Here is a 57671-nt window from a genome sequence, read left to right on the forward strand (position 1 = left end):
ATGCGGCAGCAGGACGAAAAGCGGTAGCCGTTGACGGCATAATTGACCTTCCGCGCACCAGCAGCGAGCAAATCGGGGTTGCCTTTGTGCGTCGCAGCGGTGACAACCCCGCATGCTTTCCATCACAGACATTTCGATCCGGATCGCCGGACGCCTGCTCATTGACGAGAGCACGGTACAGATTGCGCCGGGAGCCCGCGTGGGTTTCGTGGGCCGCAACGGCGTCGGTAAATCGACACTTTTTCACGCCATTCGCGGCGATCTGGCCACCGAAACCGGAAGTATTTCGATTCCGCCCCGCTGGCGTATCGGCAGCCTCGCCCAGGAGGCGCCGGACGGCCCCGAAAGCCTGATCTCCGTCGTCTTGAAAGCCGATCTCGAGCGCGACGCATTGCTGAAGGAAGCTGAGACCGCCTCCGATCCGGAGCGCATTTCCGACATCCAGACCCGCCTTGTCGATATCGATGCGCATTCCGCGCCCGCTCGCGCCGCAGCGATTCTGAGCGGCCTTGGCTTTTCGGCTGACGCCCAGTTGCGCTCCTGTTCCGAATTCTCTGGCGGCTGGCGCATGCGCGTCGCGCTTGCGGCCACGTTGTTCTCAGCGCCGGACCTGTTGCTGCTGGACGAACCGACCAACTATCTGGATCTCGAAGGCACGCTGTGGCTCGAGGATCATCTCGCCAACTATCCGCGCACGGTCATCGTCATCAGCCATGACCGCGACCTGCTCGATACGTCGGTGAACGAGATCCTGCATCTCGACCGTGGCAAGCTCGTGCATTATCGCGGGACTTACTCAAATTACGAAGAGTTCCACGCTAACAAGGAGGCACTCGACGCCAAGAACGTCAAGCGTCAGGAAGCCGAGCGCAAGCGGCTGCAGGACTTCGTCGATCGCTTCAAGGCCAAGGCCTCCAAGGCACGTCAGGCACAATCGCGCGTAAAGATGCTTGAGCGCATGAAGCCAATCTCGGCGCTAGTAACGCAAGACGTGCGCGAGATCGTCTTCCCTGCGCCCGAAAAGATCCTGTCGCCGCCGATTCTCGCAGTGGACAATGTGTCGGTCGGCTATGAGCCCGGCAAGCCGGTCCTCAATCAGGTGACACTCCGCATCGATACCGAGGATCGCATTGCCCTGCTCGGCTCCAACGGCAACGGCAAGTCGACGCTGGTCAAGCTGCTGGCAAACAAGCTGAAGCCATTTTCGGGATCGATTACGCGCGCCGACAAACTGTCGATTGCTTACTTTGCCCAGCATCAGCTCGACGAATTGGTGATGGACAACTCCGTCTATGATCACGTCCGCAAGCTGATGCCCGACATGCCGGAATCGAAAATCCGCGCGCGCGCCGGCAATATCGGCTTTTCCGGCAAGGCCGCGGATACGATCGTAAAAAGCCTGTCCGGCGGCGAAAAGGCGCGGCTACTGCTGGGGCTCGCGACGTTCTACGGTCCGAACATGATCATTCTGGACGAACCGACCAACCATCTCGATATCGACAGCCGCGCAGCGCTGGCCGAAGCGATCAACGAATTCCCCGGCGCGGTGATCATGGTCTCGCATGATCGCTATCTGATCGAGGCCTGCGCAGACCAGCTCTGGGTCGTGGCCGACCGCACCGTCACCAATTTCGACGGCGATCTCGACGACTATCGCAAAGTCGTCATGCAAGCCCGCGGCATGCGCGCGCCGACACGCGACCGCGCAAACACGGACCGCGAAAAGCTGGCGAAGCCTAAAGAAAAGAAGGTCCCGCTCAAGCAGCAGGTCGCCGAAGCAGAATCCGAGATGGAGCGGATCACCGCCATCATCGCCAAGATCGATACTGCGCTCGCATTGCCTGACCTGTTCAAGAAAGATCCGAAGCAGGCCACGCAACTCACCAAAGCGCGCGCCGCTGCGGCGGACGCATTGCAACGCGCCGAAGAGCAATGGCTGAGCGCGAGTTCTCTGCATGAAGAAGCGAACGGCTGAAAACGCAGCCGTCGCTTACTTCGACATCATCACGAAAAGATCAGGTCGCGGCGCGCTTCTTCGCCTTCGGACGCGCGGTCTTCGGCTGCTCAACTTCCGGACCGCGTTCGACCACGGTCAGACGACCGGCGGTAAACGTATAGATGCCAGCGCGCGGACCGCGCAGATAGGTCAGCACGGCAACGCGATCGCCGCGCGGGCTGGTCGAGAGACTGACATTGTCTGGTGCGCCTGCACCGCGCGCCACGTCGCATTCGGTATGGCCGAGCGCCACGACGCCAGTTTGAACCGGCGCACCTGCGGTACCATCGGCAAGCGCGTTGGCATCACGCGGCGCCATGCCCGGGCACGCACCGTCAGCGCTGATGAGATCCTGCGGACTGACGGCCTGCTCAGGCGACAGCGGCGGCGTCTCAATCGAAACATTCTTGATGAACACGCGACCTGGCTTGGAGAACCAGTCGGCATCCTTGGACAGCAGGTCCGTGGAGAATGCGTCACCGCCCACGCCGGCGCAGCCAGCAAGCAATGGCGCAGCAAGCAGCAGCACGAGCAGACCGTTTCGATGAAGCTTTTCTTGTCGCACGATTACGCAACCCCAAGACAGGCGATAAGCGCCTGTAACATCATTCATTTGCGGCACCACCATGACACAGCGGCAGATACCGGTGAGGAAATCTACAATTATCATTAATTGCAGCAGATCGCCAATCGCCAGCTAATTCTTACGCTGCCACCGGCCACGTTCATCGGTCTGCCAGTAAGTGGCGGTAAAGCCCCTCGCCTTACAATCAGTCCAGGCTGCTCGCGCTGCAGCGAGCGCATCGGCATCGTCGCCGTTGAATACCAGCACCATGCGCTCATAGCCGTCGGCATCCGCCGGCACTGCTGCGCTGTCCACAAGGAACCGGACCTGGGCACGATTGGGATTCCCCTCTTCGATCGCGAGAATGATCGGCTGATCCGCAGCGTCCGCCACACGCCAGGTGGCGTGCGGCAGAAATGAATCATCACGATAGGTCCACAAATGCGCATCGAGCGCATCGGCGCGTTCTTCTGACGTGGATTGCACCACGACACGCCAGCCGCGCTCGAGTGACTTCTCGAGCAGCGGCGGCAGCACGCTCTCCAGCGTCATGTTCTGCAGGTGATAGAACAGGACCTCGGTCATCGTGTCGGACTACTTCTTCGCCTCGTAATAGTCGGCCACAAGCCGATCCAGCAGCCGCACGCCGTAACCCGAGCCCCAGCTCTGATTGATCTCTGTCTTCGGCGCGCCCATGGCGGTGCCGGCGATATCGAGATGCGCCCACGGCGTATCGTCGACGAAACGCTGCAGGAACTGCGCCGCAGTGATCGAGCCGCCATTGCGCGTGCCGGTGTTCTTCATGTCGGCGAATTGCGAGTCGATCTGCTTGTCGTATTCCGGACCGAGCGGCATCCGCCAGACACGTTCGCCGGTGGTCTGTCCCACGGTGGACAGACGCTCTGCGAGTTCATCATTGTTGGAGAACATGCCAGCATATTCGGTACCGAGCGCGACCATGATCGCACCGGTCAGCGTCGCCAGATCGACCATGAATTTCGGCTTGAACTTCTTCGCCACATACCAGAGCACATCGGCCAGTACGAGACGGCCTTCAGCGTCGGTGTTGATGATTTCGATGGTCTGACCGGACATCGACGTCACGATGTCGCCCGGACGCTGCGCGTTGCCATCCGGCATGTTTTCGACGATGCCGATGGCGCCAACCACATTGACCTTGGCCTTGCGGCCCGCGAGTGCATGCATCAGGCCAACGACGCAGGCTGCGCCGCCCATATCGCCCTTCATGTCTTCCATGCTGCCGGCCGGCTTGATGGAGATGCCACCGGTATCAAAGGTGACGCCCTTGCCGACGAAGGCGACGGGCTGCTCGCCCTTCTTGCCACCGTTCCAGCGCATCACCACCATGCGGCCGGGACGCACAGATCCCTGGGACACACCGAGCAGCGCGCCCATGCCAAGCTTGGTCATCGCCTTGACGTCGAGCACTTCGACCGTGACGCCGAGCTTCTTTAACTCACCTGCGCGGCGCGCGAATTCGGCGGGAAACAGCACATTCGGCGGCTCATTCACGAGTTCGCGGGCCAGCACGACGCCGTTGACGATATGATTGCCCGGCACAAAGGCCCTCTTGGCTGCAGCGACGTCACCGACGGCCAACGAAACCGCGACGCTGCCGGGCGTCTCGTCGGCATCCTTCTTCTTGGTTTTGTAACGATCGAATTTGTAGGCGCGCAGCAATACGCCGGAGGCAACCGATGCCGCCTGCTCCGGCGTCATTGCACCCGAAGCCAGCTCCGCGATGACGGTCACCGCCTCATTGCTGCCGCCGACCTTGCCGGCGAGCACGCCGCCAAATTTCAGCAGATCGGTCTCCTTCAGATCGGCCGGCTTGCCGGTGCCGATCACGATGAGACGGGACGCCTTGATGCCGTCTGGGGCCAGGATGTCGAGCGTCGACGCGCTCTTGCCCTTGAACTTGCTGGTTGTAGCCGCGCGCTTCACAGTTGCTGCGGCGTCCCCGAGAGCCTTGGTCGCGGCAGGACCGAATTTCAGCGCTTCGTCGCAGAACACCACAAGAGCACCGCGCGCAGCAGTGGCAAACGGGACGAAGCCGACCTTGACGGCGTCGGACATGGCAAATTCCTCCAGAAGATCAGGGCTGTCGCAGGGGTCGGCGCGGAATCCGGTCAGTGCGGCGGGGTTCAAGTGTTTTGTTGTCGTCGCAGCGTGAACCGTCAAGACAGGTTCTGACCGAAACCGCCAAGGATCGATAGTTTCTTGTGTTTCCCCCGAGGGAAACCAAACCGCCCGTAACCCACGATTCGGGCATTGCCTGTGTCCGAATGTGTCGACTCTGGCCTTAGGCGACGGTCTTGCCAACGAATAGGCCCCACCGACGGATACGCCTCCTCGTCGCCACGCGGGTTGCGAAGCATTTCAGTGGCCCAAGGGACACATCAGGCACATAATTAACCATATCTTGAGCGAGCCATCCCCCGGCCATTTTGTTGACCAATCAAAGGGATGCTAAGTGAGATGATGGGCTAGTGAGGATCGCGGCATGTCCTCGGGGGTCCCCCTTGCGGGATTGGGCATGCGGGCGGCTTTAACGGCCGGAATGGGGATTGATCGGACCGATGGGGTCTATCGACAAGTATATTTTCCGCACGACGCTGGCGTCGTTTGCGGTGGTTCTGGTCAGCCTGACGGGCGTGATCTGGATCACGCAAGCGTTGCGCGGAATCGACCTGATGACGAGCCAGGGTCAGACCATTCTGACCTTCCTCGGCGTCACCAGCCTGGCGATTCCCGTTCTCGTTCTGATCATTGCTCCGATCGCCCTGATGATCGCGGTGTCCCACACCCTGACCAAGCTCGCGACCGACTCCGAAATCATCGTGATGAATGCCGCCGGCCTGTCGCCGCGACGGCTATTTCGTCCCTTCCTGTTCGCGACAATGGTCGTATCGCTGCTCGTGGCTTTCATTGGCTCATATCTGGCACCGGATGGTATGCGCCGGCTGAAGCGCTGGGACGCCGAGATCACGGCCGATGTTCTGGCGAATATCCTGCAGCCAGGCCGCTTCGCACAGCTCGACCAGAACCTGACTATCCGCGTCCGGGAGCGTCAGCCCGGCGGATTACTGGTTGGCATCTTCGTGGATGATCGCCGCGACCCGAAGGAGCGCGTCACCATTATCGCGGACCATGGCACGGTGCTGAAGAACAAGGATGGCTCGTTCCTGATCCTGGAAGACGGCAATCTGCAGCGTTTCGAGACAGGCAAGACCGACCCCGCCATGGTAGCGTTCGGCCGCTACGCTTTCGATATGTCGAAGTTCTCCAATCGCAGCCAGGACGTCACCTACGGAATTCGTGAACGATATCTCTGGGAATTGATGGTGCCGCCAGTGGATGACCCGCTTTACAAGCAGGTGCCGCGGCAGTTCAGCGCCGAGATGCACGACCGCTTGATGGCGCCGATCTATCCGCTTGCCTTTGCCGCCTTGACCTTTGCATTCCTGGGCTCGCCACGGACGACGCGGCAGAGCCGCAACTTCTCGATGGGTAGCGCAATTGCCGCGGTGTTCGGCCTACGCATGGCGGGCTTTGCCTGCTCCGTCGTGGCAGCGAAATCGGACTTCGCCGCACCGCTTCAATATGCCTTGCTGGCGACAGCGATCGGCGTCAGCTTCTGGATCATCTCTGCCGGTATTGTGGTGGAACCGCCGGCCAAGCTGGTGGAAGCAATCAACAGATCCAACGAGCGGTTGTTGCGCCTCTTCCGACGGCCAGCCACCGCATGAGCATGATCACCAACACCATCGGCAGATACTTCGCCGGTCGCTTCCTGGTGGCAGCCCTTGGCGTGTTCACCAGTATCTTCATGCTGCTGGTGCTGGTCGACTACATCGAGATGGTCAGGCGCACCTCCGGGCTGGCCTCGGCCTCCGCTCTGATGGTGGCGCAGACGTCGCTGTACCGGGTACCCCAGTTGCTCGAGAAGATGATGCCGTTTTGCATCCTGATCGGTGCTATGACCTGTTATCTCGCGCTGTCGCGGCGGCTCGAATTGGTGGTCGCCCGCGCCGCCGGCGTCTCGGCCTGGCAGTTTATTTCCCCTGCACTGGCCAGCGCTCTCATCCTGGGCGTGCTGGCGACTGTGGGCTACAATCCCCTGTCGGCCAACCTGCGCGAGGAATCGAAGCGGATGGAGGCCCAGATGTTCGGCGATGCGCCGGGCGGCGGCGTCCAAGACGCCTCCGGCTTCTGGATCAACCAGGTCAACCGCGAGGGCCAATCCATCATCAATGCCGCCCGCAGCGAGCAGCAGGGCGTCCGCCTGACCGGCCTGACCGTGTTCCGGTTCGACACCGAATCCCAGTTCAAGGAACGGATCGAAGCTCGCGAGGCATCGCTGGAGCCCGGCCGCTGGTTGTTCAAAGGGGTGCGACGCTACACCCTCGATTCGCCCGTGGTTGAGCAGGACAGCATGTACCTGGCCACGACCCTGACCCCGCTGCAGGTCAGAAACAGTTTTTCGACCCCCGAAACAGTGTCATTTTGGCAACTTCCTTCGTATATCAAATCCTCAGAGAGTTCGGGTTTCGCGACGGCGGGGTATCGCTTGCAGTATCATAAGCTTATCGCACAGCCGTTTTTGCTGGTTGCGATGGTGATGCTGGCTGCTTCCGTGAGCCTGAGGTTCTTTCGGATGGGCGGTGTCCAGAAGATGGTTTTGAGTGGCGTGGGCGCAGGCTTTCTGCTCTACGTCCTGTCGAAAGTTACGGAAGATTTGAGCAAGGCTGAGTTGATGCATCCGATTGCTGCGGCGTGGCTGCCTGTGTGTGTGGGCGGCCTCACCGGCTTTTTGGCCTTGTTGTACCAGGAGGACGGATAGTGGCTGTGTTTGCCGCCCTCCGTGAGCAGGCATTTGATTGGAAGCTGCGCATGACCGTGCGCGCTGACCGTTTCTGCACGTCTGGCGTACTGGCCCCGATGCTCGCAACCGTTTTGGGTCTGGCGGCTGCATTTGGCGTCGCGGCGACGACCCCGGCGGCTGCCCAGAGTTTCACTTACAATCGCCCCGCCACCCGGCCGAAGCCGCCGCCTGCCGCCCAGACCGGGCAGATGCTGGTCCAGGCGACCGAGGTCAATTACGACTATAACAACTCGCGCGTCGCCGCAGTCGGCAGCGTGCAGATGTATTACAACGGTACGTCCGTCGAAGCCGACAAGGTCATCTACGACCAGAAGACCAAGCGCCTGCACGCCGAAGGCAATGTCCGCATGACGGACGCCGACGGCAAGATCACCTATGCCAACCTGCTCGATCTCAGCGACGACTACCGCGACGGTTTCGTGGATTCGCTGCGCGTCGATACGGCCGATGCGACGCGCATGGCCGCGACACGCGCCGAGCGCACCGCCGGCAACTACACCGTGTTCCAGAACGGTGTCTACACGGCCTGCGCCGCCTGTAAGGAAGATCCGAAAAAGCCGCCGCTGTGGCAGGTCAAGGGTGCCCGCGTCATCCACGACCAGACCGAAAAGATGATGTATTTCGAGGACGCCCGGATCGAGTTCTTCGGCGTGCCCCTCGCCTATATCCCGTATTTTTCGACGCCCGATCCGACGGTGAAGCGCAAGACCGGCTTCCTGATGCCGGGCTTCACGCAGAACACCAATACAGGCTTCGGCGTTGAAACCCCGTTCTATTGGGCAATCGCGCCTGATTACGATGCAACCATCTCGCCACGCTACACCAGCAAGCAAGGCCTGTTGATGCAAGGAGAGTTCCGGCAGCGCCTGATGGATGGCGCCTACCAGATCCGTGCCTATGGCATCAATCAGCAGGATCGCAGCGCCTTCGCCAACACGGTCGGCGACAAAGACTGGCGCGGCGGAGTCGAGTCCAAAGGCCAGTTCGCGCTGAACGACAAATGGGTCTGGGGCTGGGACGCGGTCGCACTCAGCGATTACAACTTCCTGCAGGACTATCGCTTGTCCATGTACAAGGATCCGTACGCCTCGTTCCTGAACCTGCAGACGGAAGCCGTTTCGCAACTCTATCTGACGGGCGTCGGCAAGCGTAGCTTCTTCGATGCACGCACGATCTACTATCTGAGCTTCTCCGGTAATCAGAGCCAGGTCCCGGTCATTCACCCGGTGATCGATTACAATAATGTGCTCAACCAGAACATTCTGGGCGGCGAGTTCAGTTACAAGTTCAACATGACCAGTCTGAGCCGTGATCAGGCCTCATTCACGCCGATCACATCCCTCGCCAATACCAACGGATTGTGCAATCTGACTTCCGCAGATCCGCTCGCGAGAACGCCAACCAATTGCCTGATGAACGGCATTCCTGGCACCTATACCCGCGTGACCGGTGAAGCTCAGTGGCGCCGTTCCTATACGGACTCGTTCGGCCAGATATTCACGCCGTTCGCGATCCTGCGCGTCGATGCGATCGATGCCTCGATCTCGAACCAGCCCGGCGTCTCCAACTTCCTGCCGACCGGCGACACGACCGCGCTGCGGGTAATGCCGACCGTGGGCCTCGAGTATCGCTATCCGTTCATCAACGTTCAGCCGTGGGGCACCACGACACTCGAACCCATCGCTCAAGTGATCATTCGTCCGAACGAAACCTACGCCGGTAAGTTGCCGAACGAAGACGCGCAGAGCATGAGCTTCGATGCGAGCAATCTGTTCAGCGTCAACAAGTTCTCCGGTTATGACCGTGTCGAAGGCGGCGGTCGCGCCAATGTTGGCGTGCAGGCCACCACGCAGTTCGACCGTGGCGGCTCCGTCAAAGTCCTGTTCGGTCAGTCCTACCAACTGTTCGGCCTGAACTCGTTCGCAGTTGCAGATAGCACCAACACCGGTGTCGACTCCGGACTGGCTACCTCACGGTCAGACTATGTCGCCAGCCTCGCTTATTCGCCGAACCGGACCTACACGGTCAGCACGCGTGCGCGGATCGACGAGGCGACCGGTAACGTGTCGCGCTTTGAGGCGGAGGGTCGCGCAAGCTTCGACCGCTGGTCGGTCAGCCTGATGTATGGCAACTACGCACCGCAGGCGGAGTTGGGCTACCTCACCCGCCGCGAAGGCCTCCTTGGCACCGGCTCGATCAAACTGGCATCGAACTGGGTAGTCACCGGTGGCGCGCGCTGGGATCTCGAGGCCAACAAGATCAACCAGTACACGGTCGGCGCAGGCTATGTGGACGATTGTTTCGTGCTCGGCGTCAATTATGTCACGTCCTACAACTACGTGACTAACCTGAGCACGCCGCCCGTTCTGAGCCATTCATTCATGTTCCAGATTGGCCTGCGGACAATTGGCAATACCACGTCTGCGAGCGGAACCGGCGGCACTTACTAGTATCGGTCGTTTGTGCCGTGAAATCTCCGTTTTCCGTCGCGATGTATGCGAATTCTGCTTTCAAGAGAGCTTTGACACCGCGGTTTAGACAATGATGGGTACGATGATTTCCGGACGCGTTCTGCAAGCCGCTTTGGCGACGGCAGTTACCCTTTTCATTTGCGCGGGATCGCCGGCTCGGGCCCAATCCGTCGCCGTTATGGTCAATGGCGAGCCCATCACCAATTTCGATATCGAGCAGCGCACCAAGTTGAATGCACTGTCAGGTGCGAAGACAAACAGCCGCCAGGACGTGATCGACGAATTGATCAACGAGAAGGTGAAGATCAAGGAAGGCAAGAAATACAGCGTCGATCCTGGTGCCTCGGAAGTCGATGGTGCATTTCAGAACATGAGCTCGCGCATGCGCCTCACGCCGGATCAGCTCGTGCAATCGCTGGCATCCAAAGGCATTCGCCCGGACACGTTGAAGAGCCGCTTGAAAGCCGACATGGTTTGGAATGCCATCGTCCGTGGCCGCTTCAAGCAGAGCCTGCAGGTCGGTGAAAAGGAAGTTGACGCAGCGGTTCAGGGAGCCGGCGGCGACGCGATGACCGAAGCATTCGAATATCAGATGCGACCTGTCGTGCTGGTCGTCCCCCGCGGAGCGGCGTCCGGCATGATGGAAGCGCGGCATAAGGAAGCCGAAGGGCTGCGCGAGCGTATCCAGAGCTGCGAAGACGCCAACCGTACCTTCAAGTCGATGCAGAATGCGACCATCCGCGATACGGTCGTGAAAACCTCTGCCGATCTGCCGCCGTCGCTGCGAGAACTGCTCGACAAGACCCCGATCGGACGTCTCACGCCTCCGGAAGTGACCCGCCAGGGCGTGGAAATGGTCGCTCTATGCGCGCGCAAGCCGACCAAGGTCGATACACCGAAGAAGCGGGAAGTCCGCGACAAGATGTTTGCCGACAAATTCGAAGCGAAATCGAAATCCTACCTGCAGGAAGTGCGCAAAGCGGCGATGATCGAATATCGGTAATTTCCGATCCGGCTTAGGCCGCGACTGGCTTAGGGCGGCACCATGACCAAACCTCTTGCGCTGACATTGGGCGAACCGGCCGGCATCGGCCCGGACATTGCCATCGCTGCCTGGCTGCGTCGGCACGAACTCGACCTGCCCTCGTTCTATCTGCTTGGTGACCGTGACTTCATGGCGGAACGTGCCAAAACGCTCGGCCTCGACGTCAGGCTGGCCGACGCAACGCCCGCCGGTGCTGCTGAGACGTTTGCTGACGCGTTACCAGTGGTGTCGATCGGGCAGACGGTCACCGCGCCTCCCCGTCGTCCTGACGCTTCCAGCGCGCCCGCAGCCGTCGCCTCGATCCGTCAGGCTGTCGCGGATGTGGAAGCCGGCCGTGCCAGCGCCGTCGTAACCAATCCGATCGCCAAGAGCGTGCTCTATCGCGCAGGTTTCACTCACCCCGGTCACACCGAATTTCTCGCCGAGCTGGCCGCCCGCGACGGAAAGGTCCCGCTGCCGGTGATGCTGTTGTGGTCGCCGGAACTGGCCGTGGTGCCGGTCACGATCCATGTCTCGCTGCGCGATGCCATTGCCCAACTGAGCGGCCCGCTGATCACTGCCACCGCGCGCATCGTGGTCAACGACATGAAGACCCGTTTCGGCATCAAGCGGCCACGACTGGCAATTGCTGGCCTCAATCCGCATGCCGGCGAAGACGGTTCGATGGGAGATGAGGAGCAGGCGTTCATCATGCACGCGGTCACCGTATTGCAGAATGAAGGCATCGACGCACGCGGGCCTTTGCCCTCCGACACCATGTTCCATCCGGCAGCCCGCGCGACCTATGACTGCGCGATCTGCATGTATCACGACCAAGCCCTGATCCCGATCAAGACCATCGCTTTCGATGAGGGCGTCAACGTCACGCTCGGCCTTCCCTTCATCCGGACCTCGCCGGATCACGGCACGGCCTTCGATATCGCCGGCACCGGGCGCGCCAATCCGTCGAGCCTGATTGCAGCGCTGAAACTCGCGGCCCGCATGGCTGCGACGCAATCCGCATGAGCGGGATCGACGATCTGCCGCCGCTGCGTGACGTCATCAAACGTTTCGATCTGCAGGCGCGCAAATCGCTCGGCCAGAATTTTCTGCTCGACCTCAATCTCACCGCACGCATCGCCCGCGCCGCCGGCCCGCTGGAAGATTGCACGGTCATCGAGGTTGGTCCCGGCCCCGGCGGCCTCACCCGTGCATTGCTGGCCGCCGGCGCCAGGCGCGTTATCGCCGTTGAGCGTGACGAGCGCGCGCTCGGCCCACTCAAGGAAATCGCCGCGCACTATCCTGGTCGGCTCGAGATCGTCATCGGCGACGCCCAGACCTTCGATCCGCGCCCGATGCTATCAGGCGAGCGTGCCAAGATCGTCGCCAACCTGCCCTATAATATCGGCACCCAGCTCCTGATCGACTGGCTGTGCACCGAGCCTTGGCCACCCTGGTACGACATGATGGTGCTGATGTTCCAGCGCGAGGTCGCCGAACGCATCGTCGCCGTCGAAGATGACGAAGCCTATGGCCGGCTCGGTGTGCTCTCCAATTGGCGCGCCGAAACCAAGATCCTGTTCGACATCTCGCCGGCCGCCTTCACGCCGCCACCGAAGGTGACGTCATCGGTCGTGCGCCTCGTTCCCCGTACGGAGCCCGAGGCCTGCGAACGACGCCTGCTGGAGCAGGTGGCGGCCGCCGCCTTCAACCAACGCCGCAAGATGCTGCGACAGAGCCTGAAGTCCCTCGGCGCCGATCCGGAGCGGCTCGCCGCAGCTGCCGATGTCGACGTTACCCGGCGCGCCGAGACGGTTCCGGTGTCGGGCTTTGTCGCGATGGCGCGCGAATTGTCAGAGATCAGAAAGACAAAGAGCATCACGCCAACGCCCTGACGTCCCGTGCAGGACTGCAGATCGCCGCGCACATGAAACATGTGCAGGCGAGTGCCACGAACAGCGGCAGCCCATGCGTCAGTCCCTGCATCGCAACGCCGGCGAAGACCGGGCCGATCAGCGCACCCGCGCCCCACATCAGTCCCATCGCCGCATAGATACCAACCAGCTGGCTGCCGCTGAAGCGACTGCCGACAATGGTCAGCATGATCGTATAGATGCCGACAAACACACCTCCCCATACAAACAGCAACGGATAGGTGGTCCATGGTGACAGCAGCGCCCATGGCCACACGAGCGCACCGATCACGGCCAGTCCCGCCAGGACGATGATCATGCGACGGCGGTCGAGCTTGTCGCCGAGCCAGCCGATCGGCAGTTGCAGTATGATGGCGCCGACCATCATGCACGACATCAACTGCGTCGCTTCTGTCTCGAGCCAGCCGAGCTTCACGGCATAAAGCGCGAGGAACGACAGCCCGGCGCTTTCCACCGTTGCATGCAGCACCGTTGCCGCCATCGCGAGCGGCGCCAGCATGATGAAGCGCAGCGGATTGGCATCCGCGGGTCCATCGAACACCGGCTGCGCAATCCCGGGCATCGCCAGACACATCAAGGCAAGGATGGAGAAGCCCGCACCGATCCAATAAGCGGTCCCGCCCTGCGTCCCCACAAGGGACGGCGTAAACGGACCGAGCGCGAAGCCGACCGAGAGTGCTGCAGTATAGGCAGCCATGGCGCGGGCCCGCGTCGCATCGGTGCTCAGGCTGTTCAGCCAGGTTTCCGACATCACGAACAGGGTTTCGGACGCAGCGCCAAGCACGATGCGGATCGGAAACCAGAGCCAGATCGACGGCACGGCCGGAAACAGCACGAGCAGGACAACAGCGACGGCCAGCGCACCGATCACCATACGCCGCATGCCGATACGGGCGGCAAACCTTGGCAGCACAAATGCCATCGCCAGCACACCGACCGCATGCATCGCAGCATTCGCCCCGATGAACGCGTCGGACGAGCCGCGTTCTGCGAGATCCAGCGCAATCAGTGCGGCACTGAGGCTGTAAGTCAGGCCGAAGATCATCGCTGCCATGATCACTGCGGCGCGCGACCAGAGCGTGGAACCGGGTATGGAACCGGCTGAAGACTGCATGCGTGACCCCACGATGAACGCAGAGCTCCTCGCATAAAAACATTAATCATCCGCTGGCTATATCTGGCCCTGGAAAACCGGGATCATGGGTAACCGATGATACGACTGCTGCTCCTCCTGCTGGGCGCGGAAGTGGTGCAACGGCGCTGGCGGTTGCTGCTCGCGATCGGCGTGCTGTGGGCTGCCTTGGGCCTCGCTATCGTGATCGACGCGTTCGATGGCAGCACAATCGTGCGCCCTCCCTATTTCGGCTATCTGCTCCTGCTGGAAGGCATTGCCAGCCTGCTGGCTGCCCTGCTTGCCGTCACGCGCCGGCCCTATCAGTTCGCCAAGGCCGTTATCCTGATCGTACCGGCCGTTATCATCATCGCGCAGCCGCGTCATTCCAACCTGTTGATCGCGATGCTGCTGGGCGGCGTGCTGCTGCTCGACGGCAGCGCGCGCATCGTCAGCGCCTGGCTGGTGCGCTTCGAGAACTGGCGGATGGCAATCGGTGCCGGCACTGTCGAGGTGATGCTCGCCGCCACGACACTGGAGCCGTGGCCGACCTGGTACGAGGGCACGATCGGCTTTAACATCGGCGCGCTCCTGATCGTATCGGGGTTGAGCACGACATTGCTGGCTAATCGCTTGCGGCGATTGCCACCGGATGCCCCCATCTCGATGCTGGTGGGCGGCGCGTTTCCGACCGCATTGTGGGTGCCCGCCACGCCGGATGATGCCGGCAAGGACGATCTCGTCGTGCATGTCTGGACACCCGCAGGTCCGGGCCGCAACGCGCGGCGCCGTCCGCTGGTGGATCGCTACATTGCCGCCGTTGATGCCAATGGGATTGTTTCTACCGGGCATGCAGCACTCGAGCTGGCGCCCAATGTCTATGTCAGCCACTACCCCGCCGTCGAAATAGATCGCGCGCCGGATGAGTTCGGCCGCGTGCTGCGCGCGGGCGTCGAGAACGACCTGCCCGGCCGTTTCCAGCCGAGCTATGCCGAGGAAGCACAAGGATGGTGCGAGGCCACTGAACATGTCCGTTTCACGCGCATCGATCGCGTTCGCGTCCGCCACTTCTGGCGCACCTACCGCGTTGATACGACCTACAACCTCACCAGCCGCAACTGCTCGACCGCCGTGGCACACGCGCTCGATGCAGCACTCGAAGGCGTACTCGGACGCACCGAGCGACCGTGGCGCGCATTTTTCCGGGCCGCGGTCACGCCCGAATTATGGGTCGCGGGCGTCTTGCGGCAGCGCGCCGAAGCGATGGCCTGGACACCCGGATTGGTCCTCGACTATGCGCGGCTGCTCCAGGTGTTGGTCGAACCCACGCCGGAACAGACCTCCCCGGACTGGTCGCGCCTCAGACGGCACAGTATCCGCCGAGCAGCACGGGCCCGCACGCGCACAGCATGACCTTCCGCACGTGTGGCGCAGGTGCGAACCCGGTGCTCTTGGGCACCCTTGAACTCGCCCCCATCCTGTGATTGCTAGGATGCAACGAAGTCTAGGGAAAACAAAAATGGCTCTTATGAAACGCCAGTCTCTGGTGAAATTCGACGCTCCGCTCTGCGAAACCATCGTCGACACGCCGAAGCCGCAGGGCAAGGAAGTGCTGGTCCGCATCGAGTGCTGCGGACTCTGTCATTCCGATTTACACATCCAGGACGGCTACGCGGATCTCGGCGGCGGCAAGAAGCTCGACACCACGCGCGGTATGACGCTTCCCTTCACCCTCGGCCACGAGATCGCCGGCATCGTCGATGAGGTCGGTCCCGATGGCGATCAATCGCTGATCGGCAAAAAGAAGGCTGTCTTCCCGTGGATCGGCTGCGGCAAATGCCGCGACTGCCTGGCAGGCGATGAGAACCTCTGCGCCAAGAACCGCTTCCTCGGCGTGTCGCTCGACGGCGGTTTCGCAACGCATGTCCTCGTGCCGGACGAGAAGTATCTGCTCGATTACGATCCGCTACCGATCAACATGGCGGCGACTCTGATGTGCTCGGGCATCACCGCTTACGGCGCGCTCAAGCGTCTCGTTGATCGCCCGCGGCAACGCAACCTGCTGCTGGTGGGTCTCGGCGGCGTCGGCATGGCCGGTCTCGCGCTGGCACAGGCGATGTTCAAGCAGCCGATTTCGGTCGCCGACCTCAACCCCGCCGCACGCGAAGCCGCGCTCAAGAACGGCGCCGCCTTCGCCTATGACCCTTCCGAGCCCGATGTCGCCAGGCGCATGGTGAAGGAAAATGACGGCGGCTTCGATGGCGTGGTCGACTTTGCCGGCAACGACAAATCCATGAACTTCGCGGTGGCCACTGTTGCGCGCGGTGGCAAGATTGTGGTGTCCGGCCTGATGGGCGGCGAGTTCAGCCTGCCCATGGTGCAATGGATCTACAAGCGCATGACCATCGAGGGCTTCATGGTCGGCACGCTTGAGGAAGCCAAGGAGCTGATGGCTCTGGCCCGCGCCGGCAAACTCAAGCCGACGCCGATGAAGGCGGAACCGATGGGCGATGCCCAGAAGTGGATCGATGAACTGCGCGCCGGCAAGGTCGTCGGCCGGATCATGCTGACCAACTGAGCTGAGGCCTTGGCCCGGATTGCGCTTCATGCGATCCGGGCTAGGATATGTCCCATTGCAGGATGGGATTCATGGACCATTTCGTCCAACCGGTCAGGTCGCTTGCGCGAATTGCCGCGCTGATAGCCCTGACTTTGCTGCTCTCGGTCAGCGCTGCATTGGCCGAGAAGCGCATTGCGCTTGTGGTCGGCAACTCCGGCTACCAGAACATCACCCGCCTCGATAACCCGAAGAACGACGCGAAGCTGATGGCGGAGACGCTGAGCGGTCTCGGCTTCACGTTGATCGGCGGCACTGCGCAATTGGACCTGGACAAAAGCGCACTTGATCTCGCCGTGCAGAATTTCGGGCGGCAGGTTCAGGGCGCTGACGTCGCCCTGTTCTATTACGCGGGCCACGGCGTGCAGGTCAGCGGCTCCAATTACCTCGTGCCGGTGAACGCCAATCCGACCCGCGAGGCGGATGTCGATTTCCAGATGGTCGATATCAATCTGGTGCTGCGCCAGATGCAGGGCTCCGGCACGCGGCTCAACATGGTTATCCTGGACGCATGCCGGAACAATCCGTTCGGGTCGCGTGGCCTGCGCGCCTCGGAAGGCGGCCTTGCCCAGATGCGCGCACCGGAAGGCACCCTGATCTCCTATGCGACCCAGCCCGGCAGCGTGGCGCAGGACGGCAGCGATGGTAACAGCCCCTATACCAAGGCATTGGCGAGTACCGTGCGTCAGGCTGGGCTTGATATTTTCCAGACCTTCAATCAGGTCGGCCTTGCCGTGAAGCGCGCCACCGGCGGCTCGCAACAGCCTTGGGTGTCGTCATCGCCGATCGATGGCACATTCTACTTCGTGGCACCAACCGCCACCGTGCCGCTCGTCGTGCCGCAGAAGGCCGTGCAGGAAGCACGCCTGCCCGATGCGCCACGGATCGACTTCGACAAATTGCCGATCACCGATCCAATCAAGCTTACGGAAATCAGCGATCGGCTTTATGAGCTGAATTTCGATCCCGAACCGCTGAACAGCAAGAATGGAATCGCGGTTGCGATCCGCGATTTCCAGGTCAAGGGCGGCATGCCACCAACGGGAGAAGCGACCGAGGGCCTGCTGCAGCGTTTGCGCAGCGCGAGCGACCAGAAACAATGGGGCTCGATCGTCTATGACATCAAGAACAAGAAATGGGGCATGTCGTGGGATCAACCGTCCCGCAAGTCAGCCGTGACCAAGGCACGCGCCCAATGCGGCACGGCTCCCTGCCCGCTCGAACTGTCGTTTTACGGAGCGAATTGCGGCGCCTTCGCAGCTCTCGGCGGCAACTGGTCGCTTGTCGCGCGGCCCACGCTTGCACAGGCGCGCGATGCGGCCATCGATCAATGCACCAAAACAGGAAAATCATGTCCGATTGTCGGCGCCATCTGCGCCAACGCCACGATGGGGCCTGACGCGAAATTGTAAGTTCGATCTTTTTTTGAAAGTTATTGAACATGATTTTTCGATCTGGACTTCTGATTGGTTTGGCCATTCTGATATTTTCGGGAGACACAGCTCTGGCACAGGGCGCAACCGGTGGCAGCCTTGGCAATGACAGCAAGACGCTGTCGGGCTCCTCCCCCGAATCCCGATCAGCGGCGCCTGCCCAACGCGAAAGCTCCGAACGCCGCGCGCCGCGCCGTCAGACCGCGCCGCGCAACCGTGGCGAGGGCGCGGGAGGCGGCGGAAATTTCGACGGCGCCTGGTCGATATCGAGCGTAGGCACCTCCGGCTGTTCCGACACATTCACGGAAAGCTTCGTCGTGGCCAACGGAAGGATGATCGGCAAAGACGGCAGCGCCCCGGTCAGCGCCAACGGGACAGTGCGCGGAAGCGGAAACTACAGCGGCATCCGCGTCACCAGCCAGGGTCGCCTCTCCGGCCGTACCGGTTCGGGAGTTTTCCAGCGATCCGATGGATGCTCGGGCCGCTGGGTCGCAAGCAAGCAGTAACCGCCCATGACAATCCCGCAGATCATCATGAAATCCGTCATCCTCCCCTGTCTGCTCATCATCGCACTCGGCGGCAGCGACGCATGGAGTCAGGGCGCAACCGGCGGCAGCCTCGGCAATGACAACAAGACGCTGTCCGGCTCGTCTTCCGAGCCGCCTGCCGCCAAGCCAGCCCGCCGCGAGCGATCCGAGCAGCGTGCAGCTCCAGCCCGCCGCGGCGCTGGTGAGGGCGGCAGCGCCGCCAGATTCGACGGCATGTGGCAGATCACTTTCACCGGTCAGTCGGCGGTGTGCGCGGGCAAAACCGCCAGCAGCACATTGACGATCTCCGGTGGGAGCGTCGGCGGAGGCGGCAGCATCAGTCCGAGCGGCGTATTGCAAGGGGTCGGCAGCAGCGGCAGTGTGAGCGCGGTCATGACCGGCCGCCTGTCCGGCCGCGGTGGCGGCGGCTCGATGCAAATGTCGAATGGCTGCACCGGCCGCTGGACCGCCAGCAAGCAATGATCGGCGGTAGCGCCTACGACTTGCGCTGCGGACGCATCGCTTCGCCGATGGACACCACGACGGCGCAGATCGCGACCAGAACGATCGATGCTGCGGATGCGGCCGGCAGATCGGTCCCCGTCTCCGAGATCTTGCTGTAGAGCACCAGCGGCAGGATATTCACCTGCGTGCCGGCGAGCGCCAGCGCCGTACCATAGGCGCCGACGGCAACTGCGGCCGTCAGGCAATAGGCTGCAATCAGGCTCGGTAGTATTTGCGGCAGCATCACCTCGACGAGCGTGCGGAAGCTCCCTGCACCGAGCGAGCGCGAGGCGAGCATCTGATTACGATCGAAATTGCTGATCGCCGGCAGCACGATCAACACGACGCGCGGCACGAGATAATAGGAATAGGCCAGCCCGAGCCCCACCGGTGAAAAGATGAAGCCACCGATGACGGCGGGATCGAAGCCCAGTTTGGCGAGCAGCAGTGTCACGAAGCCGGCGCGGCCGAGCAGAAGAATGAAACCGTAAGCGACGATCAGCCCGGAAAATGTCAGCGGTAGCGAGATCGCGATCAAGGCTGCCGTACGGAGGCCTGGCGCGAAACGCGCCAGCGCAAGTGCAACGCAGAAGCCGACAACGAGCGAGAACAGCGGTGCGACGGTGCCCAGCACCATCGTGCCGCGCAGGCCGTTCCAGAACACGGGATCGCCCGCGAGACGACCGAACGCACTGCCGCCATCCGCAAAGGCGCCGACGAGCACCGCACAGACGGGGATCAGGAAGAACAGTCCCAGCACCACGCTGCCGGGAACGGCAAAGGCAGCGAGCATGGATGTCGGAACGCGCGCGCTCATCGTGATCTTTATTCCGTAATGACGAAAACGCGATCCCCGCGCTATCGCGGAGATCGCTTTGGTGAGTTCGGCTTACTGGCCGAGAACGGCCTTGGCCCAGCCGGCGTCGATCTCCGCCTTCTTTGCGGTGGCCTTGGCGATATCCATGGCCTGCACCTGCGGCGCGGCCGGCATCTTGTCGGCAACGCTCGGCGGCAGGGCGACACCGGGCACGGCCGGACGCACATAACCTTCGGCGAAGATCTTCTGACCTTCATCGCTCATGATGAAGTTGAGCCAGAGCTTGCCGGCGTTCGGGTTCGGGCCGTTCTTCACCAGCGAGATCGCGTATGGCGCGGCGGCTGAAGCTTCCTTCGGAATGACGACAGACACGCCATCGCCGAGACCGTCGGTGAACTTGGCCTTCAAACCATCGTTCTCGTAGCCGATCCAGATCGGGATCTCGCCCTTCAGGAACTGCGCGTAAGGCGTGGTGCCGACCGTGCGCAGTACGTTGCCGGCCTTGGTCAGCTTGCCCAGATAGTCGATACCCGGCGCGACATTGTCCATGCTGCCGCCATTGCCGAAAGCCGCGGCGAAAGCCACCACCTGGCCCTGCCCCGTCGAGCGCGGGTCCTGATACACAATGGCGTTCTTGTATTCCGGCTTCAGAAGATCAGCCCAGCTCTCCGGCACGGTCTTGACCAGCTTGGTGTTGACTAGGAAGGCTACGCTCAGCGTGTGAATGGTGAACCAGCGGCCATCGGTCTCGCGCAGCGGCTCGGCAAGCTTGTCGAAATTTACCGGCTTGAAGCCATCGACGACGCCGGCCTTGGCAGCGTCGAGCGCCGAGGCCGCGAAGTAATAAGCCGTGTCGGCCTGCGGGCGATTGCGCGCCTTGTCGAGGGCAACGACGGTCGCCGCCGAGCCAAGGTCATTGTAGACCATCTCGACGCCGGGATAGCGTTTCTGGAAAGCCTTGAACTGGTTGGCCCAGTTGGCCCAGGTCGGTCCGGTATCGAACGACACGACGAGGCCCTCCTTGCGCGCGGCTTCGTACAGCGTCTTCTCGCCGGCGTAGAGTTCGGCACCTTCGAAGGCCCATGCGGTTGGGCTGATGGCAATGGCGAGGGAAGCTGCGGCAACGCCGCTCAGAAACTTGCGTCGGTTCATGTCGATCTCCTTTATGAGGTCGGGGGAAGAAGGCGGATGGCATCGTGCGGGATCGTCACGCCGGTGATCGGCCCGCGCAGATGAGTTTCGAGACGGATGGCCCCGCCGGCGACGGCCATATCGATCCGCCTGACGGGACCAAGATAGCGGTCGGCCGACATGCTGCCCGCGAAGCAGCAGGGATTGCTCGCGTCGACCGGACCCGTGATGGGCTCGACCCGCTCGGGGCGTACGAAGACGGTGACCTTTGTGCCGAGGCTCTTGCCATGCGTATCGCAGGCCAGCGCGCCAATCGGCGTCGTCACCATGCCATCGCCGGAGACGCTGCCGGACCACAGATTGGATTGACCGACAAAGGCCGCGACACTTGCATCGGCCGGCGTCTCGTACAGTTCGCGCGGCGTGCCGATCTGCACGATGCGACCATCGCGCATCATCACGACCTTGTCGGCAATTGACAGCGCCTCTTCCTGATCATGCGTCACCAGTAGCGTCGCAATGCCGGCCTGACGCTGCACGCGCAGAATTTCGTCGCGCATTTCCAGTCGCAACCCCGCATCGAGCGCCGACAGCGGCTCGTCGAGCAGCAGTCCCTGCGGCTCGAACACCAGCGCACGGGCCAGCGCAACGCGCTGCTGCTGGCCGCCCGACAATTCCGCTGGATAGTCCTCTGCCCGCTTACCCATGCCGACACGTCCCAGCATCTCGATGGCACGCGCGCGCCGAGCCTGTTTAGCGATACCGCGCACCTTCAGCGGATAGGCGATGTTTTCCCAAAGCCGCATATGCGGGAACAACGCATAGTTCTGAAACACGACACCCAGACGACGCGCCTCGGGCAGTGACGCGCCGACGTCCTTGCCATCGATCAGGATGCGCCCGGTGTCAGGCTTGAGGAAGCCCGCCAGCAATTTCAAAATCGTCGACTTGCCCGACCCCGACGCGCCGATGATTGCCAGCAATTCGCCGCGGCCGATCTCTAGGGCAATGTCGAACACACCAGTGCTCGTGCCGGGATAGCTGTAGCTCACTTGATCGTATCGCAGCGTCACGCGTCTGCCCCCACTTTACGCCGGCCGGTGACCCGCGCCGTCAGCCCGCTGGTCAGCGATGCGATCATCGCAAGCCCAAGCAATACGACGGTGGCCGCGCAGGCAAAGCCCGTCGCGCCATAGAACGCCTGCAACAGCACCACAGGATAGGTGCGCGACAGAAAGCCAGAGACCAGGTTGGATAATTGAAATTCACCGATCGACAGCGCTGCCACTGTCAGCATGCAGGACAGCAGACTCGTATGCAGCTGCGGCAGCGTCACGTCCCACATACGGGCCGGAAAAGATGCGCCGAGCGTTGCAGCCGCATGCTCATATTCGGCGAGCCCGAGCTGATCCATATCGGCGACAAGAGCCGTCACCGTATAGGGCAGCGTCAATACGAGGTGCCCCGCCGCCAGCAGCCAAAAACTGCCGAGCCACGGCAATGCGTCCGACGAGAAGACGAGGATGAAGCCGAAAGCCAGAACGAGTTCGGGCACGGCAATCGGCATCAGCGTGACGATCCGCGCTGCAAGCCGCACACCACCCCGCGCGCCGGCATGAATGGCGTAAGCGAGCGGAAGTCCAATCAGGATATTGAGGATGCAGGTGGTCGCGACGATCTTCAGGCTGGTGGTGAAAGCGCGGCGAAAGCTGGGATCGCCGGCGACTTCCTGATACCAGCGCCAGGTGAAACCCGACGGCAGCAGCGTGCCGCTCCAGACTTCTCCAAAAGAGCCGACGAACAATAACAGGACTGGCGCCGCGAGAAAAATCAGATAGGCGATCGCGACGAACGGCACGAGCCATGTCCCCTGTCAAATGTGATGCTGAAGTCTGCGCCTCAGTATAACGGCGGCATATCAGTTTTATGACAGAGCGGCAAAGTTATGCATTTGCGAGAAGGCGTGCTGCGATGCGAGCAATGACGCCGTCGACATCAGCGACGCGCTCTACCGTATTCACCTCCGGCGCATCGGCCATCGCCAGCACCAGACGATTGAACTGTAGTCCCAGCGCCATCTCCGAGAGTGTCCCGACACCTCCGCCAATCGCGACCAGCACGAGACATGCGCGCGCGATAATGGCATTCCGTGCGGGGCCGATGCCCGTTGCGATGGGGATCGCGACATAGGGATTGGCTGCGTGCCACTCCTCATCGGGCAACAGGCCGACGGGCATGCCGCCCTCCTGTGCATGGCCCTTGCACGCCGCTTCCATCACGCCGTTCTTGCCGCCGCACAACAGTTGCAGGCCATGGCGCGCCAATGCCGCGCCCATCTGTTCGGCGAGATCGTATTGCGCTTGTGTCGCGTCTCGCGGCCCAATGATCCCGATGGGCACACGGCGCAGCTTGCGCGTTGCTGCGAGCCGCAGCAGTGCTTCGGAAGCCGTCACAGCTTCTCCACCCTGCTCCACGGCATCATCACGCCACGTGAGCGCCAGCGGATCGAATAGCCGTGCGCCATCGCTGAGCTGCTGCGTGCGCTCATTCCAGAACAATGCCTGCATGATGTTAGCCTTCGAGTTCTTGCTGCAACCCGCGGACGAAAGATGTCAGCCCGGTACGACGTTCGCGCTTCAGACGTTCAGCCTTGAGGATCGACTGCACCTCGCTATAGGCCTCCTCCACATTGTGGTTGATGACAATATAGTCGTATTCAGCCCAGTGGCTCATCTCGTGGCTGGCACGGCTCATGCGCCCGCGGATCACTTCGTCGGAATCCTGCGCGCGGGTATGCAGACGCTTTTCGAGATCGGCCGCCGAGGGCGGCAGAATGAAGACGCTGACGACGTCGGCCCGGGCTTTCTCACGCAGTTGCTGCGTACCCTGCCAGTCGATATCAAACAGCACGTCATTGCCGGCTGATAGCGCGGCTTCCACCGGCGCACGCGGCGTGCCGTAGCGGTTATCGAACACCGTGGCCCATTCGAGCAGTTCATTGCCCTTGGCCATCTTCTCGAAGCGCGGCTTGTCGACGAAGATGTAGTCCTTGCCGTCAACCTCGCCGGGCCGCATCGGGCGCGTCGTGGCCGAGACCGACAGTTGCAGCCCCGGCATCCGGTCGATCAGCAGCCGCGTCAGCGTCGTCTTACCGGCACCGGATGGCGATGACAGCACGAACATCAGCCCGCGCCGCTCGACTCCGTCAAAGCCAGCTTCTTGAGAATTTCGGCTGCCCCCGGACATGGTCACTCCAGATTTTGTACCTGTTCACGGAATTGCTCGACCACGTTCTTCATCTCAAGGCCGGTGCTGGTCAATTCCAGATCGTTGGATTTCGAGCAGCAGGTGTTGACCTCGCGGTTGAACTCCTGCGACAGGAAATCCAGCCGCCGTCCCACCGGACCGCCCTTCTTGATCATTTCGCGCGACTGCGAAATGTGCGACGCGATGCGGTCGAGTTCTTCGCGGATGTCAGCCTTGGTCGCCATCATCAACGCTTCCTGATTCAGCCGATCACTATCGAAACGATCCGACGCCTCGAGCAACGTCGCGATCTGTTCGGCAAGCCGTGCACGAATGGCTTCCGGCTTGCGGCCGGGCGCAGCCTCGGCCTTCTTCGACAGTGCCTCGATTTCATTCAGACGCTGGGACAGGATGTCACCAAGCGTCATGCCCTCACGCTTGCGCATGGCGACCAGCGCGGTGAGGGCCTCTTCGAATGCTGCGGTCACGGCAGCCTTCGCCGCCTTGTCCTCGGCCTCGTCAGCCTCGGGCTCGACCACTTCGATGACGCCCTTGATGTTCATCAGGCCATCGACGCTCGGCGCGACGGCGTCGATCTTGCTGGCCAATTCGGCGGCAATACGCAGCACCGAATTCAGCACCTCTTCGTTGATCCGCACGGTCGAAGCCGCATTGCTGCGCTTAACGGTGAGGTTCGCGTAAACCGTGCCGCGTGACAGCACTTCAGTGGCGCGCTTGCGGGCGACCGCCTCGACTTCGTCGAAACCCGGGGGCATCCGGAAGCGCAGGTCGAAGCCCTTGGCGTTGACGGATTTCAGCTCCCACTCGAAGCTGTAAGGCCCGCTGGTGCCGTGGCTTCGCGCAAAGCCGGTCATGCTCGACAACGCCATCGCGGAACGTCTCCAAAGATACGAGTAAGATTCGCAAGGCGCGAACCGGCTCAGGTTAGGGCCTTTTCAGGCCAAGGGGAATTCGAAGCAGAAGCCAGCGCAGGCTTGGTGGTACGGCCTATTGCTGGACAACCGGCGGTGTACCCGTCGACTGCGCAGCGCCCTGACGGGCCGGCGCGGCTGGCGCAGGAGCCGTACGGGCACGCTGTTTGGCCGGTGCGGCGGGCCTGACCGGACTTGTACCCGTCGCGGCGGCAGGATCCGTCGCCGCTCCGGTAGGCGCAGCAGTAGCCTCTTCCGGCGGCTCGACAGCGTCGTTCTGGACGGCCTTCTCGAGCGCGCGCAGCTTGCTGACGTTCTTCTGGTGTGCGTCGTAGGTTTCGGTAAAGGCGTGACCGCCGGTGCCGTCGGCAACGAAGAACAGGTCGCGGGTGCGTGCCGGATTGGCAGTCGCCTCAAGCGACGCACGGCCCGGATTGGCGATCGGGCCCGGCGGTAGGCCTTCGACCACATAGGTATTGTAGGGCGACGGCTGCTGGATCTCGCTGCGCTTGATCGGACGGCCCAATGTGCCCTTGCCGCCGACGATGCCATAGATGATCGTCGGATCCGACTGCAGCTTCATCTTCTGGCGCAAGCGGTTGGCGAACACGGCGGCCACCCGGCTGCGCTCATCGGCGCGGCCGGTTTCCTTCTCGACGATCGAGGCGAGCGTCACCAGTTGTTCAGGCGTCTTCGCCGGAATGTCGGCGTTACGGCGTTCCCAGACTTCGGCCAGCACGCGCTTCTGCAATTGCTGCATGCGCTGGATCACCTGGTCGCGCGGCGTGCCACGGGGGAATTTGTATGTCTCGGGCAACAACGTGCCTTCGCGTGGCATTTCACGGATCGAGCCGGTGAAGATGTCGTTATCGGTCAAACGCGCGACGATCTGCTCGGAGGTCAGGCCCTCGGGAATCGTGATGGAGTGTTGCACGACCTTGCCTTCGACAATGGTGCCGATGACATCGCGCAGATTGGCGTTCTTCTGGAACAGATATTCGCCGGGCTTCAGTTCCGAGCTGGCCTTCAACGCAAACACGGCGCCGATGAAAACCCAGCGATTGGCTGAGATCACGCCTTCGCGCAGCAACGCTTCGGCGATGTCGCCTTTGCCCGCACGCGCGGGGATATTGACGACCTTTTCTTCCTGCAGCGGCCCCGGCGCTTCCAGCGCCTGGCGACCATAGACATAGGCGCCACCTGCACCGAGCATGGCGACGATAATGATGGTGATGATGGCATTACCGGCAACCACGAGCGGATTACGCGCATGATCGGAACGCTTCGGCGGCGGCGGAACCTGCTCCGGCTCCAGCGCGGCACGCGGACTCCTCGGCGAAATGGGCGGCCTCTCACTCATCGATAGTACCTGATCCTGTCGGTTCAATCGTGACGGGGACAAACACGATCCCCATCAATAACATACGCCCAGTGTAGGAATTAGCGCGGAATACGGCGAAACGGTGGAGGTTCTCTAACCAGCCACGCGCTGTAGGATCACGGACGCATTAGTACCGCCGAAACCGAATGAATTCGACAAGGCAATGTTGATCTCGCGCTTGCGCGGGGTCAATGCGACGAGATCGATCGCAGTTTCCACCGACGGATTGTCGAGATTGATCGTCGGCGGCGCGATGTTATCCCGAATCGCGAGCACACAGAAGATGGCCTCGACCGCACCAGCCGCACCGAGCAGGTGGCCGATCGACGACTTCGTCGATGACATCGACACTTTTGACGCGGCATTGCCGAGCAGGCGCTGAACCGCGCCGAGTTCGATCTCGTCGCCGAGTGGCGTCGAGGTGCCGTGCGCATTGATGTAGTCGATGTCGGCCGCGGCAATGCCGGCGCGCTTCATCGCAGCGTTCATGCTGCGGAACGCACCATCGCCATCGGGCGTCGGTGAGGTGATGTGATAGGCATCGCCCGACATACCGTAGCCGATGATCTCGGCATAGATGCGTGCGCCGCGCGCTTTGGCGTGCTCGTACTCTTCGAGCACGACGACGCCGGCACCCTCGCCCATGACGAAACCATCGCGATCCCTATCGTAGGGCCGCGACGCTTTCTCCGGCGCTTCGTTGAAATTGGTCGACAGCGCGCGTGCTGCCGCGAAGCCGGCCATCGCCAAACGGCTGATTGGCGACTCGGTACCGCCGGCGACCATGACATCGGCATCGCCGAGCGCGATCAGACGGCCGGCATCGCCGATCGCATGTGCGCCGGTCGAACATGCGGTGACGACGGAGTGATTGGGGCCTTTAAGGCCGTGCTCGATCGAGACATATCCCGAAGCGAGATTGATCAGGCGACCGGGGATGAAGAACGGCGACACTTTGCGCGGGCCGCGCTCTTTCAGAAGCAATGCGGTATCGGCAATGCCGGACAGACCGCCGATGCCGGAGCCGATCATCACGCCGGTGGCGCAGCGATCGTCTTCATTGTCGGGGTGCCAGTTGGCATCGTCGAGCGCCTGCTTGGCGGCGCACATCGCATAGATGATGAAGTCGTCGACCTTGCGCTGGTCTTTCGGCTCCATCCAGTGGTCGGGATTGAAGGTACCGCCCGTGCCGTCGCCGCGTGGAATCACACAGGCGATCTGGCTGGTGAGATCGGATACATCGAATGTATCGATCCGCTTTGCGCCGCTCTCACCGTTGAGGATGCGCTTCCAGGTCGGCTCGACGCCGCAGCCAAGTGGCGACACCATGCCAAGGCCTGTGACGACCACCCGCCTCATTGTCGTACCTCCATGGCCCATCCTTGAGCCAATGCCTTTGAGCAATGCCTACGCGTCACAGCAAGAAGCCGGTGGATCGCACAAACGCGATCCGGCCGGCTTCAAAATGTGTCGCGCGAAGGTGTCAGCTCTTTGCGTTCTTCTCGAGAAACTTGGTTGCGTCGCCGACGGTCAGAATCGTCTCGGCGGCATCGTCCGGAATTTCGCAGCCGAACTCTTCTTCGAACGCCATCACGAGCTCGACCGTGTCGAGGCTGTCAGCGCCGAGATCATCGATGAAGCTCGCGGCATCGACCACCTTCTCGGGTTCAACACCAAGGTGTTCAACCACGATCTTCTTCACTCGCTCGCCAATCTCGCTCATATCAACCTCGTGCTTGTTACATTGGGCCCGTCCGCAGACGATACGAGCCATCGTGGAGCGTTTAACTCGTTAAACCTTGCGCAGTTGCGCGTCTCTGGATTGACCCCGTCGTCCCGGACGGAGCCTCGCGAAAACGGCAGGCTCGTCCCCGCCAATATACAGGGTTTCAAATTCCTGCAATGGCCTTCTTTGCCCCACCGTTGGAGGTTCGGTTACCATACTTCATTTGGCTTGGCCACATAGCCCGGCGACTGTCCAAACCTCAATTAAATCACGACGTTGGGGTTCCCCGACGCTTAGATCATCGCCATGCCGCCATTGACATGAATCGTCTGTCCGGTGACGTAAGCCGCCTCATTTGAGCTCAGATAGACCGCTGCTGCCGCAATATCTTCCGGCGAGCCGAGACGCCCTGCCGGCACCTTGGTCAGAATCGTTTCGCGCTGCTTGTCATTGAGCACATCGGTCATCGGCGTTGCGATGAAACCGGGTGCAATGCAATTGGCCGTCACGTTGCGCTTGGCGTATTCCGCACCCAGTGTCTTCATCATGCCGATCAGACCGGCTTTCGCCGCGGTGTAATTCCCCTGCCCGGGATTTCCGGTGACGCCGACCACCGAGGTGATGGCAATGATGCGGCCGAAGCGCTTGCGCATCATCAACTTGGTCGCGGCGCGTGCGAGGCGGAAGGTCGCGGTCAGATTGACGTTGATCACGTCATCCCAGTCTTCGTCCTTCAACTGCACGAACAGATTATCGCGGGTGATGCCGGCATTGCTGACGAGGATATCGAGCTGGCCCATGGCTTTCTCGGCTGACGGCACCAACTCTTCGACCTCAGCGGCGTCGGAAAGATTGCACGGCAGCACATGCGTGCGATCGCCGAGCTTCGCAGCCAGCGTTTCGAGAACCGCCTTGCGCGTTCCGGACAGTGCCACCGTCGCGCCCTGCGCATGCAAAGCCGTGGCGATGGCTTCGCCGATGCCACCAGTCGCGCCGGTCACGAGCGCCGTCTTGCCTGTCAAATCGAACATCTTGTCTTCTCCTCTGGCCGCTTACGCCGAACGCGCTGCTGCGAGCGCATCCTTGGCGGCGGCAATGTCATTGGGTCCACCGATGGCGACGCCGACGGCGCCTTCGGCAATGCGTTTGACGAGCCCGCTCAGCACCTTGCCGGAACCGACCTCAAGGAAACGCGTCACGCCCTGGCCTGCCATATAGGATACGCATTCGCGCCAGCGCACGGTGCCGGTGACCTGCTCGACCAGGCGGTGGCGGATTTCATCGGGATCCAAGATCGGCGCGGCCAGCACGTTGGACACCAGCGGCACCACCGGCTTGTTGATCGTGACCTTGGCCAGCGCCTCCGCCATCACGTCGGCGGCGGGCTGCATCAGGCCGCAATGGAACGGCGCCGACACCGGCAGCAACATCGCACGCTTGGCGCCCTTCGTCTTGGCGATCTCCAGCGCGCGTTCGACCGCAGCCTTGTTGCCGGACACCACCACCTGACCGCCGCCATTGTCGTTGGCGGCGTGGCACACTTCGCCCTGTGCAGCTTCTTCAGCCACGGCCACGGCGGTCTCGTAATCGAGGCCGAGCAACGCCGCCATGGCGCCGACACCCACCGGCACGGCCTTCTGCATGGCCAGACCACGGGTCCGCAGCAGGCGGGCCGCATCCGTGACTGAGAGGCTTCCGGCCGCTGCCAGCGCCGAATATTCGCCGAGCGAGTGGCCGGCCACGAAAGCGGCGTCCCGGGCCAGCGAGATGCCGGCCTCGGCCTCGAGCACTCGCATGGTCGCCAGCGACACCGCCATCAGCGCCGGCTGGGCGTTTTCGGTCAATTGCAGGGTTTCGGCCGGGCCGTCCCAGATAATGCCGGTCAGCTTCTCGCTGAGAGCCGAATCGACCTCGTCGAACACGGCCCTGGCGGCGGGAAATGCATCCGCAAGCGCCTTGCCCATGCCGACCGCCTGGGACCCCTGCCCCGGAAAGGTAAATGCTGCGGTCATTGACGCCCCGTCATGTTTTTTGGCTTAAACTCGTTCAAACGTGCGCCGTAAGACACTGGCACGACGGGGAATGTCAAGCCGCAGCGCCCAGGATGCACCACGATCCGGGTTCCCGCCCGCTCCCGGAATCCGCTCATTTGGCCCCCGTTTCGCTTGCCATTACTGGGAAAATCCGTATAAGGCCCCGATCCGCAGATCCCGGCCGGGAGCTGAACGGACGGTCACAGCAAAATCACACACAGGTTTGTTGCGATAGGGCCAGTTGGTCCGTCGTCCCGTGCTCCCGCCTTCTGAGCAATATCGAGTCCTTTCCATAAGGGTTCGAAGGGCTTGCCGCCGGGAAACGCGCTAACCTTGGAAAGGACAGCCATGCCTCTTTATGAGCATGTATTTCTCGCACGTCAGGATGCGAGCGCGCAGCAGGTCGAAGACCTCACCACCCAGATGACCGGCATCGTCGAAGGTCTCGGCGGCAAGGTCGTGAAGATGGAAAACTGGGGCGTGCGCTCCCTGACCTATCGCATGAACAAGAATCGCAAGGCGCACTTCGTGCTGATGAACCTCGATGCCCCATCCGCGGCGGTCACCGAGATTGAGCGCCAGGAGCGTATCAGCGAAGACGTCATCCGTTATCTGACCGTCCGCGTCGAAGAGCACGAGGAAGGCCCGAGCGCCATGATGCGCAAGGCTGATCGTGATCGTGAACGCGACGACCGTGGTGGTGGCTTCCGTGGCGACCGCGAAGGCGGCGGTTTCCGTGGCGACCGTGACGGCGGTGGCTTCCGTGGTGATCGTGGTCCGCGTCGTCCGCGTGACGACGAAGCAGCATCGGTTGAGGAGTAAGAATAATGGCTGAAGCTGGTGCACGTCGTCCGTTTTTCCGCCGTCGCAAGACCTGCCCGTTCACAGGTCCGAACGCGCCGAAGATCGACTACAAGGATTCCAAGCTGCTGATGCGTTACGTCTCTGAGCGCGGCAAGATCGTGCCGAGCCGCATCACGGCCGTCTCCGCCAAGAAGCAGCGGGAACTCGCTCGCGCCATCAAGCGCTCGCGTTTCCTCGGTCTGCTGCCCTACGTTATCCGCTAAGGCGGTTTTCGACCGGCGGCCTCGTGCCGCCGGTCGCTTTTATTTCTCATAAGGCTTCCGGGTCGTCCGGTCGCCGATGGTTGGGGCAAGTGCCTCTAACCGCTCAAAGGGGGCGGGACAGCTGATGATCGCAAGTCTTCTCATCGCGTTTGCCGCCGGCGCTGCCTCAGCGCTGATGTTCGCCTCGATCATTTCGGGCGCGTTGATTTCCCTTTTGCTGTTCTATCTCGCGCCGCTGCCCTTGATGGTGGCCGCTCTCGGGTGGGGTCCGGTGACTGCTGCCATCGGCGGCATCGCAGCCGGCACCTCGCTCGGCCTGTTGTTCGGCATGCCCTATCTCGCCGCCTTCGTCTTCACTGTGGCCCTGCCCGCCTGGTGGCTTGGCCATCTCGCATTGCTCGGCCGCCCTGTTGCTGCAGAAGTGCCGGGCGTGAATGGCGCAGCCGCGACCCCCCCCGTGGTCGAATGGTATCCGGTCGGCCGCATGTTACTGTGGACCGCGGGTTTCGCCGCATTCACGACCATGGGCGCGCTGCTGACCCTCGGCACCGATGGCGACACTATCGTCTCGGCGCTGCGCCGCGCTCTGACCCGCATCCTGGGATCGCGCGGCGGCGCTGGCGACTCCGAACAGGTCATCAATGCGCTGGTGACGATCGCGCCGGCTGCCGCCGCCATCGTCGCGATCATGACACTGACGCTCAATCTCTGGCTCGCCGGCCGCATCATCGTGACATCGGGCCGACTGAATCGGCCGTGGCCTGAGCTGAAATCCGCAGCACTGCCGCCGATGACGATGGTCGCGCTGTGTCTGGCCATCGCGCTGTCCTTCATGGGCGGCATCGTCGGCATCTTTTCGCAGATCGTCACCTCGGCGCTGATGATGGCCTATGCCCTCACCGGCTTCGCCGCGCTGCATACGCTGACCATGGGCATGAAAAGCCGCGTGATGGTGCTGGGCCTGACCTACGCCATGGTGCTCGTCCTCGGCTGGCCCATCCTCACCATGGTTGGCCTCGGCCTCGCCGATGCCTTCTTCGGATTTCGCCAACGTTTTCTCGCACGCAAGCCGCCTTCTTCGACGGTGGCCTGACCAACTCACCTCAACTCAACACCTGCTCACCACTTAAAGGAGAACGATCATGGAAGTCATTTTGCTCGAACGCGTTGCTAAGCTCGGCCAGATGGGCGAAGTCGTCCGCGTCAAGGACGGCTACGGCCGCAACTTTCTACTGAAGCGTGGCAAGGCGCTGCGCGCCACCGCCGACAACCGCGCCAAGTACGACGGCATGAAGGCTGACCTCGAAGCCAACAACATCAAGGCCAAGGCGGAAGCCACCACGGTTGCCGAGAAGATCGACGGCCGCAACGTCGTCATCATCCGTCAGGCGTCGGAAACCGGTCAGCTGTTCGGTTCGGTGTCGGTGCGCGACATCATCGCCACCTTCGAGGCTGACGGCGTCACCTTCGCCCGCAGCCAGGTGCTGCTCGACGCGCCGATCAAGACCATCGGCCAGCACAAGATCTCGATCGCCGTGCATCCGGAAGTCGAAGTCAGCGTCAGCGTCACCGTTGCCCGTTCGGCCGACGAAGCCGAGCGCATCAACCGCGGCGAAGACATCTCGAGCCGTCAGGAAGATCAGGACGCAGCCGCCGAAGCACTCGCCGCCGCCGGCGAGTTCTTCGATCCGGACGCACAGGGCAACGCCGAAGAAGACAACGGCTAAGTCACGGACCTCGGAGCTTCTGCTCAAACGAGAAAAGCCCGGCCAGATTGGCCGGGCTTTTTTGTATCGTCACTCAAACGGCTGATCTACTACTGCGAGATCGGCGGCACCGGCGAGCCTGACGAGGCCGGAGGCGCCGGTGGTGCAGCCGACGCCGGAGGCGGTGGTGGCGGCGCGGCCGGTGCCGGCGAAGGCGCAGCTGGAGCCGGGGCCACAGGAGTCGGCGCGGGCACTGGCGGAGTTGCGGGAGGCGCGACCGCTGGCGGCGGAGCTGCGGCTGGCGGAGGCGTTGGAGCCACAGGTGCCGGGGCCGGCGTTGCTGCGGGCGGAGACGCAGGGGCTGCCGGCGCCGGACGGCTTTCCCCTTCAGGCGCCTTCGGAGCCGGCGTGACCGACGGAACGGGATCTGGACGAAGTGCCGGCGTCTCAGGCTTGGCTTCGGGCTTCGCCTCAGGCTTGCTCTCTTCAGCGGGCTTCGCAGGCTCGGTCTTGGCCGGCTCAGGCCGTGGCTCAGACTTGGGTTCAGCCTTCGGCTCAGTCTTGGGTTCGACCTTGGGCTCGTCCTTCACAGGTTCGGCCTTCGGCGGCTCTTCCTGATGACGGCGCCCCTTCTTACCGAGCTTTTGCTTCTGCGCGGGACGCTCTGCTTCGGCGGCAGCCGGCGACTGTGCGTCTACGGGCTTGGCCGCATCGGGCTTCGCTTCGGGATTGTCTGTCGCCGGGCGCGCCTGTCGCCGGGCATTGCGGCCCTGGCGCGTGCCGGGCTCGGCCTGAGCTGGTGCAACATCGGCATCGGGCTTGGCGGCCTCCTGCGGACGTAGCCGGCGTCCCGGCGGCGGAGCCTCGGACGGCGGCGCAGCACCGGGCTTGGCATCGGCCGGGGCCGGCTTCTGCTCGGTCGTGAGTTCACGGCCCTGACGCGTCAGGTTATCCCCGGCAGGACGGCGGTCGGCCGCCCCGTTGGACACGACATAAGCGGCCATGGACGCCGCCATATCTGTACTTGTGGTGTAGTGCTGGCGCAGGAAGGCCGGCAACTGACCGGGTGCCACCGTCTTCAGCAGCCCGCGCGGACTTTTATGGCAGACGGCACAGCCGCCCGCGAAAATCTGGGAGGGTGACTTTCCGGCTTCGAGGTTTTGGGCCTGTGCCGGGACTGCCGCGAAGCTAATCAGGAGCATCACCGTCGCTAAACTGAGCGCTCGGCTCAACATTTCAATCTCCTGATGTGGCTAGCTTAATCACGCGGATCACCTTGTATCCGATTGTGACGTGAATGGAAGCATCGACATATCGCAACGATGTGATCGGAACAATCGGGATAGCGGCATTGCAGCGTGCGCATTGGCACAGGCGGTGCACCGCTACTATCTTCTACACAAGAGCTAGGGAGACAGTTGATCTCGTGCACGGCGGGAAGTTACGCTGTTGCTTCAGTTTGCGCGTGATCGGATCATTGGGGTGATTTCGATGGACCGTCTGTTGCGATTCTTCCTGAGTCAGTACATTCGCCGAGGGGCAATAACCTTCACCACGGCCTCCGGCCAACAGTTTACCTTCGGTGATGGCTCCGGGCCTCCCGTCTCTGCCCGCTTCGTCACCAAAGCCGCCCAACGCCGACTACTTCTCGATCCCGAACTGGCACTCGGCGAGATATTCATGGACGGGCTCCTCGTTATGGAGCGTGGCACCATTGCCGACCTGCTCGCCATCGCCCTGAACCAGCCCGACATGGCGCCCCGCTGGGCCAAGCTGCAATGGTGGCTCCGCTACGTCCTGCGCCACGCCCAGCAGTTCAATCCCCGCACGCGCTCCCGCAACAACGTTGCCCATCACTACGATCTGGACGCCCGACTCTACTCATTGTTTCTGGATGCCGACAAGCAATATAGCTGTGCCTATTTCGAAGGACCGGACGCGACCCTGGACGACGCCCAACTCGCCAAGAAGCGCCACCTCGCGGCCAAGATGCTCATCGAAAAAGGCCAACGCGTACTCGACATCGGCTCCGGCTGGGGCGGGCTTGGGCTCTATCTGGCAGAGATGACCGGTGCCAATGTCACCGGCGTTACGCTGTCCACCGAACAGCTGCAGGTCGCCAATGCCCGGGCCGGCGAGAAAAACCTCAAAGACCGCGCAAAATTCCTGCTCGAGGACTATCGCGACATCCCCGGTCCATTCCACCGCATCGTCTCCGTCGGCATGTTCGAACATGTCGGCGTCGACCATTACGACACCTACTTCAAGCGGTGCGCAGAACTCCTGACCGAGTACGGCGTCATGGTGCTGCACTCCATCGGCCGCCCTGAGGGACCCGGTATCACCAATCCATGGGTCGCCAAGTACATTTTCCCCGGCGGCTACATCCCCGCTTTGTCGGAAGTTCTCCCGGCGATCGAACGGGCCGGGTTACTGGTCTCGGACATCGAAATCCTGCGGCTGCATTATGCCGAGACGCTCAAGGCATGGCGCGAGCGCTTCATGGCACGACGCGAGGAAGCCGTGCGGCTCTATGACGAGCGCTTTGCGCGGATGTGGGAGTTCTATCTGGCGGCGTCGGAAATGTCGTTCCGTATGCAGAACGTGATGAACTTCCAGATCCAGCTCACCAAACGTCAGGACGTTGTGCCGTTCACGCGCGATTATATCGGGCAGGAGGAAGCTCGGCTTCGAGCCAGGGAACGTAGCCAGCAACCGCGTCTGCAGATTGCCGGCGAATAGGCTGGTTTAGTGCTGGAATAGGAGCGTCGCATGCCGGCGGCGCAAGACAGGCCGTGGCCGCAGAATGGCGGGGCGCTGGAGGCGCGCTTTGGCGGCGGAGAGCGCTTTCGTATCGCATGGGACATTTTCAAGCTGCGCGGTGCGCTCGAACGTGTCGATCAGCGTGGACAACCACGCAGAACCGTCGGTTCCGGCAGCCTGAGTTCCGGCATCGGGATGCTGGTGACGCTGGCTCATGGATCTATCCTTCGCCTCTTATTCGTTTTGAAGCCAACGCCCGGCTCCCCGCGGGGTTCCGGCATTGCCGTGCCTGCCAGCCGCTGGCTCTCTTATAAGTGCGAGAGATCGCCATCCGGTTCAGGCGCGGGGCGCAATTTTTCCGGGTTCCTTAAGCAATGATTCAGATCCCTCCCCTTGCTGCGGTGGAAGCGTCAAGCGCAATGCGCGCCACCGGCCGGAATTCCCCCGCCTTGATGTGTGAATCGTGCATAAGGCCGCTTCGTCCTTCCACTCGGAGACCGTCAGGCGCTTAGTCGCCGACGCCCGCGTGACCACGCCGTTCATCCGCCCAATTCGGAAGACCCAATAGAGACCATGGCCGCATTCGATTCGAACGTTCTCAAGCTCACCCCCGAGGCGGGCACCCCGGCCTATCGGTCGGCGCCGCACAATATCGAGGCGGAACAGGGCGTGCTGGGCGCGATCCTGGTCAATAACGACGCCTTCTACCGGGTCTCGGACTTCCTCAAGGCCGAGCATTTCTTCGAGCCGATCCACCAGACGATCTTCGAAACGGCCGCTGCCATCGTGCGCGCCGGCAAGATCGCCACACCCGTGACGCTGAAGACCTTCCTGCCGACCGACACGGATCTCGGCGGCATGACCGTGGGCCAATATCTCGCCCGCCTCGCCGCCGAAGCCACCACCATCATCAATGCGCAGGATTACGGCCGCACGATCTATGAACTGGCGATCCGCCGCCAGCTGATCAATGTCGGCGAGGACATGGTCAACGTCGCCTATGACGCGCCGGTGGACTTCGCTCCCCGCGCCCAGATCGAGGATGCCGAGCGCCGGCTGTATGAGCTGGCCGAAGCCGGCCGCTATGACGGCGGCTTCCAGCGCTTCTCCCAGGCGATGACCACCGCGCTCGACATGGCGGCCAACGCCTATCAGCGCGACGGCAAGCTTTCGGGCATCTCCAGCGGATTGCGCGACCTCGACGCCCGCATGGGCGGATTGCAACGCTCCGACTTGATCGTGCTCGCCGGACGTCCCGGCATGGGCAAGACCTCGCTCGCCACCAACATCGCCTACAACATCGCCGCCGCCTATCAGTCCGAAGTGCAGCCCGACGGCAGCATGAAGACCATCAATGGCGGCGTCGTCGGCTTCTTCTCGTGCGAAATGTCGGCCGAACAGCTCGCCACGCGTATTCTAGCAGAGCAGACCGAGATTTCCTCCAGCGCGATCCGCCGCGGCGGCATCACCCAAGCCGAATTCGACAAGATCCGCGACTACACCATCAAGCTGCAGAACCTGCCGCTTTACGTCGACGAAACCGGCGGCCTGTCGATCTCGCAGCTCACCGCCCGCGCCCGCCGCCTGAAGCGGCAAAAGGGCCTCGACGTCATCATGGTGGACTACATCCAGCTGCTGCAGGGCTCGGGCAAGCGCTCCGACAACCGCGTGCAGGAAGTCACCGAGATCACCACCAGCCTCAAGGCGCTGGCGAAGGAATTGAACTGCCCGGTAGTCGCGCTGTCGCAGCTCTCGCGTCAGGTCGAAAATCGTGAAGACAAGCATCCGCAGCTGTCCGACTTGCGTGAATCCGGATCGATCGAGCAGGACGCCGACGTGGTGGTCTTCGTGTATCGCGAGGAATACTATCTGCAGGCCAAGGAGCCGCGACTCGGCACTCCCGAACACGAGAAATGGCAGCTCGAGATGGATCTTGCGCACGGCAAGGCCGAAGTCATCATCGCCAAGCAGCGTCACGGCCCCACAGGCACCGTCGACCTGCAGTTCGAAGGCCAGTTCACCCGCTTCAGCGATCTCGCCGGTGGCGCCCAGTTCCGCGCCCCGCAGGAGTGACGTGCGTGCGGTTGAACCGTCTCTGACGCGCGCATATTGTGCGGCGCAAAATTCGATCGTGTGACCCCATCACACGATCCCTGTGCCAGGACATTTCGATGAACAGCGTCTCCGACCCAAAACCAACAACTCCCGCCGACATGGAGTTGCCCGCAGACGCCAGCGGCAGCCTGACCATCGATCTCGACGCCATCGTCGCCAATTGGCGCAAGCTCGAAAAGCATGGCGTGCCCGCCGAATGCGGCGCGGCGGTGAAAGCAGACGCCTATGGCTGCGGCATCACCCCCGTGGTGCGCGCGCTGGCGAAGGCGGGCTGCAAGACCTTCTTTGTCGCGACCTTCGACGAAGCCCGTGCCGCGCGCGCCGCTGCACGGGATGCGGCGATCTATCTGCTGAACGGTTTCCCGCCGAATTCCGGCGATGCGCTGGCCGCCATCAATGTGCAGCCGGTGATCGGCGATCTCAACGAACTCGCCGAATGGGACATGTTCTGCCGCCGCACAGGCTGGAAGGGCGGCGCGGCGGTGCATATCGACACCGGCATGAACCGGCTCGGCCTCGGCCTGGTTGACGTCCAGGGCCTGATCCCGCGCCTCGGCTCGGGCGATCACGGCTTCACGCTGGTGATGAGCCATCTCGCCTGCGCCGAACAACTGCATAATCCGATGAACGCCCGGCAATATTCCAGTTTCCGCGAGGCGTCCTCGCTGTTCTCCGGCGTGCCTGCATCCCTCGCGAATTCGTCAGGCATCTATCTCGGCGCGGCCTATCAGTTCGATCTGATGCGTCCGGGCGCAGCGCTCTACGGCGTCAATCCGACGCCGGAAGCCGACAATCCGATGGCACCTGTGGTCGATCTCAAGGTGCGCATCCTGCAGACCCGCAGCGTCGAACGCGGCGACAGCGTCGGCTATGGCGCCACCTGGGTGGCGCGGCGTCCGACCAGACTTGCAATCATCGCGGCCGGCTATGCCGATGGTTACTTCCGCGCGGCCGGCAGCAGCGACGGCACCCGCGGCGCCGAGGTGATTATCGCCGGCCAGCGCTGCCCAATCGCCGGCCGCATCTCCATGGACCTGCTTGCGGTGGATATCACCGACCTGCCCCACAACGCCGCCCGCCGCGGCCATCTGGCGACGCTGATCGGCGACGGCATCACCGTCGACGAACTCGCGCATCACTACGGCACCATCGCCTATGAGGTGCTGACCAGCCTCGGCCGACGCTACCTGCGGGTCTACAAGGGCGACGACGGCACCGCCGCCGCAGAGCCCGCCGCCGCGTCCTAGACGTCGACCTTGAAGCTGAGTTCGATCTCGGAGGCCGGCAGGCCGCCGCGCACGCCCCAGTTCTCCAAAGGCTGTTCGTTCAGGACGATCTTGATCTCGAGTTCCGGAACGCCGAGCGCCCCAAGGTTCTGCACGATCGTCTTATAGAGGCTTCGCTTGGCCTCGATGGAGCGGCCGGCAAACATCGTGATCTCGACCCGCGTAAAACGCTGCGAGCGCCCGGTCGGCACGATGCGCTGCGTTTCGCTATAGGTGTCCACCGTCACGTCGCGGTCCCAGTCGGGAATTTGGAGCGCCGCCAGCATCGCCGACTGCACGGCCTCGATGACCTCGATCTCACGGCCCCGCGCCCATTCTCCGGCGACTATTCTTGTGACTGGCATCGCCGTCTCCCATCGGATCGGTTGCACCTACACGACTGGAGCGCTCTTGTAACGTCCCGCGCTTGGAGAGTCGCGCCTTGAACTTCATCTTCGTCTGCACGGTCGGCCTTATCGCCGGCACCATTTCCGGGATCGTCGGCACCGGCTCGTCGATCATGCTGATGCCGGTGCTGGTCTGGCAATTCGGGCCGAAGGAAGCCGTGCCGATCATGGCGGTCGCCGCCGTGATGGCCAACCTGTCGCGCATCCTCGCCTGGTGGCGCGAGGTCGACTGGCGCGCCACCGCCGCCTATTCGCTCACCGGCATTCCAGCTGCAGCCCTGGGCGCACGCACGCTGCTGGTGCTGCCGTCGCATGTGGTCGATCTCACCATCGGACTGTTCTTCATTGCCATGGTGCCGCTGCGCCACTGGCTGGCGCGGCGCTCCTTCACCATCACCCTGTGGCAACTCGCGCTTGGCGGCGCGATCATTGGCTATCTGACCGGCATCGTCGTCTCCAGCGGCCCACTCAGCGTGCCGCTGTTTCTGTTTTACGGCCTCGCCAAGGGCGCCTTCCTCGCCACCGAAGCCGCGAGTTCGCTCGGCCTGTATCTCAGCAAGTCTGTCACCTTCCAGCGGTTTGGCGCGCTCGATCTCGACGTGCTTGTGAAAGGCCTGATCGCCGGCGCCTCGCTGATGGTCGGCGCATTCATCGCCAAGCGCTACGTACTGAAGCTGAGCGTCGAGACGTTCCGCCTGGTCATGGACGGGATCATGCTTCTGGCTGGCGCAAGCATGGTGCTGTCAGGCATGGCGCTGATCTAGGGAGTGGACTCACAAATCGCGGTAAGTATGTCCGCTACCCCGCTAATTGCAGACTCAACCGGACAGCAGGCCGTTGGAAGCTGGCGCTGTTTAAAGTTGTATCTATTACTTAGAAGTACATGCGACTGATTTTCATAGATGCGATCAACCAGCAACAGGTATTAGTATCTCGCAAATCCGCATTCCGACGTGCGCAGTGCACCATAATCCTTTGCCTCGCCGCGTACAGTAAAGCCAATATTTCCAACCTATTATTAAGGTTCGTCATCCACGCTGAAATCCGGAATTTCATTTGTTTCATTTGTAACGACTACTGGACGCTTCATGCGCGCGTTCTATGGAAGACTGGCCCGGCTGCCAGGATTTTCATTGGTGGTGCTCGGCGTCTTCTTTGCGACGTCGATCATCGTTGTGTTTTTGGTGGATCTGCAGGCGCGCCATCATGCGGCGCTTTCTGAGGCAAGAAAGGCAGCACTGAACATCGCCGAGATTCTCGCCGAACACACGGCGCTGACCTTTGAGGGGATCGATCGAACACTGCTCGAAGCCGAGAGAATTCGCGAAGATAGTCTTTCGGGAAAGTATGCAACGCCCGAAGCCGCAAATACCGCCTTGCGTCTTCTCAAGAAGGCCTCATCGATCGTCGTTGCCGTCGGCTGGACAGATGCAGCCGGTAACCTTCTGGCGCATTCCTACGATCGCACGCCGCCGCGAAGCAATATCTCCGACATGTTGCACTTCACCGCTCAACGCGATCAGGCCGATGGCCGGCTGTTTATTGCGCCCCCCTATCCCTCGGCTGTCACCGACAAATGGTTGACGGCGGCGTCGCGCCGGTTAAGCAACGCCGACGGCAGCTTCGCAGGGGTCGTAACTGCGCCGCTCGACCCGACACATTTCACGCAGGTCTATCGCGCGATCGATGTCGGCAAGGGCGGATCCGTGCTGTTGCTGCATCGCGCGGGCACGGGGCGGGTTCTTGCGCGAGAGCCCGCGAGAAAAGGAGCCATCGGAAAATCTTTCGCGGATAGCCCGCTCGTCTCCGAATATCTGCCAAAATCGGAAGCGGGCACCTACGAGACGATAGGCGTTATCGACGGCATCGCGCGCCTCGCGGGGTACAAGGCTGTGCCCGGACTGCCGCTGGTCTTGGTCATCACATACGCCCGCAGTGAGGTGCTGGGACCATGGCGCCAGCACCTTTACATGGTGGGCCCGCTCGTCGCCATGATCGTTGCCGTCATCTTGTTCGGCACGTTTAGGATTTTGCGCCAGACGAATAGTCTTGCCGTGAAAACTAGGATTCTGGAACGAACGAACATGCAGTTCGATGCTGCCTTGAGCAACATGTCGCTAGGGCTCTGCCTGTTTGACGCGAACAAGAATCTGGTGGTTTCGAATGGCCGCTTCCGCGAGATGTACGGTTTCCCGGAAGAACTCGTCAGGCCCGGAACACCTTTGTCTCTCATGCTGCAGGCCCTCAAAGATCGCGGAAAGCACGATTTGTCCATCGAGGGGGATGTTCAGGAGATTCCGACGAAGCAAAGACAGATTTTTATGACTGCCGACGGTCGCGTGATTTTAATTCAACGCAGGTCGATTGCGGATGGCGGATGGGTCGCAACCCATGAAGACATCACCGAGCAGAAACGCGCACAGCGCTTGTTGACTGATAAAGCTGCTGAACTCGAACGGATCAACATGCGCTTCGACGCCGCGATGAACAACATGTCGCAGGGTCTTTCACTGTTTGATGGTGAGCAGAGGATCATTCTTTCAAATGCGCGCTATGCGGAAATCTATCACCTCAGCGAGGAACAGGTGAAGCCAGGGACTACGCTGCGGCAAATCATTGAATATCGCCGGGCGAAGAGAACAAATTGCGAAATGGCTGCGGATGTCCTTGTCGACGCCAAACTGAAACTGGAGAAAGAGGTCCAGGAGCTTGTCGACGGGCGCCTCATTTCGATGACGCGCCATCTGATGCCGACCGAAGGGTGGCTGGCGACTCATGAAGATGTCACGGCGCAAAAACACAGGGAGCAGTTGCTGGCCACGAAAGCCGTGGAGCTGGAGCAGACCAACGAACGCTTCGACATTGCGCTGAGCAACATGTCGCAGGGTCTCTGCATGTTCGACGGAGCGAAACGGCTCGTTGTCTGGAATGATCGTTATGCGGAACTATACCAGTTGCCTGCGGCTTTGTTGAAAGTCGGGACGCCTCATGAGGCTATCATCGCCGATCGCGTCTCTCGTGGCATTCTCAAGGGCGGGACGAGCGAACCAGCCATCAGGAAAAAAATAGCTGAATTGGGCCAGCATTCGACAGATTCAAGCTCGGCCAGGGTCGATGAATTTGCGGATGGGCGATTGATGCTCGTCACCCGACAGCCGATGAAGGACGGCGGTTGGGTTGCAACGCACGAAGACATCACCGAACGGCGGCGCGCAGAGGCCGAGATCGTTCACCTGGCGCGTCACGATGCGCTCACGGGACTTGCCAACCGAACACTGTTTACCGAGAAACTTGAGGAGGCGAGCCAGCGCCTTAGCCGCCATGACGATGGCTTTGCCGTGGTCATGCTCGACCTCGATAGATTCAAGACCGTCAACGACACGCTGGGACATCCTGCAGGGGATCGTTTGCTTGTTGAGTTCGCTCAACGGCTGAAATCATCGACTCGCGAAACCGATGTGCTGGCCCGCCTTGGGGGTGACGAATTTGCGATCATCCAGGACGGAGGACCCAATCCGCAGGAGGGTGCAATCGTGCTTGCCCTCAGGATCATCGATGCCATTGCTCAGCCATTTGATCTCAACGGCCACCAGGCCAGCATCGGGATCAGCATTGGAATTGCCCTCGCTCCGGAACAGGGCGTCGATCCCGAGGACCTGTTGAGAAAGGCAGATCTCGCACTCTACGACGCCAAGACCGGCGGGCGAAACGATTTTCGCCTGTTCCAGTCCGAAATGATCGAGGCTGCCCACTCGCAGAAGATATTGGCAAACGAACTGCGGGACGCGATCGCGCGAAATGAATTCGAGGTGCACTATCAGCCGGTGGTTGACGCCAAGACACGGCAGATCCGCGGCGCCGAGGCGCTGGTCCGCTGGCGGCATCCGTCGAAAGGACTCGTCGCTCCCGATCAATTTATTCCGCTCGCGGAAGCGACGGGGCTGATCCTTCCTCTTGGCGAGTGGATCCTGCACCAGGCTTGCACGGATGCAGCGTCGTGGCCGGCTCACCTCAAGATCATGGTCAACATCTCTGCGGTTCAAGTCAGCAAGGGAAAGCTGCTCGACGTCATGCTGGATACTCTGATGGAGACGGGTCTTTCGCCTGAACGGCTGGAGTTGGAAATTACGGAGACGGCTCTTCTTGAGAACGCGACGGCGCATCTGGGGACGATACGGCAGCTGAAGAATCTCGGCATCTCCATAGCGCTCGATGATTTTGGCACTGGTTATTCAACGGCGAGTTATTTGACCAATTTCCCGTTCGACAGGATCAAGATCGACAAATCCTTCGCACAAGGCGCTCCCGATCGCCGCGATTGCGCAGCGGTAGTGTCCTCGGTGCTTGCGCTGGCCCATGGTCTTGGCATCGCAACGACGGCGGAGGGTGTCGAGACCGAAGAGCAATTTGAATATCTGCAGGCTGCAGGCGTGGACCTCGTCCAGGGCTTTCTGTTCGGTCGGCCCGTCCCGCTCTCCGAATTCGACCTCGATGCGGCAGTTTCATTTGGAAATGGTGCTGCTGACGGCGAGTTGTGCGGAGAGGTCATCACCGCAGGGCGATGACCGCCGCCGCCACCGGTGGCCTCCCCCAAACGCAAATCGGCCCCCCTGAGGCGGCCGATCGCAGTCCTGAAAATCTGAGCTATCCGCGGCTTAGTAACCGTAGCTTGAGCCGAAGCTGAAGCCGCGATTGCAGGTCGAGCAGCCCTGCTGCACCGGTGCGTAATAGACCTGCGCCGGAGCGACCATCTGGACACGCTGCTGCGTGGCGTATTGCGCCGGAATGCGCTCGTAATCGACGCGCGCAGGCGCGACCATCACGGTCTTCGGCACCATCACCGTCTCGTACTGCGCTGGCGTGCGGCGCGCGACGGTGCGACCGGGAGCGACCATCACCGTCTCTTCGACCGTGCGATACTGCGGCGGCACCACCTGCTGCTGATAGCAGGTCTGGCACGGCGGCGGTGTATAGCAGTTATAGCAACCCGCCGAGGCAACACCGGGCATCGCCATTCCGGCGACAGTGGCGAACATCGCAGCAGCAATCAATTTTGTCATGATGAGACCCCGTGGCGAGCTTGTTTGAAATGAGTTCGTATCGCTCTGATGCGCGACACTCAGCCAAGCACCACCACCGGTCAACGCGGTCCTGATATTTACCTTGATGAACGTGCTTAAGATTTGATGACGGCAACATATGAGGATGCCAAGGCAGACACAGCTGCACTGCGCCTGGATTCACCGCAGAGCCCGACGTGAGATCAATCGGCCTCAGCAGCCAACCTAATAACCGTCGCGGGGCAGCCCGAAGAGTTGCTCGAACACACTCGGTTGGCGAACCACCCATTGGCCCGGTTCGCCCGTTCTCAGATCCCGCACATAACGCGGCGGCGCTTCCACATAGTAAAGCGGCGGCGGCGCGCGAATGCCGGTATCCATCGTGATGGGATAGCGCGCGGTGCCGGCGCGATAGCGCGCATCACGGTAGTCAGAGGCAAGTACCGGCGTCGCCAGCGTCGCTGCACCCAGCACGATTATCAAAATACGCACGGCACACCTCACGCTGACGTCACTGCGGTGAGGCTATCGGGCGGAGGTTAATGAAGGATTCGTCGCATGGCAGTTCCACGCGAGCTCCTGCGCGGAACAAATTGGACTCGCGAAGCGCTGGACTGCGGCTCAGCTGGTTGGTCGAGCAGCCTCGATTGCTCACCACTGCTTGCATCTGGATTCTGCTCGCGGCGCGTCTACCGAGCGTAAGCAATCGCCAAGTTGAACAGGACCACTGCAGAGGCTGCACCTCCGGCATCGCCGCGGCAAAGGCGATCCAGGCCAACATTGCCGACCAGTTCTCGCGCGTCGGAATTTTGGCAACCAAATAGACCTTGCCCATGTGCCGGTCGATGCGTCCCACCCGGCAAGGCTGGCGAACCCTTCGAGAAGAAACTTGCAAATGCCCCGTTCAACCGCGTAGACCAAGAGAACAAACCAAAAACACCCATAGCCGCGATTCCCTCCGCCAATGGCCAAAAACCTCCTCTCCTTCGTCTGCCAGAATTGCGGTGCCGCCTATAACAAGTGGCAGGGCAAGTGCGACGCCTGCGGCGAGTGGAATTCGCTGGCCGAGGAGGACACCACCGGCGTCACCACGATTCCGGTCAGCGCGCGTTCCAAGCGCAAGGGGCGAACCTTCAATCTCGAAAGCCTGACCGGCCAGAGCAACGATGCGCCGCGCATTGCCTCGGGGATGGGCGAACTCGACCGCGTCACCGGCGGCGGTTTCGTGCGCGGCTCGGTGCTCTTGATCGGCGGCGATCCCGGCATCGGTAAATCGACCTTGCTGACGCAGGCCACCAGCCTGATGGCGCGGGCCGGCCATCGCGTGGTTTACATCTCCGGCGAAGAAGCCGTGGCACAGGTGCGGCTGCGCGCGTCGCGGTTGGGCCTTGCAGACGCCTCGGTGCAGCTCGCGTCCGAGACCTCGGTCGAAGATATCATCGCCACGCTGTCCGAAGGCACGGTGCCGCGGCTGATCGTGATCGACTCGATCCAGACCATGTGGACCGACACGGTGGAATCCGCGCCGGGCACCGTAACCCAGGTCCGCGCCTCGGCGCAGGCGCTCATTCGCTTTGCCAAGAAATCCGGCGCCACCATCATCCTGGTCGGCCATGTCACCAAGGACGGCCAGATCGCCGGGCCCCGTGTGGTCGAGCATATGGTCGATGCCGTGATGTCCTTCGAGGGCGAAGGCTCGCAGCAGTTCCGCATCCTGCGCGCGGTGAAGAACCGCTTCGGCCCGACCGACGAGATCGGCGTGTTCGAGATGACAGGCCTAGGCCTGCGTGAGGTCTCCAACCCGTCGGAGCTGTTCCTGTCCGATCGCGATCTCGGCTCGCCGGGCACCGCCGTTTTTGCCGGCATGGAGGGCACCCGCCCGGTGCTGGTGGAACTGCAGGCTCTGGTTGCGCCGACCACACTGGGCACCCCCCGCCGCGCCGTGGTAGGCTGGGATTCATCCCGGCTGTCCATGGTGCTGGCCGTGCTGGAGGCCCATTGCGGGGTCAAGCTGTCGGGCTACGACGTCTATTTCAACGTCGCCGGCGGATTGCGCATCAACGAGCCCGCCGCCGACATGGCCGCGGCCGCAGCACTTGTGTCGTCGCTCTGCAATGCCCCGCTACCCACCGACGCGGTCTATTTCGGCGAAATCTCGCTGTCCGGCGCCGTGCGCCCGGTGGCGCAGACCTCGGCGCGGCTGAAAGAGGCGGCAAAACTCGGCTTCGGCCGCGCAGTGCTGCCGGAATCGGCGCGCGGCGACCCCGGCGGCGACGCCGGACTGTCGCTGAATACCATCGGCGGCCTGACCTCGCTGGTCGCCGATATCGCTGCGCGCGGCGTCAAACCCACGCGCGACAACAGCAAAAGCACAGATGCCGAGAAAAATACCGTACCGGCGCGATTCAAACGCCAGGACGGCTGACAGCGACGTGACCTGCGCTGCTGCGGCCGCTATAGAATGCGCGCGCAACAGACTGCGCAGATGTGCAAAACGCTCCGTTAAGGCACTCTGCCGAAAGCGGAACAATGGTGTGATCAGGTGTGCTCTTGCGGCCGATAGCGGTTTTCCGGCCTTGCGAGACGTGCCATATCACCGTCACCTGAAGCGGCCGCCTGTGCCGATTCGCGGTTTCTGATTCACGAGCGGACCTGACCAGCCGATGCCGATCACGATTCTCGACCTTGTCCTGCTCGGCGTCATGCTGATCTCCGGCCTGCTGGCCATGGTCCGCGGCTTCATGCGCGAGATCCTGTCGATCGCGGCCTGGGGCGCGGCGGCGCTGGTCACCCTGTTTGCTTTCCAGAAGCTGCTCCCGACCGCTAAAACTTATTTCAACAACGATACCGTCGCCAGCATCGTGGTGGTGGCCGGCGTGTTTATCGGCACGCTGATCGTGGTCTCGATCATCACCGTCCGCATCTCCGACATGATCCTGGATTCGCGCATCGGCGCGCTGGACCGCACGCTCGGCTTCCTGTTCGGCCTCGCCCGCGGCCTCCTGATCGTGGTCGTCGCCTTCCTGTTCTTCTCATGGCTGGTCCCGGACAAGCAGCGTCCGGACTGGGTCACGGGTGCCAAATCGCGCGTCGTTCTGCAGGGAACCGGCGATTGGCTGATGGCACTCTTGCCGGATGACCCTGAAAACACCATCTTGAAGAGGTTCAAGAAAAACAAACCCGATGAGGATACGACCGACGCCGAGCCCGCAGCGCCCGGCGCCGCGGATGGCTATTCCAAACCTGCCCGCGACAGCCTGAAAAAGCTGATCGATGGCAAACCGGCGGGACGCTAGGCGTTCTTAGTTTCTCGCGACACCTGAAAGGCGCGATGGATCCGATGCAGAGCCCTTCCGACGACGCGAGCACCACCATGCGAAATCCCGATCTCGACGGCGACATGCTCCGCGAAAAATGCGGTGTATTTGGTATCTACGGCCATCCCGATGCGGCGGCGATCACCGCGCTCGGTCTCCACGCCCTCCAGCATCGGGGACAGGAAGCGGCCGGCATCGTCGCCTTCGACGGCAAGCGCTTCCATTCCGAACGTCGCCTCGGCCTCGTCGGCGACACCTTCTCCCGCCGCGAAGTGATCGAGCGCCTGCCCGGCACCGCCGCCGTCGGCCACACCCGCTACTCCACCACGGGCGAAACCATTCTCCGCAACGTCCAGCCGCTGTTCGCCGAACTCAATGCCGGCGGTTTTGCAGTGGCCCATAACGGCAACCTCACCAACGGTCTGACCCTGCGCCGCGAGCTCGTGAAGAACGGCGCGATGATGCAGTCGACCACCGACACCGAGGTCATTCTGCACCTCGTCGCGCATTCCAAGCGCAACCGTTTCATCGACCGCTATATTGAAGCACTCCGCGCCATCGAAGGCGCCTATGCGCTGGTGTCGCTGACCAACAAGAAGCTGGTCGGCGCCCGCGATCCGCTCGGCATCCGTCCGCTGGTGCTGGGTGAACTTGACGGCTCGCCGATCCTCGCCTCGGAAACTTGCGCGCTCGACATCATCGGCGCCAAGTACATTCGCGACATCGAGCCTGGCGAAGTCATCGTGTTCGACGAGAACGGCGCGCAGAGCCACAAGCCGTTCGCGCCGCAAGCGCCGCGCCCCTGCATCTTCGAATATATCTATTTCGCACGTCCGGACTCGATCGTCGGCGGACGTTCGGTTTACGACACCCGCAAGGCGATGGGCGAACAGCTCGCCCGCGAGACCCATGTGGAAGCCGACGTGATCGTGCCGGTGCCGGACTCCGGCGTGCCTGCCGCGATCGGCTACTCCCGCGCTTCGGGCGTGCCGTTCGAACTCGGCATCATCCGCAATCACTATGTCGGCCGCACCTTCATCCAGCCGACCCAGAGCGTGCGCGAACTCGGCGTGCGCATGAAACATTCGGCCAACCGCGCCGCCATCGAAGGCAAGCGCATTGTGCTGATCGACGACAGTCTGGTGCGCGGCACCACGTCGAAGAAGATCGTCAAGATGATGCGCGACGCCGGCGCCAGGGAAGTCCACTTCCGCATCGCCTCTCCGCCGATCACCCATCCGGACTATTACGGCATCGACACGCCGGACCGCGCCGGCCTGTTGGCCGCCACGCATACGCTGGAAGAAATGCGCGACCTGATCGGCGCGGACTCGCTGGCCTTCGTCTCGGTCGATGGCATCTACCGCGCCATGGGCGAACCCGGCCGCGATCCCGCCCATCCGAAATTCGCCGACCACTGCTTCACCGGCGACTATCCGACCCCGCTCACCGACATGAGCGAGATCGATGCCCCGCGACAGCTCTCGCTGCTGGCGGAAGCGAGCTGATCGCAGTCTTATCGGGTGTCATCCCCGCGAAAGCGGGGATCCATAGCCACGATCTAATTTGTTTGGCTCTGGATTAGACACAACCACCTTTCCGCATCATAACCCTCCCGTGTATGGATCCCCGCCTTCGCGGGGATGACGCCTGAGATTTATGAGCCGCGCCATGACCCTTCCCCTCGCCTCCCGCATCGCCCTCGTCACCGGCGCCTCGCGCGGCATCGGCTATGCCACTGCGCTGGCGCTGGCCAAGGCCGGCGCGCACATCGTCGCCGTGGCGCGCACCCAGGGCGGCCTCGAAGAACTCGACGACGCGATCCGTGCCGAGGGCGGCAGCGCCACGCTGGTGCCGCTGAACATCACCGATCTCGACGGCCTGTCGCGGCTCGGCGCCGCTCTGCATGAGCGCCACGGCAAGCTCGACATTCTGGTCGGCAATGCTGGCGTCGCAGGCCCCTCGTCGCCGCTCGGCCATATCGAGCTGAAGGCCTGGAACGACACCATGGCCGCGAACCTCACCGCGAACTTCCAGCTCATCCGTTGCATGGAGCCGCTGCTGCAGCAGTCCGATGCCGGGCGCGCGGTGTTCCTCACATCCGGCACCGCCAGCAAGGCTTCCGCCTATCGCGGCCCCTATGCCGTCTCCAAGGCTGCGCTGGAAACGCTGGTGCGCGTCTGGGCCAATGAGACCGCCACAACCAATATCCGCGTCAACCTGTTCAATCCCGGTCCCGTGCGCACGCATATGCGCGCCATTGTGATGCCCGGCGAGGATCCCGAGACGCTCGACACGCCGGCGCAAGTTGCCGAGACCATCGTGCCGCTCTGCCTGCCGTCATGGACGGAGACGGGCAAGTTCGTTGATTACAAGACCGGCAAGGTGATGGGCTTTCATCCGCCGGCGTAAGCACCGTAGGGCGAGTTAGCGAAGCGTAACCCGCCGACTCATCATGTGGGCGGCGGATTACGCCTACGGCTAATCCGCCCTACGCACCGCGCCGCAAGATTGACCCTGCATCACGACGGTACTTCACTCCCTCCCAAGCGGGACAACCCGCACCGACAATCAGGGAGGTCGTCATGGCGTCGCCAACTCATCGCGCGCGGTCACTGCGTGCACTTGCAACAGCAGCCCTCGCTTTCGCCGCGCTGTCCCTCGCACCTCCCTCCTCCCGCGCCGCCGATATCCCCCGCTTCGAGGTCGACGCGTCCTGGCCGAAGCCGCTGCCGAACAACTGGATCCTCGGCCAGGTCGGCGGCATCACGACCGACAAGGACGGCCACATCTGGGTGATCCACCGCCCGCGCTCGCTCACCGATGACGAGAAAGGCGCGGCACTCAATCCGCCGCGTTCGAAGTGCTGCGTCTCAGCGCCGCCGGTGCTGGAGTTCGATGCCGCCGGCAATCTGTTGCGCTCATGGGGCGGTCCTGGCGAAGGCTATGAATGGGTCGGCCGCGAGCATGGCATCGAAGTCGACGAGAAAGGCTTCGTCTGGGTGGGTGGCAATCTCGACAACGACAATGCGATCCTGAAATTCACCACCGACGGCAAGTTCGTGATGCAGATCGGCAAGATCGCGCCGAGCAAGGGCAGCAACGACACCACCCAGCTCGGCAAGCCCGCCGAGACCGCCATCGACAAGGATGCCAACGAGATCTATGTCGCCGACGGCTACGGCAATCGCCGCGTCATCGTGTTCGACGCCACCACCGGCGCCTACAAGCGGCACTGGGGTGCCTATGGCAACAAGCCGAATGACGACAAGCAGGCGGCCTACGACCCCAATGCGCCGGTGTCGCAGCAGTTCGGCAATCCCGTGCATTGCGTGAAGCTCGCCAATGACGGCCTCGTCTATGTCTGCGACCGCATCAACAACCGCGTGCAGGTGTTCAAGAAGGACGGCAGCTTCGTGAAGGAGTGGTTCTACGAGAAGGCCACCCTCGGCAACGGCGCGGTGTGGGATCTCGCGGTGTGGCCCGATCCTAAGCAGAGCTGGCTGCTGACGGCGGATGGCGAGAACAACGAGATCCGCGTCATCAATCGCGACGACGGCAAGGTCGTCGGCACCTTCGGCCGAAATGGCCGCCAGGCCGGCCAGTTCCACTGGATTCACGCCATGGCTGTCGATGCCAAGGGCAACGTCTACACGGCCGAAGTCGACACCGGAAAGCGCATCCAGAAATTCAGGCTGGTCTCGGATGCGCTGAAGTAGTCATCGCGACAATCAGACCGACTGTTTCTGGTCCTGATGATACACGCCCCATCCTGATGCACACGGACAATAGAGCTGTCCATCATCTGGACAGCCGCATCGTTCGAGCTCCCGGTTGGAGAATTTGAATCACTGACGTTCGGCCAGACGCAATGGCCCTGGCTCGGCTCTCGCCCTTCGGGACGACGCCGACAATACATGCTAGTCTCGCGCGCCATCAAACGGACGACGGGTGATAGCAATGCTGGAAACCGACAAGTTGTTCGCTGGCTCGATTCCGGAAAACTACGATCGCTATATGGTGCCGTTGATTTTCGAGCCCTACGCCGCAGATCTCGCACAACGCGCAGCGTCTTTCGCGCCAGGCGCCGTTCTGGAAATTGCCGCGGGCACCGGGGTTGTCACCCGCGCGTTGACGCCAAAATTATCCCCACGCGCAAGCTATATTGTCACCGACCTCAACCAGCCGATGCTCGACTACGGCGCGTCGCGACAAGCACCGGACAATCGCATCACATGGCGACAAGCGGATGCTCTGGCGCTCCCGTTTGAAAATGCGGCCTTCGATCTCGTGTGTTGTCAGTTCGGTGCGATGTTCTTTCCTAATCGCCCATCTGCCTACCGCGAAGCGAAGCGAGTTCTGAAGCCCGGAGGACATCTTTTATTCAATGTATGGGATCGCATCGAGGACAATGTATTTGCTGACGATGTGACAAATGCTCTCGCAAAGATTTTCCCGGACGATCCGCCGCGCTTTCTGGCGCGCACGCCGCACGGCTACCACGATACGGCACTGATCCGTCGCGAGCTGGAGGACGCAGGTTTCTCCCATGTGATGATCGAGACGAGAGCCGAACAAAGCCGTGCATCCTCGCCGCGACTTCCGGCCGTTGCTTATTGTCAGGGAACTGTTCTTCGCACCGAAATCGAAGCCAGAGACGCGGGAAAACTGGAAGCTGCAACTGACTACGCAGCATCTGAAATTGCGCGCAGACATGGCAACGGCGAGGTTGCTGCTAAAATTCAGGCGCACGTGATCGTGGCTGTGGCCTGAGTGTCGGAATATCCCGTGCCGGCACTTCGCATGGCGAGGCATCCGTGAGTTTCGAACCGTTCTATATCATGTCCTCATCAATAACTTGAGCTGGACGGTGGTACCGTCTATCTCTGCCGGAAGATCAGGAGCATCCTGACCACAGGAACCGGTGATGAGCGAGATTTCCGATAGCGACATTGGCGCCGTCGGTGACATGGTCGACGATCTCGTCATACAGACAACATATCGTTTGTATGGGTCAGCTATTGCCCCGTTCTCAATGATCGCCGCAACGCATCGAAGCCCGTCTTGTTCGAACGCGTGACATCATGACCCTCTGGAAGAGCACGATCGCGAGGCTCTTTACGTCACATCGCGCTCATCTCGAAACGCTCGTGCGTCGCCGGGTCCGTGATCGTGAAGTGGCTTCGGAGATCGTCCAGGACGTCTTCGCTCGCGTACTTGCCGCCGGCACCAATGGCTCGGACGAAGACAACAAGCGCGTTCTCTATGCTGCTGCGCGGAACGCCGCGATCGATCATAACCTGACGGCATCGCGGCGGCATCATATGCTCGCCGATGTATTGCCTGAACAGCTCAGTCCCGGGCAGCCATCGGAAGACGCAGCACTGCAGGCGCGCGAGGCCGTTGCCGCGCTGGATCACGCGCTCGCGCAGCTTCCCGCCCGAACCCGCGAGATCTTCATTCGCCGACGTGTCAATGGCGAATCCAATGCCGAGATCGGACAGCGGTTCGGCATTTCCGTGAGTGCCGTCGAAAAACATCTGCTACGCGCCATGCAACACTGCCGCGCCGCCGTGGACGATCATCTCAACCTCGCCAGCAAAGATTTCCGCTAAAATGGATGTGGGTTCTTTCTCGTCGCTCGTTGTAAAGGTAGGAGTAGCTGGAACGCTTCTAACGGCAGGAGCATTCCCGCATCGCCTTTTCGATCGATCGAAGGAATTGCTGATGAAACCTGGCGACCGGCCAACGAAAGCACAGTGCGCCGCCGCTGATCTCTGGCTCATCCGACGCGACGGGACGACAACCGAGGCCGACGAAGCGTCCTTTCGGCAATGGCTCAATGAGGATCATCGTCATCAACTTGCCTATCGCGAAGCAGCGGCGATCTGGCAGCAGCTTGAGGAGCCTGCCATTCGGCTGGCTGCACGCGACCATCGTCTCGGCAACATCGCTGCCCGGCGCCAGATGAGATGGTGGCCGGCATTGCCCGCAGCGATCGCTGCAGCCTGCGTCATCTGGGTCATCAATCCATCGATGCTTGAGAACTGGCAGGCAGATATTGTCACTGCGCGTGGTCAGGTGATGGCCCGCGACCTGCCGGACGGCTCCCGCCTGAACATCGGTGCCGACACTGCCCTGGACCTGGACTTCAAGGATGGTCGACGCCGGGTCGTTCTGCGCCGTGGCCAGGCCTTTTTCGATGTAAAGCCAGACCAGACGGCCTTCACGGTCGACAGCGGCGCAGGCGAAATCCGCGTGCTCGGGACTGCCTTCAATATCGACCGGACGGCTGATGGTGTCGAGGTGACAGTTCAGCGCGGACTGGTGTCGGTCGCCGGCGAGGATCGCGATGCGACCGTCAAGCTATCGGCAAACCAGCATGTGCGCGTGTCCGGCGGAAAGCTCGGCACCGTCGAAACCGGAGACATTGACGCCAGGCTCGCATGGATATCCGGCCGCCTGGTCTTCGACCGCGTCCCGCTGCATCGGGTCGTCGAAGCCCTGCAGCGCCAGACATCAAGCCGCATTGTCATCCGCGGCCGCTTCAGCGATCTGCTCGTCTCCGGCACGTTTCCGACTGCGAATGTCGATGAAAGCCTCACAGCCATTGCCGGCATGATCGAGGGCAACGTCGCCCATCTCACCCCCTGGGTGACCGTTATCTACTGAACTCCTCCGCTGTTTACCGGAATTCTAAACCGCAACACCCATAGACCTGATGTGGGTTTGATTTCGTGACTCGTTGAACTGGATGAAGAGCAGAAGCTCTTCGCGGCGCTGGGGCGGCGCACAGCAAACAATGAGACAACGGAGTTCGTGCGTAATGCGGTTCGTGGGTAGACGGGGCGTCGCTCGCCATGTGGCGGGCGGGCTGATCGGCATATTGCCGTTGATCACGACAGTACCGGCCTTTGGCCAAAACAATGTCGAAGCAACAGCGACCACCCCTACGACCTACCCGCTCAACATTTCCGCCAAACCTCTCGCAGCAGCAATTGCCGATCTCGGCGCCAGCAGCGGATGGCGCATCCTCTACACGATCCAGCTCGCGCCAGACATGCGCAGCCAACCGTTGAACGGCAATTACACGGTAGCGCAAGCGCTGGGACAACTGCTGGCCGGCACGGGAATTACGTATCGCATCACCGGCCCGAAAGCCGCGCTGCTGATCGATCCGTCGCAGAGCCGCGCGGGCCCCGTCCCTTCCGGCGACGGCGTCCAGCTCGATACGATCGTCGTCGATGCGGCCAGGAGCGATAATACGACGGGCTCCGGCTATCAGGGAACGCCGGACTGGGTCTACCAGCGACCCGCAGCCGTCAGCGTGATCTCACGCGAAGCGATCGAGAGCAGCCCGACACGCAACGCACGCGATCTGCTCGACAATGTCGCGGGCGTCTATGCCAACCGCTCGGCGGCGCAGAACCCTGGCATCAGCGTCAATATCCGCGGCCTGCAGGACCAGGACCGCATTGCCACCATGATCGACGGAGCGCGGCAGAATTTCCAGCGCGGCGGCCACGGTGCGACGCAGCGGACCTATGTCGATACGGCCTTCCTGCGCCAGATCGACGTGGAGAAAAGTACGACGTCGGGCGTCGGCAGCGCCGGTGCGCTTGGCGGCCTGGTCAATTTTCGCACCTTCATCGCCGACGATTTGATCAAGCCCGGCAATCAGTATGGCGGCGTGGTGAATGCCACCACGGGTACCAACGCCTATAATTTCGATGGCTCGACGGCAGCAGCCGTCCGCGTGTCGGAACGCTTCTCGGTGCTCGGCGGCGTCAGCTACAAGAACATCGGCGCCTACGATATCGGCCAGAACGGTACCATCGGCGATGGCATGAAGGCCTATGACGGCAATGTCTTCCTGTTCTCCGGCCAGGAGGTATTCTCGACGATCCTCAAGGCCGAGGCGCTAACGACCGAGGACGTGAAGATCACGATCGGCTGGCTGCATAACGACTCCCGGTACAATACCGGAAACTACGATGACACGATCGCACGCGGCGGAATCCTGAAGTCCAGCGAGCAAGTCGCCAACGACACGTTCACGTCCGCGGTCGACTGGAATCCGGGCAATGACATCGTCGATCTGAAAGCCAAGCTCTATTACAACCACCTCAAGAACGACACGGTTTCCGATGGCGCGTTTGCACTGACCGGGCCATCGAATTTCGTGTTCTCAACACTAGGCGGAAGCGTCGAGAACACCAGCCGTTTCGCGACAGGCATCGGTGCACTGGCACTCAATTACGGCGTGGAAGCGTTCAGCGACACCGGCAAGACGACGCTGCAGCGCGGTTTTGTCGCCGGCAACGGTGTCGACTATTCGAGCACGCTGACCGGCGGCACGCCGAGCGGAAACCGCGACGTCGCCAGCGGTTTCGGCACCGCGACACTCAAGCCGGCGGAATGGGTGACCCTGATCGGCGGCGTGCGTTACGACTGGTATCATGTCGCGGGCAACGCGACGATCTACGGCGAAAGCCAGGAGATCGTCGGGCAACGGATGACCAATCCCGGAAGACCGGCCATCTGCAATGCGCGCGGCTGCGGCGCAGCCGTCCCACCGACATATGTGCCCATCGTTGGCACCGTTTATAGGCCGTACAATCTCGATGTCGATAAATCGGGCGGGGCCTGGCTCCCGAATTTCACGGTCGCGTTTCAACCAGTCGATTGGCTGCAGCCCTTCGTAAAATATTCCAAGAGCTATCGGCCGCCAACGATCATGGAATCATTCCTGAACGGCGGCCACGATGCAAATGAGATCAATGGCTACGCTCCGAACCCGTTCCTGCGTCCGGAACGCGGCGACACCTACGAGGCCGGATTCAATGTTCTGGCCAACGGCATCCTGACCGAGCGCGACACCGTCCGCTTCAAGGCCGTCGGCTTCTATCGTGAGATCACCGACTATATCAGCTTCGGTCGAATCGAGAATGCGAACAACGCCCAACAATACACCTCGTACGTCAATCTCAACGGCGTCACCCGAATGAAGGGCGTCGAGGTCGAGGCCAATTACGACGCGCGCTTCCTCTATATTGGTGGCACCGTCACGCGCATCGACACGGATTTCGCCGACAGTTTCACCAGCCCGACAGGGCGGGACATGCCGATCAACAGCGGCCTCGGCGCCCCTGTCATCTTCGAGCAGCCGAAACTGCGCGTGACACTCGATGCCGGCATCCGTCTGTTCGACGAGAAGCTGACGCTGGGCACGCGCATCGTCGACGTCTCGAAGACCGTCCCTGCCCTGGGCTCGCTGCGCAGTGGCTACGAAATGCCGGGCTACCGCGTCTACGACATCTACGGATCCTATGCCTTCGACGAGGCGACCAAGCTGCGCTTTGCGGTGAACAACGTCACCGATCTCGCTTATGCGCCGGCGGTCGGCGCCAATTTCTACGCCGCGCCGGGCCGTACCGCGACGGTGTCGTTGAACTACAAGTTCTAGGAATTCCCCGCCCCATTGGCGTGGATGGTGGCCCGCCACAAGCGGGCAAAGCAAGCAGAGAAGGGCTTCGAGAATGGCACTCAATCTTCAGCTGACGGCAGCAAGCAGCGACCTCGCAACATATCTGGCGTCGTACGACGCCAACTTCACC

General features: G+C 62.0%; 53 protein-coding genes and 1 pseudogene (2 of these 54 running past the window's edge). 33 read left to right on the forward strand and 21 right to left on the reverse strand.

What is annotated here, in order from left to right:
• Both AB8B02_RS12365 and AB8B02_RS12370 read left to right on the forward strand, forming a co-directional pair.
• Positions 1 to 27, forward strand: the final stretch of a protein-coding gene (locus tag AB8B02_RS12365; RefSeq protein WP_175366131.1) for a hypothetical protein. Its footprint begins 150 nt before the window's first position; the window shows 27 of its 177 coding nt (coding positions 151-177); its start codon lies off the left edge, out of view; its stop codon occupies positions 25 to 27.
• An 85-nt stretch (positions 28 to 112) separates the two neighbouring features.
• A complete protein-coding gene (locus AB8B02_RS12370; protein WP_439064051.1) occupies positions 113 to 1975 on the forward strand; it encodes an ABC-F family ATP-binding cassette domain-containing protein in 1863 nt (620 codons plus the stop codon).
• A 40-nt stretch (positions 1976 to 2015) separates the two neighbouring features.
• Here the strand turns inward: AB8B02_RS12370 and AB8B02_RS12375 are convergent, their stop codons facing one another.
• The 3 genes from AB8B02_RS12375 to AB8B02_RS12385 form a co-directional block, all read right to left on the reverse strand.
• Complete coding sequence (locus AB8B02_RS12375) at positions 2016 to 2609, reverse strand: hypothetical protein (protein WP_246297406.1); 594 nt, start codon at positions 2607 to 2609, stop codon at positions 2016 to 2018.
• Positions 2610 to 2693: 84 nt separating this feature from the next.
• On the reverse strand, positions 2694 to 3146 hold the full coding sequence (locus AB8B02_RS12380; protein ID WP_093758304.1) for a DNA polymerase III subunit chi: 453 nt from the start codon (positions 3144 to 3146) through the stop codon (positions 2694 to 2696).
• 9 nt (positions 3147 to 3155) lie between these two features.
• Positions 3156 to 4658, reverse strand: coding sequence for a leucyl aminopeptidase (locus AB8B02_RS12385; RefSeq protein WP_439064052.1), 1503 nt, complete (start codon positions 4656 to 4658; stop codon positions 3156 to 3158).
• A gap of 503 nt (positions 4659 to 5161) precedes the next feature.
• Here AB8B02_RS12385 and lptF point away from each other — a divergent pair.
• The 6 genes from lptF (at position 5162) to rsmA (ending at position 12857) form a co-directional block, all read left to right on the forward strand.
• Positions 5162 to 6331 (forward strand): LPS export ABC transporter permease LptF, encoded by a 1170-nt coding sequence (lptF, locus tag AB8B02_RS12390; RefSeq protein WP_089263952.1) that lies wholly within the window; start codon positions 5162 to 5164, stop codon positions 6329 to 6331.
• Positions 6328 to 7425, forward strand: coding sequence for an LPS export ABC transporter permease LptG (gene lptG, locus AB8B02_RS12395; RefSeq protein ID WP_175366134.1), 1098 nt, complete (start codon positions 6328 to 6330; stop codon positions 7423 to 7425). Before lptF ends, lptG begins: the two co-directional genes overlap by 4 nt.
• 98 nt (positions 7426 to 7523) lie before the next feature.
• Positions 7524 to 9917, forward strand: a complete 2394-nt coding sequence (locus AB8B02_RS12400; protein ID WP_439064638.1) for an LPS-assembly protein LptD — start codon at positions 7524 to 7526, stop codon at positions 9915 to 9917.
• Between the two features lie 94 nt (positions 9918 to 10011).
• A complete protein-coding gene (locus tag AB8B02_RS12405; protein ID WP_439064639.1) occupies positions 10012 to 10941 on the forward strand; it encodes a SurA N-terminal domain-containing protein in 930 nt (309 codons plus the stop codon).
• Positions 10942 to 10983: 42 nt separating this feature from the next.
• Positions 10984 to 11988: a 4-hydroxythreonine-4-phosphate dehydrogenase PdxA gene (pdxA, locus tag AB8B02_RS12410; RefSeq protein WP_439064053.1), complete on the forward strand. Its 1005-nt coding sequence runs from the start codon at positions 10984 to 10986 to the stop codon at positions 11986 to 11988.
• Positions 11985 to 12857, forward strand: a complete 873-nt coding sequence (rsmA, locus tag AB8B02_RS12415; RefSeq protein ID WP_439064054.1) for a 16S rRNA (adenine(1518)-N(6)/adenine(1519)-N(6))-dimethyltransferase RsmA — start codon at positions 11985 to 11987, stop codon at positions 12855 to 12857. The genes pdxA and rsmA overlap by 4 nt, the downstream gene beginning before the upstream one ends.
• On the opposite strand, the gene AB8B02_RS12420 is transcribed toward rsmA, so the two are convergent.
• Positions 12841 to 14010, reverse strand: coding sequence for an MFS transporter (locus AB8B02_RS12420; RefSeq protein WP_439064055.1), 1170 nt, complete (start codon positions 14008 to 14010; stop codon positions 12841 to 12843). The genes rsmA and AB8B02_RS12420 overlap by 17 nt on opposite strands.
• A gap of 153 nt (positions 14011 to 14163) precedes the next feature.
• Here AB8B02_RS12420 and AB8B02_RS12425 point away from each other — a divergent pair, with 153 nt between their 5' ends.
• The 5 genes from AB8B02_RS12425 to AB8B02_RS12445 all read left to right on the forward strand — a co-directional run bounded on the left by AB8B02_RS12425 (position 14164) and on the right by AB8B02_RS12445 (position 19067).
• Entirely contained in the window at positions 14164 to 15420 is a 1257-nt protein-coding gene (locus AB8B02_RS12425) for a DUF308 domain-containing protein (RefSeq protein ID WP_439064056.1), read from the forward strand.
• 106 nt (positions 15421 to 15526) lie between these two features.
• Entirely contained in the window at positions 15527 to 16585 is a 1059-nt protein-coding gene (locus AB8B02_RS12430; protein WP_439064057.1) for an alcohol dehydrogenase, read from the forward strand.
• Positions 16586 to 16656: 71 nt separating this feature from the next.
• Positions 16657 to 18036 (forward strand): caspase family protein, encoded by a 1380-nt coding sequence (locus tag AB8B02_RS12435; protein WP_120292551.1) that lies wholly within the window; start codon positions 16657 to 16659, stop codon positions 18034 to 18036.
• A gap of 29 nt (positions 18037 to 18065) precedes the next feature.
• Entirely contained in the window at positions 18066 to 18563 is a 498-nt protein-coding gene (locus AB8B02_RS12440; RefSeq protein ID WP_120292355.1) for a hypothetical protein, read from the forward strand.
• Between the two features lie 27 nt (positions 18564 to 18590).
• On the forward strand, positions 18591 to 19067 hold the full coding sequence (locus AB8B02_RS12445; protein WP_439064058.1) for a hypothetical protein: 477 nt from the start codon (positions 18591 to 18593) through the stop codon (positions 19065 to 19067).
• 13 nt (positions 19068 to 19080) lie between these two features.
• On the opposite strand, the gene AB8B02_RS12450 is transcribed toward AB8B02_RS12445, so the two are convergent.
• The 12 genes from AB8B02_RS12450 to fabD all read right to left on the reverse strand — a co-directional run bounded on the left by AB8B02_RS12450 (position 19081) and on the right by fabD (position 30333).
• Positions 19081 to 19905, reverse strand: coding sequence for an ABC transporter permease (locus tag AB8B02_RS12450; protein ID WP_439064059.1), 825 nt, complete (start codon positions 19903 to 19905; stop codon positions 19081 to 19083).
• A gap of 72 nt (positions 19906 to 19977) precedes the next feature.
• Positions 19978 to 21057 (reverse strand): extracellular solute-binding protein, encoded by a 1080-nt coding sequence (locus tag AB8B02_RS12455; RefSeq protein ID WP_309945652.1) that lies wholly within the window; start codon positions 21055 to 21057, stop codon positions 19978 to 19980.
• A gap of 11 nt (positions 21058 to 21068) precedes the next feature.
• Positions 21069 to 22109, reverse strand: a complete 1041-nt coding sequence (locus AB8B02_RS12460; RefSeq protein WP_120292339.1) for an ABC transporter ATP-binding protein — start codon at positions 22107 to 22109, stop codon at positions 21069 to 21071.
• Entirely contained in the window at positions 22106 to 22894 is a 789-nt protein-coding gene (locus tag AB8B02_RS12465) for an ABC transporter permease (protein ID WP_309945647.1), read from the reverse strand. The genes AB8B02_RS12460 and AB8B02_RS12465 overlap by 4 nt, the downstream gene beginning before the upstream one ends.
• 85 nt (positions 22895 to 22979) lie before the next feature.
• Complete coding sequence (locus AB8B02_RS12470) at positions 22980 to 23603, reverse strand: TIGR00725 family protein (RefSeq protein ID WP_309945645.1); 624 nt, start codon at positions 23601 to 23603, stop codon at positions 22980 to 22982.
• Positions 23604 to 23607: 4 nt separating this feature from the next.
• On the reverse strand, positions 23608 to 24282 hold the full coding sequence (gene gmk, locus AB8B02_RS12475; RefSeq protein WP_093758293.1) for a guanylate kinase: 675 nt from the start codon (positions 24280 to 24282) through the stop codon (positions 23608 to 23610).
• 2 nt (positions 24283 to 24284) lie between these two features.
• The gene (locus tag AB8B02_RS12480; protein WP_175366144.1) at positions 24285 to 25172 is read right to left on the reverse strand and encodes a YicC/YloC family endoribonuclease; all 888 of its coding nucleotides are present in this window, start codon (positions 25170 to 25172) and stop codon (positions 24285 to 24287) included.
• Between the two features lie 118 nt (positions 25173 to 25290).
• On the reverse strand, positions 25291 to 26574 hold the full coding sequence (gene mltG / locus AB8B02_RS12485; protein ID WP_175366145.1) for an endolytic transglycosylase MltG: 1284 nt from the start codon (positions 26572 to 26574) through the stop codon (positions 25291 to 25293).
• A 114-nt stretch (positions 26575 to 26688) separates the two neighbouring features.
• Positions 26689 to 27954, reverse strand: a complete 1266-nt coding sequence (fabF, locus tag AB8B02_RS12490; protein WP_309945642.1) for a beta-ketoacyl-ACP synthase II — start codon at positions 27952 to 27954, stop codon at positions 26689 to 26691.
• A gap of 124 nt (positions 27955 to 28078) precedes the next feature.
• Positions 28079 to 28318 carry an acyl carrier protein gene (locus AB8B02_RS12495; RefSeq protein WP_006020277.1) on the reverse strand — a complete coding sequence of 80 codons (240 nt, stop codon included), beginning with the start codon at positions 28316 to 28318 and terminating at the stop codon, positions 28079 to 28081.
• A gap of 296 nt (positions 28319 to 28614) precedes the next feature.
• The gene (fabG, locus tag AB8B02_RS12500; RefSeq protein ID WP_309945593.1) at positions 28615 to 29352 is read right to left on the reverse strand and encodes a 3-oxoacyl-[acyl-carrier-protein] reductase; all 738 of its coding nucleotides are present in this window, start codon (positions 29350 to 29352) and stop codon (positions 28615 to 28617) included.
• 21 nt (positions 29353 to 29373) lie between these two features.
• Entirely contained in the window at positions 29374 to 30333 is a 960-nt protein-coding gene (fabD, locus tag AB8B02_RS12505; protein ID WP_439064060.1) for an ACP S-malonyltransferase, read from the reverse strand.
• Between the two features lie 369 nt (positions 30334 to 30702).
• Between fabD and rpsF the strand changes: the two genes are divergently transcribed.
• The 4 genes from rpsF (at position 30703) to rplI (ending at position 33148) form a co-directional block, all read left to right on the forward strand.
• Positions 30703 to 31176: a 30S ribosomal protein S6 gene (rpsF, locus tag AB8B02_RS12510; protein WP_439064061.1), complete on the forward strand. Its 474-nt coding sequence runs from the start codon at positions 30703 to 30705 to the stop codon at positions 31174 to 31176.
• Between the two features lie 5 nt (positions 31177 to 31181).
• Positions 31182 to 31421 carry a 30S ribosomal protein S18 gene (rpsR, locus tag AB8B02_RS12515; protein WP_002711478.1) on the forward strand — a complete coding sequence of 80 codons (240 nt, stop codon included), beginning with the start codon at positions 31182 to 31184 and terminating at the stop codon, positions 31419 to 31421.
• 124 nt (positions 31422 to 31545) lie between these two features.
• A complete protein-coding gene (locus tag AB8B02_RS12520) occupies positions 31546 to 32514 on the forward strand; it encodes a hypothetical protein (protein WP_175366147.1) in 969 nt (322 codons plus the stop codon).
• Positions 32515 to 32563: 49 nt separating this feature from the next.
• Positions 32564 to 33148, forward strand: coding sequence for a 50S ribosomal protein L9 (gene rplI / locus AB8B02_RS12525; RefSeq protein WP_089263933.1), 585 nt, complete (start codon positions 32564 to 32566; stop codon positions 33146 to 33148).
• A gap of 89 nt (positions 33149 to 33237) precedes the next feature.
• Here rplI and AB8B02_RS12530 read toward each other — a convergent pair whose 3' ends face one another.
• On the reverse strand, positions 33238 to 34362 hold the full coding sequence (locus AB8B02_RS12530; RefSeq protein ID WP_120292323.1) for a hypothetical protein: 1125 nt from the start codon (positions 34360 to 34362) through the stop codon (positions 33238 to 33240).
• A gap of 256 nt (positions 34363 to 34618) precedes the next feature.
• Between AB8B02_RS12530 and AB8B02_RS12535 the strand changes: the two genes are divergently transcribed.
• The 4 genes from AB8B02_RS12535 (at position 34619) to alr (ending at position 39252) form a co-directional block, all read left to right on the forward strand.
• Positions 34619 to 35869, forward strand: a complete 1251-nt coding sequence (locus tag AB8B02_RS12535; RefSeq protein WP_120292321.1) for an SAM-dependent methyltransferase — start codon at positions 34619 to 34621, stop codon at positions 35867 to 35869.
• A gap of 30 nt (positions 35870 to 35899) precedes the next feature.
• Positions 35900 to 36268, forward strand: coding sequence for a hypothetical protein (locus AB8B02_RS12540; protein WP_439064062.1), 369 nt, complete (start codon positions 35900 to 35902; stop codon positions 36266 to 36268).
• A 195-nt stretch (positions 36269 to 36463) separates the two neighbouring features.
• Positions 36464 to 37963, forward strand: a complete 1500-nt coding sequence (locus AB8B02_RS12545) for a replicative DNA helicase (protein ID WP_068731048.1) — start codon at positions 36464 to 36466, stop codon at positions 37961 to 37963.
• A 98-nt stretch (positions 37964 to 38061) separates the two neighbouring features.
• Entirely contained in the window at positions 38062 to 39252 is a 1191-nt protein-coding gene (alr, locus tag AB8B02_RS12550; RefSeq protein WP_439064063.1) for an alanine racemase, read from the forward strand.
• On the opposite strand, the gene AB8B02_RS12555 is transcribed toward alr, so the two are convergent.
• Entirely contained in the window at positions 39249 to 39635 is a 387-nt protein-coding gene (locus AB8B02_RS12555) for a tautomerase family protein (protein WP_439064064.1), read from the reverse strand. The genes alr and AB8B02_RS12555 overlap by 4 nt on opposite strands.
• Positions 39636 to 39712: 77 nt before the next feature.
• On the opposite strand from AB8B02_RS12555, the gene AB8B02_RS12560 reads away from it, so the two are divergent.
• A complete protein-coding gene (locus AB8B02_RS12560) occupies positions 39713 to 40441 on the forward strand; it encodes a sulfite exporter TauE/SafE family protein (protein WP_439064065.1) in 729 nt (242 codons plus the stop codon).
• A 324-nt stretch (positions 40442 to 40765) separates the two neighbouring features.
• Positions 40766 to 44242, forward strand: coding sequence for a bifunctional diguanylate cyclase/phosphodiesterase (locus tag AB8B02_RS12565; protein ID WP_439064066.1), 3477 nt, complete (start codon positions 40766 to 40768; stop codon positions 44240 to 44242).
• 90 nt (positions 44243 to 44332) lie between these two features.
• Here the strand turns inward: AB8B02_RS12565 and AB8B02_RS12570 are convergent, their stop codons facing one another.
• Both AB8B02_RS12570 and AB8B02_RS12575 read right to left on the reverse strand, forming a co-directional pair.
• Entirely contained in the window at positions 44333 to 44686 is a 354-nt protein-coding gene (locus AB8B02_RS12570) for a hypothetical protein (RefSeq protein WP_089264635.1), read from the reverse strand.
• Positions 44687 to 44962: 276 nt separating this feature from the next.
• The gene (locus AB8B02_RS12575) at positions 44963 to 45229 is read right to left on the reverse strand and encodes a hypothetical protein (RefSeq protein ID WP_139285819.1); all 267 of its coding nucleotides are present in this window, start codon (positions 45227 to 45229) and stop codon (positions 44963 to 44965) included.
• Positions 45230 to 45701: 472 nt separating this feature from the next.
• Here AB8B02_RS12575 and radA point away from each other — a divergent pair, with 472 nt between their 5' ends.
• The 5 genes from radA (at position 45702) to AB8B02_RS12600 (ending at position 51773) form a co-directional block, all read left to right on the forward strand.
• Positions 45702 to 47162, forward strand: coding sequence for a DNA repair protein RadA (gene radA / locus AB8B02_RS12580; protein ID WP_120292301.1), 1461 nt, complete (start codon positions 45702 to 45704; stop codon positions 47160 to 47162).
• A 238-nt stretch (positions 47163 to 47400) separates the two neighbouring features.
• Entirely contained in the window at positions 47401 to 48033 is a 633-nt protein-coding gene (locus AB8B02_RS12585) for a CvpA family protein (protein WP_068731040.1), read from the forward strand.
• Positions 48034 to 48068: 35 nt separating this feature from the next.
• Positions 48069 to 49562, forward strand: coding sequence for an amidophosphoribosyltransferase (gene purF, locus AB8B02_RS12590; protein WP_081421779.1), 1494 nt, complete (start codon positions 48069 to 48071; stop codon positions 49560 to 49562).
• A 163-nt stretch (positions 49563 to 49725) separates the two neighbouring features.
• Positions 49726 to 50466: an SDR family NAD(P)-dependent oxidoreductase gene (locus AB8B02_RS12595; protein WP_439064067.1), complete on the forward strand. Its 741-nt coding sequence runs from the start codon at positions 49726 to 49728 to the stop codon at positions 50464 to 50466.
• Positions 50467 to 50639: 173 nt separating this feature from the next.
• Positions 50640 to 51773 carry a hypothetical protein gene (locus AB8B02_RS12600; RefSeq protein WP_439064068.1) on the forward strand — a complete coding sequence of 378 codons (1134 nt, stop codon included), beginning with the start codon at positions 50640 to 50642 and terminating at the stop codon, positions 51771 to 51773.
• 17 nt (positions 51774 to 51790) lie between these two features.
• Here AB8B02_RS12600 and AB8B02_RS12605 read toward each other — a convergent pair.
• Positions 51791 to 51877 (reverse strand): annotated as a pseudogene (locus AB8B02_RS12605) (IS5/IS1182 family transposase); the annotation flags it as partial.
• Between the two features lie 137 nt (positions 51878 to 52014).
• Between AB8B02_RS12605 and AB8B02_RS12610 the strand changes: the two are divergent.
• The 5 genes from AB8B02_RS12610 to AB8B02_RS12630 all read left to right on the forward strand — a co-directional run.
• Positions 52015 to 52827 carry a class I SAM-dependent methyltransferase gene (locus AB8B02_RS12610; RefSeq protein ID WP_439064069.1) on the forward strand — a complete coding sequence of 271 codons (813 nt, stop codon included), beginning with the start codon at positions 52015 to 52017 and terminating at the stop codon, positions 52825 to 52827.
• A gap of 311 nt (positions 52828 to 53138) precedes the next feature.
• On the forward strand, positions 53139 to 53669 hold the full coding sequence (locus tag AB8B02_RS12615; RefSeq protein ID WP_439064070.1) for an RNA polymerase sigma factor: 531 nt from the start codon (positions 53139 to 53141) through the stop codon (positions 53667 to 53669).
• 112 nt (positions 53670 to 53781) lie between these two features.
• Entirely contained in the window at positions 53782 to 54726 is a 945-nt protein-coding gene (locus AB8B02_RS12620) for a FecR family protein (RefSeq protein WP_184517463.1), read from the forward strand.
• Positions 54727 to 54880: 154 nt separating this feature from the next.
• The gene (locus tag AB8B02_RS12625; RefSeq protein ID WP_439064071.1) at positions 54881 to 57520 is read left to right on the forward strand and encodes a TonB-dependent hemoglobin/transferrin/lactoferrin family receptor; all 2640 of its coding nucleotides are present in this window, start codon (positions 54881 to 54883) and stop codon (positions 57518 to 57520) included.
• A gap of 73 nt (positions 57521 to 57593) precedes the next feature.
• Positions 57594 to 57671: the beginning of a hypothetical protein gene (locus AB8B02_RS12630; protein ID WP_439064072.1), read on the forward strand. 738 nt of this gene lie beyond the right edge of the window; the window shows 78 of its 816 coding nt (coding positions 1-78); the start codon lies at positions 57594 to 57596; its stop codon lies beyond the right edge, outside the window.

Origin of the sequence: Tardiphaga sp. 862_B3_N4_1 (assembly GCF_051811085.1) — a bacterium.
Taxonomy (GTDB): Bacteria; Pseudomonadota; Alphaproteobacteria; order Rhizobiales; family Xanthobacteraceae; genus Tardiphaga; species Tardiphaga robiniae.

Excerpts from the sequence above, each read along its gene's own strand:
- AB8B02_RS12370 (WP_439064051.1), top strand. The coding sequence starts at position 113 with ATGCTTTCCATCACAGACATTTCGATCCGGATCGCCGGACGCCTGCTC.
- AB8B02_RS12375 (WP_246297406.1), bottom strand. The coding sequence starts at position 2,609 with ATGAATGATGTTACAGGCGCTTATCGCCTGTCTTGGGGTTGCGTAATC.
- AB8B02_RS12380 (WP_093758304.1), bottom strand. The coding sequence starts at position 3,146 with ATGACCGAGGTCCTGTTCTATCACCTGCAGAACATGACGCTGGAGAGC.
- AB8B02_RS12385 (WP_439064052.1), bottom strand. The coding sequence starts at position 4,658 with ATGTCCGACGCCGTCAAGGTCGGCTTCGTCCCGTTTGCCACTGCTGCG.
- lptF (WP_089263952.1), top strand. The coding sequence starts at position 5,162 with ATGGGGTCTATCGACAAGTATATTTTCCGCACGACGCTGGCGTCGTTT.
- lptG (WP_175366134.1), top strand. The coding sequence starts at position 6,328 with ATGAGCATGATCACCAACACCATCGGCAGATACTTCGCCGGTCGCTTC.
- AB8B02_RS12400 (WP_439064638.1), top strand. The coding sequence starts at position 7,524 with ATGCTCGCAACCGTTTTGGGTCTGGCGGCTGCATTTGGCGTCGCGGCG.
- AB8B02_RS12405 (WP_439064639.1), top strand. The coding sequence starts at position 10,012 with ATGGGTACGATGATTTCCGGACGCGTTCTGCAAGCCGCTTTGGCGACG.
- pdxA (WP_439064053.1), top strand. The coding sequence starts at position 10,984 with ATGACCAAACCTCTTGCGCTGACATTGGGCGAACCGGCCGGCATCGGC.
- rsmA (WP_439064054.1), top strand. The coding sequence starts at position 11,985 with ATGAGCGGGATCGACGATCTGCCGCCGCTGCGTGACGTCATCAAACGT.
- AB8B02_RS12420 (WP_439064055.1), bottom strand. The coding sequence starts at position 14,010 with ATGCAGTCTTCAGCCGGTTCCATACCCGGTTCCACGCTCTGGTCGCGC.
- AB8B02_RS12430 (WP_439064057.1), top strand. The coding sequence starts at position 15,527 with ATGGCTCTTATGAAACGCCAGTCTCTGGTGAAATTCGACGCTCCGCTC.
- AB8B02_RS12435 (WP_120292551.1), top strand. The coding sequence starts at position 16,657 with ATGGACCATTTCGTCCAACCGGTCAGGTCGCTTGCGCGAATTGCCGCG.
- AB8B02_RS12440 (WP_120292355.1), top strand. The coding sequence starts at position 18,066 with ATGATTTTTCGATCTGGACTTCTGATTGGTTTGGCCATTCTGATATTT.
- AB8B02_RS12445 (WP_439064058.1), top strand. The coding sequence starts at position 18,591 with ATGAAATCCGTCATCCTCCCCTGTCTGCTCATCATCGCACTCGGCGGC.
- AB8B02_RS12450 (WP_439064059.1), bottom strand. The coding sequence starts at position 19,905 with ATGAGCGCGCGCGTTCCGACATCCATGCTCGCTGCCTTTGCCGTTCCC.
- AB8B02_RS12455 (WP_309945652.1), bottom strand. The coding sequence starts at position 21,057 with ATGAACCGACGCAAGTTTCTGAGCGGCGTTGCCGCAGCTTCCCTCGCC.
- AB8B02_RS12470 (WP_309945645.1), bottom strand. The coding sequence starts at position 23,603 with ATGCAGGCATTGTTCTGGAATGAGCGCACGCAGCAGCTCAGCGATGGC.
- gmk (WP_093758293.1), bottom strand. The coding sequence starts at position 24,282 with ATGTCCGGGGGCAGCCGAAATTCTCAAGAAGCTGGCTTTGACGGAGTC.
- AB8B02_RS12480 (WP_175366144.1), bottom strand. The coding sequence starts at position 25,172 with ATGGCGTTGTCGAGCATGACCGGCTTTGCGCGAAGCCACGGCACCAGC.
- mltG (WP_175366145.1), bottom strand. The coding sequence starts at position 26,574 with ATGAGTGAGAGGCCGCCCATTTCGCCGAGGAGTCCGCGTGCCGCGCTG.
- fabF (WP_309945642.1), bottom strand. The coding sequence starts at position 27,954 with ATGAGGCGGGTGGTCGTCACAGGCCTTGGCATGGTGTCGCCACTTGGC.
- AB8B02_RS12495 (WP_006020277.1), bottom strand. The coding sequence starts at position 28,318 with ATGAGCGAGATTGGCGAGCGAGTGAAGAAGATCGTGGTTGAACACCTT.
- fabG (WP_309945593.1), bottom strand. The coding sequence starts at position 29,352 with ATGTTCGATTTGACAGGCAAGACGGCGCTCGTGACCGGCGCGACTGGT.
- fabD (WP_439064060.1), bottom strand. The coding sequence starts at position 30,333 with ATGACCGCAGCATTTACCTTTCCGGGGCAGGGGTCCCAGGCGGTCGGC.
- rpsF (WP_439064061.1), top strand. The coding sequence starts at position 30,703 with ATGCCTCTTTATGAGCATGTATTTCTCGCACGTCAGGATGCGAGCGCG.
- rpsR (WP_002711478.1), top strand. The coding sequence starts at position 31,182 with ATGGCTGAAGCTGGTGCACGTCGTCCGTTTTTCCGCCGTCGCAAGACC.
- AB8B02_RS12520 (WP_175366147.1), top strand. The coding sequence starts at position 31,546 with ATGATCGCAAGTCTTCTCATCGCGTTTGCCGCCGGCGCTGCCTCAGCG.
- rplI (WP_089263933.1), top strand. The coding sequence starts at position 32,564 with ATGGAAGTCATTTTGCTCGAACGCGTTGCTAAGCTCGGCCAGATGGGC.
- AB8B02_RS12530 (WP_120292323.1), bottom strand. The coding sequence starts at position 34,362 with ATGTTGAGCCGAGCGCTCAGTTTAGCGACGGTGATGCTCCTGATTAGC.
- AB8B02_RS12535 (WP_120292321.1), top strand. The coding sequence starts at position 34,619 with ATGGACCGTCTGTTGCGATTCTTCCTGAGTCAGTACATTCGCCGAGGG.
- AB8B02_RS12540 (WP_439064062.1), top strand. The coding sequence starts at position 35,900 with ATGCCGGCGGCGCAAGACAGGCCGTGGCCGCAGAATGGCGGGGCGCTG.
- AB8B02_RS12545 (WP_068731048.1), top strand. The coding sequence starts at position 36,464 with ATGGCCGCATTCGATTCGAACGTTCTCAAGCTCACCCCCGAGGCGGGC.
- alr (WP_439064063.1), top strand. The coding sequence starts at position 38,062 with ATGAACAGCGTCTCCGACCCAAAACCAACAACTCCCGCCGACATGGAG.
- AB8B02_RS12555 (WP_439064064.1), bottom strand. The coding sequence starts at position 39,635 with ATGCCAGTCACAAGAATAGTCGCCGGAGAATGGGCGCGGGGCCGTGAG.
- AB8B02_RS12565 (WP_439064066.1), top strand. The coding sequence starts at position 40,766 with ATGCGCGCGTTCTATGGAAGACTGGCCCGGCTGCCAGGATTTTCATTG.
- AB8B02_RS12570 (WP_089264635.1), bottom strand. The coding sequence starts at position 44,686 with ATGCCCGGTGTTGCCTCGGCGGGTTGCTATAACTGCTATACACCGCCG.
- radA (WP_120292301.1), top strand. The coding sequence starts at position 45,702 with ATGGCCAAAAACCTCCTCTCCTTCGTCTGCCAGAATTGCGGTGCCGCC.
- AB8B02_RS12585 (WP_068731040.1), top strand. The coding sequence starts at position 47,401 with ATGCCGATCACGATTCTCGACCTTGTCCTGCTCGGCGTCATGCTGATC.
- purF (WP_081421779.1), top strand. The coding sequence starts at position 48,069 with ATGGATCCGATGCAGAGCCCTTCCGACGACGCGAGCACCACCATGCGA.
- AB8B02_RS12595 (WP_439064067.1), top strand. The coding sequence starts at position 49,726 with ATGACCCTTCCCCTCGCCTCCCGCATCGCCCTCGTCACCGGCGCCTCG.
- AB8B02_RS12600 (WP_439064068.1), top strand. The coding sequence starts at position 50,640 with ATGGCGTCGCCAACTCATCGCGCGCGGTCACTGCGTGCACTTGCAACA.
- AB8B02_RS12610 (WP_439064069.1), top strand. The coding sequence starts at position 52,015 with ATGCTGGAAACCGACAAGTTGTTCGCTGGCTCGATTCCGGAAAACTAC.
- AB8B02_RS12615 (WP_439064070.1), top strand. The coding sequence starts at position 53,139 with ATGACCCTCTGGAAGAGCACGATCGCGAGGCTCTTTACGTCACATCGC.
- AB8B02_RS12620 (WP_184517463.1), top strand. The coding sequence starts at position 53,782 with ATGAAACCTGGCGACCGGCCAACGAAAGCACAGTGCGCCGCCGCTGAT.
- AB8B02_RS12625 (WP_439064071.1), top strand. The coding sequence starts at position 54,881 with ATGCGGTTCGTGGGTAGACGGGGCGTCGCTCGCCATGTGGCGGGCGGG.